The organism is Marinomonas spartinae, assembly GCF_900089775.1.
GTDB lineage: Bacteria > Pseudomonadota > Gammaproteobacteria > Pseudomonadales > Marinomonadaceae > Marinomonas > Marinomonas spartinae.
This window is the reverse complement of record NZ_FLOB01000004.1, coordinates 173014-230684: the sequence shown is the minus strand read 5'-3', so window position 1 is coordinate 230684 and position 57671 is coordinate 173014. Positions and strand designations below refer to the sequence as shown.

Here is a 57671-nt window from a genome sequence, read left to right as displayed (position 1 = left end):
TAGCGTAGTCTAAGACGGAATCATCCACTGTCACTAATGCAACGGGTTGTGGATGCACCCATTCAGGCAATACACCTTGCGACACTTCGAGCAGTATGCCGATCCATCGTTCTATCGAGCCATACACTGCTTGGTGCAAAATAATGGGGCGTTCCACTTCGCCTTGGTCATTATTGAATTCTAGGGCAAAGCGCTCTGGCAAATTGAAGTCCAGTTGGACCGTTCCACATTGCCAAATTCGTCCCATGGCGTCTTGTAATGCCAGCTCTATTTTCGGCCCATAAAACGCCCCCTCACCGACTTGGATCTCATAGGGAACCTTTTCTAACTGACAAGCCGACTTAAGTATCTCCTCCGCTCGGCGCCAAGTCGCCTCATCACCTAGAGCCTGCTCTGGTTGAGTGGAGATTTTCACCTCTAAGGCTTGATAACCGTAGTCGTTATAAATTTGTTTAGCGCGCTTAAGAAATAAGCAAATTTCTTGTTTAGCCTGAGACCAAGCACAAAAAACATGGGCATCGTCCTGAGTAAACTGTCGTAAACGTAGGCTACCATTTAACGACCCAGACGATTCATTACGATGCACTAAACCAAATTCAAACAGCCTAAGTGGTAAATCACGGTAGCTGTGTACACCCCGTTTATACATCAGTATATGAGCGGGACAAGACATCGGTTTCAACGCATATTCTTGATCACCGTTTTGCTCGCCACCAAAGAACATATCGTCTGCATACATAGCCATATGACCTGAAACCTGCCACAGGGACTTTTTCATAAGCTGAGGCGTACGCACTTCTTTAAAACCATATTGGCGATAACAGCGTCGCATATGTTCTTGTATCTTTTGGAACAAATACCAGCCATTCGGGTGCCAAAAAAGCATTCCGGGGGCTTGCTGTTCTGAGTGAAATAGATCGAGCTGTTCTGCTAGTTCGCGATGAGTTTTCATTTCTTTCTCCTAATGAAAGACATTGAGTGAAAAACTCTGAGCGAATAACAGGAAATAGACATTAAAAAAGCCCTCTGGCAATTCGCTCAGAGGGCTTTTTTAATCAAACAACAACTACCCTCCAAACAACCTTGTGGTCGTGGTGGTAGCGGTGTTGCCTTTGAAAAAACAAAATAATCGATTCATAACCAATATTTTTATCACTTAAATGCCGCCATGGCAATATCCTGTCAAATATCACACTGTCGCTTCGGCCCCCTTCTCGTCCCAATCCTCCCAGCCAGCAAAACGTAATGGCTCAAGGTCGTCCAAATGGGTAAGATAGGAATGCCAATCGGTCAGGTTTGCTTTTAAATCTGCTTCGAACTGCTCCGGTGATTTGTAAGTGAAACCTTTGTTTTGTATTTCAGTAGACAGATAAGGCGGGTACACACTAAACCCCATATAGTGCAAAGAAAAATTCATGGAACGTAATAAGTCTTCTATTACTCCGCCACCGCGTCCATTTTGGGTAAAAGTGGATAATGGCGCCCCAGAGGTAACGGAACAAATCGCTCTTTTGCCTTTAAAATAGCCTTTGTCATAGCGCATCTTACTGGTATAAAGTCCACCACCAACAAACACCCTATCGAACCACCCCTTTAGCATGGCTGGCTGCTGATGCCACCACATGGGAAATTGCAAGATCAGTAAATCACAGGCTTCTAAACGGCTTATTTCACGCTTCACCTCTTCTGGAAGCGTATCGGTTTTATAAGCATGTCTTTGCTCTGAAAGTATATCAAACCGTTCCGTGTTCACTCTATTTTGATAGTGTTCGGCTTTTTCAACGGGATCAAAACCCTCGGCATATAAGTCAGACACAACAACATTGTGCCCTAAACTTTCAAAGGCATTAACAGCGGTATTGGTTAATGCACCATTAAATGAATTGGCTTCTGGATGACAATGCACAATGAGAATATTCAACAGAACTCCTAACTTGATAAACGTGTTTTTTTAACATACAGACTAAAAAAGGGATTATCAATCTGGAGACGAGCAGGACACACTAGTTAATAACCTTAATAAGGCAACCTTAAAAGCACAAGCCAACTAGAAACTCAGCCCGAGTTCCTTTAACGCTAACTCACATTGCTCTGCATTTTTAAATTGTATGGCTGGCATACCAACCGCTTCAGCCCCTTCTACGTTATAGGACATATCATCGATAAAAACGGTTTCAGAGGCTGTTAAGTCATATTGACACAACAATAACTGGTAAATTTCTGCTTGAGGCTTCATAACACCAATATTAGCTGATACAACGACACCATCAAATTCAGACCAAAAATCATAAGTGGACTGTAGATACTCCACCGTCTTAACCACATTATCAGTAAGTGCGTAAACGCCATAGCCTGCCGCTTTCACACGTTTCAGCAAATCGACGGATCCAAACAACAAAATCTGGGAGTGTTTGACATAATAAAACAGTCGCTCACACTCTGATTCAGACAACCCCATGGACGCCTGGTATTGATGCTTGGCTTCTGCTTCAGTCACTAGTCCTTTATTCAGGTACACCCAGATACGACTATGGAAAAGGTCTTTTGCATACTGCTCCATATCTTCCATGTTACCGAAAGTCAGCCTTACCACCTCGATAGGAGACCAACGAACCATCACATTGCCGATATCAAACACGACGTTCTTAATGTTGCCTAGTTGCATCTATTCACCTTCGTCATATTGCACAGCAGACCATCATAGAAAAACCAATCTTAACGAGGATTTTATCGAGACGTTATGTCAAAAAGATGACTTTTTATTTTCTTTATATCGTAAAAAAACAATACACATCGTCAGTCTTTCTCATCGCGTTACCGGTATATTAAGCTTCAGATTTTAAGAATATAATCAGCCTTTTTATTCCATTTATGATAATTAATTAAATATGCCTAAACTAACGATCTAGGGAACCCCATACTATTGCCAAAACAGAGCTGGGGAAAACGAAGATAAGACGTCTTATTAATCATTTATTTACCTAGTGATAGTTTATCCATGTAGTTAGCAAGACTTTGAGCACCTAAGTCTTGAGAATTTTTCAGAGCATTATAAACACCAGCCTGATCATCCGTTTTTCTTTGTTGCCCCAATTTTAACTTACCTTCAATATGTGATAATTCCACTTTAAAACCCACAATAGCAGGTAGAAGTTTATCCCTAAATTCGTCCGTTATTACATCTCGTTTAACAAGAAGCTCAGGTTCATACTGATGCACAACTTCTTCAACCGCTTCAAGGGTTTGTTTGTCGTTTAAAAGGGATACTTTCCCATATGCATGTACGGCAGCATAATTCCATGTCGGTACCGCTGGTGATTGAGCATACCAGTTAGGAGATATGTAGCTATGAGGGCCAGAAAATACAATTAAGACATCCGCTCCCTCAAGCTCTTTCCAGTGAGTATTAGCTTTAGCACAGTGACTATAAAGAACCCCATTCTCCCCTTCGTCAGAATGTAAAACAAATGGAATATGTGTTCCTGTCAGTGAGGTAGACACCATTATGCCAAAGCCGAATTCATTGATAAAATTATGAATAACAGACCTATCTTGCATTTTAATATTGTTCGGAATATACATAGAGTTCCTTTTCTAATAAGAGGCTGCTAGCACCTGAGTAAACCAGCATAGTCACCATTTTTTAGGATATAGTTAGCCTTTAGTTACGCGTTTTTTATAATCGCCACTTTTTCGTATATCAATCTATTTTATAATGCTGAATTTAACGTCAGCTCTTGTATATCGGTTATATCCACTTCCCTGTTAAGTAAACGTTTATACCTGATTAATTCGTCTTTAGGGATAACGGGCACTTCGATGCCTTGATAGCATAGTGGCATTGATTTAGAAAAGTCTATTTCCAACCTGTGCCACGAGCCATCGACGACTGATTGAATTCGAGTCTCCTGAGATAAACCAATTTCTATTTTTTGTGAATGATAGATTAGCTGAAAATACTCTAAATCCCAGCCATATTCAGCGTAGCGCATTAAAGGCTTTGAAAGATATGAAGAAACCCTAGTTAACAGTTTATTGGCGTCTGAATTACGGATATACAGGTCAATATCAGCAACTTCTCGACTGCCGCCGTGAATGATTGCCGCCAACCCTCCAACAATCTGATAGTCGATGCCTTCTGACTCCAATATTCCCTTAAGCCAACTCAAAGCGTCTTTCACTCTATCACTCATCTAGAGACCTTATTCATCTGATGGTAAAAACGTCTGATATACAAACTGGCTAAAGCCCTCAGTTAGCTTTTTTGTATGCCAACCATTGAAAAGTGATGACTTGCAATATTGAAACCTTCACGTAAATAAAACTTATGTGCGGGAAAACGCTGAACACCAGAATCTAAGTGAATTTGCCCACAACCCTTTTCCAAAGCATAGGATTTGAACCAATCCATAAAAAACTTACCCACACCACGGGAACGAGACTCAGGGTTGGTAACCAAATCTTCGATGTAAATATGTTTACCCCACGCGAGTTTTTCACCAACGCTGAACCCAGCGACAGCCAATACACCCTCTGATGATTTAACATAGACGACTTGATAGCCATTCGATTGCTGTTTGTCGATTTGAGCAGACAAAGAATCGACATTATAAGTCGTACGAAGTTGTAACAACACTTCCAGTACGGATGCATAATCAGAGTTTTTCTCTAAAAATTGGACTTCCACTCTTTCTCCCTTTAACAGCTAGATGGAATAAATGAGTATGTTAACGGCTCAATAACACAGGCTCGTATGATTCAACATATCATACTTTTCTTGAGTGCAAGAGAGCAGATTGGGGCATTTTGGACACTAATAAGACGCCCATTACAGTCGTTACAGACTACTCAACGATAAATTGCCATGGGGCAAACGTGTTTATTCATAAGGCCAAAGCTTGTTATACAGGCAGTCTATATCTTAACCTTAACGAGTATCAGTTGAACAAATCACCGCTTCATACATCAAGTAACAAGAGAGTATTAGAAGCGCCAATAGGTTCGAGATAATACGATAAGAACAGGGAAAATCTCCAAACGACCAAAGATCATCGCAACACACATCAACCATTTTGCTGGATCTGTCAAACCACCAAAACCAGATGCCGTCTCACCATAGCCAAACCCCATATTATTGATACAGGCAGCGACTGTGCCAAATGCAGTGGGTAAGTCGTACCCCATTGCGACTAATCCCCATATAAAGGCGCAAGAAAAGAAAATAAAGAGAAAGAACAACCCCCATACCGACTGAATTACCCTATCTGAGACAGAGTCACCTCCAACCTTGATTTGATAAACAGCATTTGGATGAATCAACTGATCAATTTCTCTTGAACCTTGGCGATACAGAAGGAGAAAACGCATTGCCTTGATACCACCACAAGTAGAGCCAACACAACCGCCAAAAAAACTCGCCCCCATAAGTAGTAACACAACTTGAGCAGGCCAATGGGGGAAGTTCCCCGCCCCTAGTCCATTATCCGTCATAATTGACACCGCTTGGAAAAAACCGTGAACAAGCGAGTCTTTAGCATCAAACGTGCCTGTTCGGTATAACTCAAGACACACAATACTGACTATAATAAATAAGACGAAAATAAAAAAACGGACTTCCGAATTTTTAAAGATAGGCTTAAAACTGCGATTCAAAATAACGATATAATAGAGAGAAAAGTTAAGTGCCGCTAAAATGGAAAACACACCGCCCACTATCTCAATCGGTGCGCTATGATAATATCCTAAACTGTCGTCATGGGTAGAGAAGCCCCCCAAAGACACTGTTGATAAACTATGACATAAAGCATCAAACCAGTTCATCCCTGCAGCGTAATAGGACAATCCACACAATACAGCCATTGCTGTATAAATCACCCATAAGTTACGAGCGGTATCAGCCAGTCTAGGTGTCAATTTCTCCTCTTTCATAGGGCCAGGCATTTCAGATTGATAAAGCTTTGCTCCCCCTATACCCAAAAACGGCATGACGGCAACCGCTAAAACGATGATCCCTAGTCCACCAAGAAAGTTGAGTTGAGCACGGTAGTACAAAATGGACTTGGGCAAAGTATCAATGTGACTAAGAACAGACGCCCCTGTCGTTGTAATACCTGAGATCCCTTCAAAAAGAGCATCCGTCATTGACAGACCAAGACGACGATCAAGATACAAGGGCAAGGTACTAATGATAGAAAAGCTAACCCAGAAAATAACAGCAACCATAAAACCATCTCGGGTTCTTAGGTTCTTATCACCGCTATCCGTTGCTTTCCAGCCAATAAAGCCGATTGAAAACGCAACAACAAACGTAATTAAAAAAGCATGTAGCTCATTTTCTCCGTAGATAAAGCTGATAAGAATGGGAACCAGCATAGAGAGACTATAAAGAAGCACCAAAAAACTGCACAAATGCAATATTGTGCTAAACCTAGAACTATTTCCCATCTACAAACTTGCTCCTGTGAGCCTTTACATTAGTGCGCGCTATAATAAATTTTTAATGCATAAAATATCTAGAAAAAGAACGAGAATAGCCGTAAAAAAAGCGTAAAAATACCAATAAAGACCTGAGCAAAACCTTAACTCGACTAGAAACACCAAATCCCCCCACCCTAACTCCTTGAAAAAAGGGAAAGCAACAAGCATCAGTCCTCAGGGTCAACGCCCTTTTCTATTCAAATACATCACAAAGTTAACTGGCCTAAAGGTGTTCGTCCCCTAAGCGCCCCCTGATCACAATGGCTCCCTTATTATTTCCGATTCTCAACCATTTGCATTAAAGTACGGTGAAAAATCAACATATTAAGTGATGCTTCGTTCACAGCAATGAGCATTTTATTTGCCAAAGTAAAAATAGCCTGTATCTTTACACTGCTTTTTAGATCTCTCAGCAAGTGCTGGTAGCGATTAGGGTAGGTTTTAATGAATATAGTCTTTCTTGGAACATCATCTGGTGTTCCTACTAAAACTAGGAATGTGACGGGCATCGCCGTTCGTGAAGAAAAAGGCAGTGGCTGGTATCTTATCGATTGCGGGGAAGGAACACAGCATCAAATTCTGCATACCAATTTGTCGGCCAACTCCTTGCAAGCCATCTTTATCACCCATATTCATGGTGATCACTGCTATGGCCTCCCGGGCATTCTCGCAAGCGCGGGAATGAGTGGCCGAAAAGAGCCTTTGAAGATTATTGCACCAAGTGGTGTGAAAGAATGGGTCGAGGCCACGCAACGGCATACCCAGTTATATTTGCCGTTTGCATTAGAGTTTATAGGCTCTGATGATTTACCGTCTGTCGATTTCAGAAATGTGCGAGTGGAGACAGAAGCGCTTTCCCATAGAGTACCATCTTATGCCTATAGCTTTATTGAGAAAGATATCAACCCTAGTTTAGACGTTGAGAAGTTGGCGTTACATGGCATCCCTAGAGGCCCACTTTGGGGACAATTAAAAAAGGGGCAGGATATTGAGCATAATGGCAAATTGCTCAGCAGTAACGACTACCTGCTATACGATAAGCACCCGCGCAAAATGATTATTGCAGGAGATAATGACCAGCCTGAACGGCTATCGCAATTTAGTCACGAGGCAAACGTGCTTGTTCATGAAGCCACTTATACAAAGGAAATCGCCGAAAAAGCGGGAAATAGCTATGGTCATAGTTATGCTGAGCAGGTAGCGGAATTTGCCCAGCGCACCAATATTCCTAATTTAGTGCTGACACACTTTAGCCCGCGCTACCAATCCAACCCCAACGCCTCCCCTTCCATAGAGGATATTTACCAAGAAGCCAAAGCCTGTTACTCAGGTAGACTATATCTTGCCAATGACTTTGACGAGTACCAGCTGAACAAATCAGGTGAGTTAAAGAAAGTTTAGGGGAAGCTGCCCAAACCTACACCTATAACCAAATCAAAATAAACAGCCTTAATTTTTTGGAAATCAACGACACCGGCTGACTTATGGGCGGCCCTATTGAGTTCGGTTTGATATTCGGATGGATTATTCCAAACCGGACGCGTTTCGTAGATATAAACAGACTGGTTTTCTAAACGCCAACCCAGATCCAATTGATTCCTAATGTGAATAAGAGGTCTTTTTTTCTAAAAAAGCATCACCTGCCTTTTCACTTTGTGAATTTCGAACTCGCTTAACGCCATAAAACTTGATTCTTCTCTTGTGATGTAGCGCTTTGTACGAGCGTCCGGCGCCGTAGGCGCTAACTGCTGCAATTTGTTATACCCGCTCAGAATTTGCACTACGGTCTTGTCTTTTAAGTACGCATTTAAAAGGAGCCATTTTGTGGTCTCCATCTGCATAAGATGAAAAAAAACCTTCCAAACTGCGGCCATTCTCACGCAACATTAAACTTAAACTACCACGATCAATATGAGCGCAATCTTGATTTTCGTATTCTCCAGTTAAAATTAAGTTCTTAAATGAACCAGTAAAGCCGTAGGTATGAATATCACTTGCTCCGCCAATCTCTACAATCTGCCCCCTGACGGAGTGCCCAACACGCTTAATTTCAACTCTGACCTCTATTGGCGACATACCCGAACCAATTTAAAAAAAAAACTTTCTATCAATTAATTCGTCTTGATTTTCTCCGTTTTCGACATCAGGAGCACCTTTGATAATAAGTTCAGCTTCTATATCTCTCTCACCTTCTTTTTCTTGAGCAGAAGCCGCAACACTAAGTGATTTATTAGTATCATTTTTCTCATCAGGTTCTTCGCTTGGACTCTTTCTTCTACGTCGCCGACGCTCGACAACGCCAAAGGCAATATTAATTCTTCTTTTATCAATTTCTTCTATCCCAATAAATGGAACTAGCACCCCATTCCATACACCTTCAATCTTGGTATCTTTGTAAAGTAAGTTTTCAAGCCAAGGAGTAATATTAGAGCGCCAAACCACTGAAAATATCAGAATCAGCAATGATGTGACCACACCAGCAATCACACCATTAATTATCGGTTCCGCTAAATCCGCTTGAGCTTGATTTGAAAATGAAAACCAACGCCAGCATAAAATACCGAAGCCTAAAAAAATCAAATATGGCGCCAATTTACGCAAAGTTATCCAAAACCAAACTAGACATTTCATAATCATTGGTTACTTCCGTTTAAAGGTATAACGCCGCCACACGCAGCTTTTGTAGTGGAGGCGAAGCCGCAACGAAAAAGACGTCGCCGTGACTAGCTTTGTTAACTATTTGGTCTTGCCTCTGTAAATGTACTTTCACCGACGACCCAAGTTTTAATAATCTCATACCCATGCTTTTTTAGAAGCAGCTCAATCACCGGTTTGTCAAGAATTCCATAGTATGACGAGCCTTTTGATCCAGAATATAAGTATCCATGTAACATTTTCTCTCCGGATTCATATTTACTAAAATAAGAACTTCTATGTTGATTTACAAAAATGGCAAAGCCATCCTTTCTTAGAAGCCTAATTATATGCTCCAGCACGTCAGCTATCATCCTTTTACAAGGAATTGCCGACAGAACATTAGTACATGTAATTACATCATATTTAGACCTATGTTTATCTAAACTTTCATAGGGGACTGTTTTACAGCCACTATAATTTGACTTAACGTAATTTTTTACAGTAGTTCTTTCACCTCGTACACTCTGCTCTCTATTAAGCTGGATTTCGGAGTCTACGAATGTAACTTTAGATGCAACCAATGCGAGGGTATCAGAATATCGAAGTTTTCCGCATCCAAAGTCGAGTATCGAAGGCTTATTTAAGATACCTCCGATATAGTCATCTACAACTAAAGATTTCTGGCTACTAGGTTTGGCTGCATTTTCAGTCCTGATCTCTTCTCCCTTAATTTTGTAACGCATATTCATCCCTAAGTTCTAAAAAAAGACCGTATAGTCTGACTAGATATTTGGTCTGATTGATCTTTTGACTTATTAGTAACTACGAATAACCAATGCACCACAGCAATAAAGAACACTAACGCCAAGTAAATAAGGAGGCCTTTATCAGGAATAGAGCGATTGACGGCCCACAATGTAATCACTGTTATTAACACTACCAGAAAGTGCTCAAAAACAATCCAAAATTGTAGCGCATAACGCCAAAAAATATGGACGTAATGTTGATCGATATTTTTTACTTCTGGATAGTAAAGGCCGTTCATTATTTCCTTCACTCGCGCCCGATTAAGCTTCTGTGATAATCCAGTCCTTTTTAACATAGGAGCAACTATAAAAAGTCTATCCCATAAATATCGTAATAGAATTATTTTGGATAGCTTGTTATGTACTTCAAAAATACTGCTACATAACCATGCTATGACAGCACCAATCAAAGGTATAGCGCCAAACGAAAATAACCATTCTATCAACTCCTTATAATCTTTGATCGGAGGTGCTAGTGATCTGTCAATTTCAACTTTTGGAACCAGTTCGAAGAAACGCAATGCGATGAGAAAAACTAGAGTGCAAAGAAACGTCCACTTTCCCAACTTTGAGAGCATTTGATTGTAGTTTTCTGGTGATGGCATATTTTTCCGTATCCAAAATCTGGGCGACAATATCCACTTGTATAGTTATTCTATAGTGCGCATGCGCATTTATTCCATAAATCGGTGTGCGTGTTATTCTAGCCTTAGCCATTTATATAAATCTAACTAACACCATGATTTATATAAAGTTATTAATAATGATAAGCGTTCAGACTTCGACCAAAACAAGCACGCTTGTTTTGCCTAATAACCGTGCATCAGGAGGGGGAGAAATATGTGACTTTCGTCTTCCTATACGCAATCCTTACACTCTAATCTATTTTCAAATAAGAGACCAGCGGGGTCAAAGCCCTTTTCATGAAAGCTCATCAGAATAGTTAGTTTGGATGACGGTAATCAAGCCGTAGAAGCGGCTTCGACGCAACGAAGTTGCGCGACCCTATGGATTTTCAGAGTCAGTTTAAAATGCCCTGTCCCCTATCCTCAAAACCAATCCATGCCTTACAGCCTAAAGCGTACCGAGAAAGTAAGTTGTATAAAATATCGATCACACGCTTCTCGTTAAAAAAGCGACCTTTTGGTAACTTTTGTGTCGCTAGACAAAAGTTACCCGCTCAGCAGAGCGGAATAAAACTCATAAATACAAAGCAATTGAGAGACAACAAACAGAACAAAACCATCCTAGCCTTCCCCTTAAAAAAGGGGAAGGGACTTGGTGAGTAGTCGCCCTCGCCTTCTGTGCTTGACCAGCGGGGTCAAAGCCCTTTTCATGAAAGCACATCAGAATAGTTAGCTTGGATCAGGTCGAAAAGGTGTTCGACCCCTAATCCAATGAGGTAACTATTGTTGGACTGAAGTCCAACCTACAAATCGTCTTCGACGCAACGAAGTTGCGCGACCCTATGAATTTTCAGAGTCAGTTAAAAATGCCCTGTCCCTATCCTCAAAACCAATCTATGCCTTACAGCCTAAAGCGTACCGACAAAGTAAGTTGTATAAAATATCGATCACACGCTTGGGCTGAAAGCCCGATAAAAGCCCTTTTGGTTACTTTTGCGGCGTTTGGCAAAAGTTACCCGCTCAGCAGAGCGGAATAAAGCTCATAAATACAAAGCGATTGAGAGACAACAAACAGAACAACCCCATCCTAACCTTCCCCTTAAAAAAGGGGAAGGGACTTGGTGATTAGTCACCCTCACCTTCTGTCGGAGTTAAAGCCCATAGATCCCACGCCTGCGCATGGATGATGGTAATCAAGCCAAAAAAGCGGCTTCGACGCAACGAAGTTGCGCGACCCTATGGATTTTCAGAGTCAGTTAAAAATGCCCTGTCCCTATCCTCAAAACCAATCTATGCCTTGATAAGGCTCTGCATTGACAACATCATATCTTTATGAGGAAACGAGGCGCTGCTCTTAAAAGCGAATTTTTGGTTACTTTTTGGGCGCTTGCAAAAAGTTACCCGCTCAGCAGAGCGGAATAAACGAGCAGCTCAAAGTAATTGAGTGGAAACAAATACCCCGGAAGACCCAAAGAACAACCCCATCCTAGCCTTCCCCTTAAAAAAGGGGAAGGAACTTGGTGATTAGTCGCCCTCGCCTTCTGGCGGAGTTAAAGCCCATAGATCCCACGCCTGCGCGGGGATGACGATAATCAAGCAGTAGAAGCAGCTTCGACGCAACGAAGTTGCGCGACCCTATGGTGCTTCAGAGTCAGTTAAAAAGGCCCTGTCTCTATCCTCAAAACCAATCTATGCCTTGATGAGGCTCTGCATTGACAACATAATGTCTCCATGAGGAAACGAGGCGCTGCTCTTAAAAGCGAATTTTTGGTTACTTTTTGGGCGCTTGCAAAAAGTTACCCGCTCAGCAGAGCGGAACTGAACTCGCCAAAACCAAGCTAATCAGAGGAATACCATCAAATCGGCAACACCAAATAACCCCATCCTAGCCCCCTTAAAAAAGGGGAAGGAACAAACCTCTTACAAGTACCGCCCTTCCAAGTGCTTTCTAAAATGCGCAGCATTCAAGGTTTCCCCTGTGGCGCGTTTTACCAATTCATCCGTGGTATAAAGCGAAGCTTGCGACCAAATGTTGTCGCTTAACCATTGGAAGATTGGGCTTAAGTCACCACTTTGGATAACGGCGTCAAAATCGATGTTTTGTATCATGGTGGCTTTGTATTGCGCAGCATACATAGCGCCTAGTGTATAAGACGGGAAATAACCAAATGCGCCATCTGTCCAGTGGATGTCTTGCATGCAGCCGTTTTTGTAGTTGTCTTTGGTGGAGATGCCAAGGGACGCTTTCATCTTCTCATCCCACAATGCTGGCACGTCTGTGTGCTCTATCACGCCATTGATCAAGTCGCGTTCGATCTCGTAACGCATGATCACATGTGCTGGGTAGGTGAGTTCGTCCGCATCAATGCGAATAAAGCCTTTTTCTACTTGGGTGTAGATTTTATAAAGATTTTCTTCGTCGAATACAGGATCTTGCTGTGCATTAAACGCCTGTTTAGACAAACGCGATAAGTGGTGAATAAAGGGTTTACTACGACCAATCTGCATTTCGAAGAAGAGTGACTGAGATTCATGAACGCCCATAGAACGCGCTTCGCCCACTGGCAATCCAGCAAAGGCTTTTGGCAAGCCTTGTTCGTAGCGAGCGTGGCCTGTTTCGTGAACGATGCCCATCAAGGCTTGCACGAAGTCTTTTTCATCATAACGAGTGGTGATGCGCACGTCCGTTGGCACGCCACCGCAAAATGGGTGAACACTTTGGTCTAGTCGACCACGGTTAAAGTCGAATTGCAGCAGCTTCATCACTTCTAAGCCAAGGGCTTTTTGTGTCTCAGTGGAAAAGGTGCCTGATGGCAAAAGGATGGATTCTGACTTCTGCTTTTCTAATACGGTTTCGATTAAGTCTGGCAACCAGGTTTTCACGTCAGTAAATAAAGTATTCAGCGACGCCGTTGTGGTGCCTGGCTCGTATTTGTCGAGCATGGCATCGTATGGTGTAAGACCGAGCGCTGCACCACGAATCTTGGCTTCTTCACGGGATAGAGCGACAACCTCTTTCCAGTTTTTCTCAAAACCTTGCCAATCATTTTCTTGACGCTGCGTACGCCATGCATGTTCGCAGGTAGAACCCGCGATGGACTGCGCTTGTACTAAATCTTCTGGAACGATGGTCGCTTGCTGCCATTGACGTTTCATCTCGCGTAGACTGGCTTGTTGCTCGCTACTTAACGATTCTTGCTCCGCGTTGCCAAACCAGTCTTCTAACTGCGGCTGAGTGGATAAACGATGAACATGAACGGATAACTCTGCCATGGCGTTTGAGCGTGCTTCGCTGCCGCCCGATGGCATGTTCGCTGCGGCATCCCAACCCAGTATAGATTGAGCATGATTAAAGTGATTTAGTGTTTGGTAGTGTGCTGTTAATTTGTCGTAATAAGACATAATGTGTTTTTTTCCTATTCGAATAAAATAGACGCTGTCGGTTTCTTTTGGCGTCGCTGTAGTTGAGGCTAGCTTAGCAACGATTGAACCTCCGTTGTATCAAATACTTACCCTACACCTGTATCTTTCATAACCTGTTCAATAACGTTTTCAATCCACGCTATAGTAAGCCAATCTGGTGCGGCCGCAGCCCGAGAAAACGCAATCTCAACGGCGGGAAGGCTAGGCAAAAGCTCGCTGTCGATAATTTCTAATGCGTCATTCATGCTAATGCTGGCAATAGCGGAGATGGCTTTTTCTGCCACTAAAAGACGTTCAATAAGGGCGAGATTGTCAGTAACGCAATACAATCGGTAATCTATGCCCTTCTTCTGTAATCCATCGATAGCGCTAGAATGGAACTTACAACTTGATTCGTATAGGGCCAACGGCAATGGTTTATAAGACTGCCAGTCGAACCCTTTTTTCGCCACCCAAATGCCTTTGTCCTGAAACAAGGTTAAGCCTTCGTCACTGTTGGGGGTTCGCGTCACCAAGGCTAAATCCACTTCCCCCTTATCCATCAGTTCTCTTAATTCAGCCGATGTGCCGGTACGCACTCGAAAACGAATATTCGGCTGCATGGCTTCCATTACGGACATAATAACGATAAGTAAATTCGCAACATAATCATTAGGACAACCAAAATTAAGTAAGGCTCCTTGTTGTGGGCCTTTAATGGATTGCAAAGCACTTTCTTGCAGTTGCAGTATTCGCCGTGCGTAATGCACTAGCTGCTGGCCGTCTTCGGTGAGTACTTGATCTCGTCCTTGTTTGCAAAACAGCTCCGTACCGACCTGCTCTTCCAGTCGTTTCATCTGCATGCTAATGGCTGATGGTGTACGAAAGGTTTGCATGGCGGCTCGCTGAAAACTGCCATGGTCGACAATCGCCACTAAGGTTTTTAATAGTTCCGTGTCCACTGCCTTCCCCTCGCGACTCTAGCCTCGTTACTTTAGCTAAATTGCGTTAACTCAGTCGCCTTCTAATTTATTCATCAAAACGCGTTATGCCAGCCTTCAATTTAATTGGCTTTTTTCTGTTGCTTTCTTATTGCAAGATCAAACCATCAACATACGAAGGAAAGAGATATGATTCTGCACGATTTTTTGCCCTCAGGGAACGGTTATAAAATCCGTTTATTATGCGCCTGCTTGGGCCTCAACGTGACATTAAAAGAATATGATATTACTAAAGGGGAAACACACACAGAATCGTTTTTAGCCATAAACCCGAATGGCAAAATACCAGTGCTTGAATTGGATAATGGACAATGTTTAAGCGAAAGTAACGCGATACTGCTCTATCTTACAGAACAGAATCACCTTACTCAGCAGCATCAGTCTGCTTTGTTGCCAGCCGACCCTATCCTTAAAGCCAGGGTCTATCAATGGTTATTTTGGGAGCAATACAGCCACGAACCAAACATCGCTTCACCGCGCTTTTGGTTGACCCATAACGCCATGACGGATCTAAAAAAACGCATGCTGCCGGACCGAATTCAGCAAGGTCATGTGGCGTTGAAACTGATGGATGACACCTTGGCACAACACACGTTTTTGGTGGGAGACGCGATGACGTTAGCGGATATTTGCTTGTTCCCTTATACCCATGTGGCAGAGGAAGGTGGTGCTTATCAATTGTCTGAGTATCCGAATATTCAACGCTGGATTAAACAGATTGAAGCCTTGGATTGGTTTATACCCATTACTCAAGGGTGATACACCTCAAGCGCTCTTTAATAGAACTATCGAGCGCTTAATATATTGACTTTCTAATGCCTTTTTTGCGTTTTCAGTGACAATTCATAGCCACAAGCATGAGCATATTTAAGAAGCGTCGCCCAACTTGGATTCGTATTGCCTCGTTCTAAGCGACTGATATTGCTTTTTTGCGTATTCATCTTTTCGGCAACTTGCTCTTGTGTTAACCCAGCTTTTGTTCGCATAGAAAGCAGTTGATCAATTAAATTAAACTCTGCTTCAAGCTTATCGTATTCCGCTTTGACATCAGAATTCTTGAAGGCGCGTTGTTTCAGTTTTTGTAAACTCATCTTTTTTGAACTTCCTTCTGGCGTTGACGTGCAAGCTTCAACTCATTTTTTGGCGTTTTTTGTGACTTTTTAACAAAAGCATGTAAAACATAAATATGCTTTCCTTTTAGGAAGCAAAACAAACTCCGCCCAATACCTTCTTGAGCCTTTGCTCTAATCTCAAACAATCCATTCCCCATAGAATCTGTATGAGGCGGACCTAAATTCGCGCCATGCTTTTCCATCAGCTCTAACAATCTAATCATTCAACCATTCATCAAACACAAAAAGCGTCATCCACACGTACATCGGTCAGCACCGAGTTAGCAATAAAACAGGCTTCATGGGCTTGATGATGAAGCTCTTTTAACACCGCTGAGCTGGGCCTTTCACCAACAAAAGTGACGGTGGGTCGTAATACTACTTCTGTCATCATTTGTTTACCGTTAGAACCACGAGCCAAGACGCCCATGGCCTTATCGGTATACTGGTCGACAATAAGCTTTTTACGGGAGGCGAAGTCTAAAAAGAACAACATGTGACAGCTGGATATAGACGCTACAAAGGCTTCTTCAGGATCAACATTTTCCGCCACAGACATAGGCACAGGAACAATATGTGGTGAAGACGAAGCTGGCACGACCACGCCCCCTTCGAATTGCCATTCATGGGCACGGCTGTATTTTTTGTCCGAAAATAGCTGTGAGCCTCGCTTCCATTCGACCGTTGCAAAATACTCCGACATTACTATTGCCTCCTCATCAAAACTCACTTAAGAGCATTCTCTTTACCTTGCTAATTTAATACGGGATAATGAAAAGTTTATACTCTAAGTTAATCTCAGGTATCTAGTTCTGCAATGCTAACCAGTCTTCTAACTGTGATTGAGCCGATAAACCAAGTGAATCGACAACCCTGCCATAGTACTTGAGTGATTTAGTGTTTGGTAATGTGCTGTTAACTTGTCGTAATGAGACATAATCGGCTTCTATTCCAGTTCAAATGCTCTAGCTATCTTATTAGAGAGAAAAAGATGGGAACAGCGTCCCACCCGGTGCATCTAGGTAAAATCGTTTTATACTTTTTAAAATAACAAAGCTATCTAACAAGTTACATAAGGAAAAATAGAATGTTTAACAGGGAATCAATTATAAAACTTCTTACTCTTGTATTGATATCACTTATTTCATGCTTATCTTTATCCGCATGTTCATCATTGTCAGCTAATGATGACACGAAAAAACCAAAAAAATTTAGGGTACAAACCGAATGGGGAAAATATTCATTTTATAATGCTCAATCTCAATACTTACAGAACTATGGTTTTGCAAAGAAATCAATTTGTGCGATATCATTAATGAACAGTTTTTCACTCAATATTGATAACATAAAAGGGTACGTATTAGAAAAAAACAAACGTGAAAAAAAGTTCGAAGAAGTCGTAAATGAAGGAGTAAACATACTCAAAAAAAGCCCTCTACACTCTGAGGTCAGCAACAATAAGCTACATGAATTCGTTTATCAAAACCTGCTGCAGAATGAATTACTTCTAAGTTATATTTCAATGACAAATAAGCGTGCTAAAGAAAACTCAGAAAACAGTAATAGATCAAATTTTTTAATTAAAATTGACGACTATAAAAAATTCTATGAAATATATCATTGTTCATCCGTTCTTAACTATAATATAGAATAAATATGCTGATTCATAAAAAAAGCCGAGATATCTTTACAAGAAACGTCTCGGCTTTTTGTCTTTAGCTTTTCTATTGCTTTGCTCTTAAATTTTTGCCCTTAAAAGCTGAAAACGCTTATTTATGACAACCACAGCCTGTGTGTTCGTCGCTCAGTGCTTGCCAGTTTTTTAATTTGCTGGTGCCGCCGATGCCTGAGTTGAAGCTGTTGGTTGGGTCGGTTTTTTGATAAAACTCACGCAATGCAGGTTTAGCAACGTATTCGTGTCCGACGTTGTGCTCGGCTGGGTATTCCGCGCCACGAGCATCGTAACTGGATAAAATCTGCTTCTTCACCGCTTTCGCATCGACGCCTTTTTTCATGATGTAGTTTTGGTGCATGACATGGCAAAAGAAGTGACCGTAGTACATTTTTACGGCAACTTTGTCTTCGATGTCTTGTGGTAGCTCTTCGAACCAATCGCGTTCATTGCGCGGGAATGCCACGTCTATGGTCATGATGGAACCAAGATCCTTACCATTCATCACATGATAACGACTCAATGCGCCCCCCGTCACAAAGCGATGCAGGATGGCTTGATCGGCTTCTCGCTTGGTACACGCAAAGTAACCGCCTTCGTTATCTTTAAAGAAGTTGTCTAAATAGGCTTGCGCTTCATCAACTCCATCGTTACTGGTTTCCACAATCCAGTGATGTTCGTATTTTTCACGAAAATCTTCCATGCGCTTTGGCAGATGATTGGGGAAAAGTTGACTCATATACTGCATCATGATGTCGGAAAATTTGGTCGGCATGAACTTAAATTTGCCAGCCCATCTATCAACCGTACGCTTTAAAGCAAACATTTTTGGAATGTATTTGGTGCCAAGTTTGTCGATCACCAAGTAGCTGTCTTTGCCGTATTTTTTACTGATGTCGTAGCTGCTGTTATGCATGTATTCGCCAGACACAGGTAGATTTTTAAAGGTCGACAGCATATCACGGCGCATTTGTTCCATCACTGCAGGATCATTGGTACCAATGTAGAAGACTTGGTACTTTTCTGGAATAGGGAAGGTATCGATGCGCACGGCAAAGACAGCCAGTTTGCCTGCACAACCGGAAGCCTCGTACAAACGTCGCGGATCGTTGTTAAAACGCGATGGTGTCTCGGCATCGACGTCCCGAATACGCTCATGATATTCGTTATCAGAACCGCGTTTTTCTGGGAATTGAATGTCTTTTTCTTGATAAGTTTTGTTTTGCAAATTTGTGAGAATGTCTTCTGGATCGCTTCCCAACTCAATGCCTAAGTTGTTCACCAATTGCAGTTCGCCATCGCCATTCACTTGAGCAAACAACGACATTTCGGTATAAGCAGGCCCACGCTGAACCAGTGCACCGCCTGAGTTATTACACACCCCGCCAACAATCGACGCGCCAATGCAAGAAGAACCAATTACTGAGTGAGGTTCGCGGCCGTATGGTTTAAGCGTGTCTTCCAAGCCAAATAATGTACTACCGGCTAATCCTATGATTTGTTTACCTTGATCGATAAGCTGAATGTCATCGATGCGCATGGTGCTGATAATAACAATAGGACGATCATAGCCCGCACCATTGGGCGTTGAGCCGCCCGTGAGCCCTGTATTGGCCGCTTGCATAATGACGATTACGTCAGCCTTCACACAGGCTTGCAAACACCGCCAAATTTCAACCAAACTACCAGGACGAACAACAGCATAGGCCTTGCCACCGCCAAGGCGAAAGCCTTGACTATAGGGTTTTGTCTTGTCTTCATCGGTTAAAGTGTATTGATTTCCTACGATGGCCTTTAACTCAGCGGCCAGATCTGAACTGCGGGGTGCTGTCATAAGAATAAGTTCGCAACGTGTTGAGAGAAAGAAACAATTATACTCGACTTAACGACGAGTAAAAAACACCCAACAGATAAAAAGCTTTGAAGGTAAAATAAAGAAAGTCAGAAAATCACCAAAAAGTGCGTATTTTTAGGGTAAATGACTATTCCCTGATTTTACTATATTCTCTACTTTCCCTAGCCCTATTCTGTGTTGCTCATTGCCGCAATACCCTTTTAAGATAATACGGTCACCATCCTCTACAAAGGTGCGCTGTTCACCATTGCTCAATGTTATGGGCTCTTTTCCCCCTGCGGTTAGTTCTAAAAGCGAGCCGGATTCTTCAGGAGCTGGGCCCGATTGTGTACCGCTACCTAGCAGATCTCCCGGCTTTACATCACAACCATTAATAGTATGGTGAGCAACCATTTGAGCAATGGTCCAATAGGAATCTTTAAAATTACTGGTTGAAAGACGCTCAGCAGGCTGGTTATTCGCACGCATTTTTTCCGTTTCGATCCAGACCTCTAGTTTAATATCAATCGCACCCTGGGTACGGTTGGTGGCCGAATCAAGGTAATCAAGTGGCTGTGGATCGCTCGCCTCTCGCGTCCAATGGCAACGATAAGGGGCCAACGCTGCCATGGGCATAATCCAAGGGCTTAGACTAGAAAAAAAGCTTTTCGATAAAAAAGGCCCTAACGGTTGGTATTCCCAAGCTTGAATATCTCGCGCTGACCAATCATTAAACATGGACACGCCAAACACATGCTGCTCCGCCTCATCAATATCGATGGGCTCACCTAGCGAATTGCCTGTGCCAATGAAAATGCCCAGTTCTAACTCATAATCAAGACGCTGACAGAGGCCCAGTGCAGGACGGTCAGATTCCGGTACCTTTAACTGCCCTGCTGGCCGCTTAAAAGCCTCTCCTGAGATACGAATGGAAGACGCACGCCCATGATAGGCAACAGGCACCCATTTATAGTTTGGCAACAACGGATTATCGGGGCGAAACAAAGCCCCAACCCGAGAAGCATGGTGTACAGAGGTATAAAAATCCGAGTAATCACCAATCTGACAGGGAAGATGAAACACCACATCGGCCTGAGGTATGAAGCAAGGCTCTACCACTTCTTTGTATTCAATGTGACTGAATAACGCGGTTAATCGCTGCCGCAGTGCGCCCCATTGATCACTCCCTAACCCCATTAATGGATTGAGTGTACTTTGCCTAACAGACTCTCGTAACGATGGGCTTAGGTCATCAAATAATCCCGCTTCTTCAAGCATGCGAAGGTTCGCCACTTGATCACCCAGCCCCACACCGATTGAATGGCTTTGTTCCTTAGCAGAAAAGACGGCATAAGGCAGATTCGCTAATGGAAACTCACAATCTAGCGTGTTGGCACTAGCCAACCAACTTTTCAGTTTTTTCATGCCCAAATGCCTCCTTTTAACCGCTCCAAACCTTGGCCTTTATTATGCTTGGTTCCCAACAACCCCACGGGCTACTTGATCCCGCTCAATTGACTCAAACAAGGCCTTAAAGTTACCTTCGCCAAAGCCATCGTCCCCTTTGCGTTGGATAAACTCAAAAAAGACAGGACCTAGCTGATTCGTTGAGAATATTTGCAGTAATAATCGAGGAGCCGTTTCTGTTGTGCCGTCGAGTAAAATACCACGACTCTTTAGCGCATTTACCTCTTCACCATGACCGGGTAAACGCTCCTCAAGCATCTCGTAATAGGTATCTGGCGGGGCGGTCATCAGTTCAATACCGCTGGCACGTAATGAGTCGACACTGGCGAATAAGTCTTCTGTCCGCAGGGCGATATGTTGAATTCCCTCGCCATTGAATGACATAAGAAACTCTTCAATTTGCCCCGTACCATTGGACGCCTCTTCATTCAGCGGAATACGAATTTTGCCATCCGGCGCCGTCATGGCACGTGAGGTTAAACCGGTATATTCGCCTTTGATATCAAAGTATCGAATTTCCCGAAAGTTAAACAAGGACTCATAAAAATGGCTCCAGTGTGCCATACGGCCTTTATAGACATTATGAGTTAGGTGATCGATCTCATAAAACCCATGACCTTTAGGGTGGCGATCTACCCCTGGTAGGAACTCGAAATCAATATCATAGATTGATGTGCCCTCTTCGTAACGGTCAATCAGATAGATAGGAGCCCCCCCAATGCCTTTAATGGCAGGCAACCTAAGCTCCATGGGGCCAGTCGGAATTTCCATTGGCTTAGCCCCTTTCGAAAGCACATAACGATAGGCTTCATGGGAGTTTCTTACCCGAAACGCCATGCCTGATGCCGCATTACCATGCTCCTGACCAAAATAGTAAGCCTCACTGCCTTTTTCTTTATTTAAGATAAAGTTAATGCCTCCTTGACGGTAAAGCGCCACGTCTTTCGAACGGTGTGTTGCGACCAACTCAAACCCTAAGAGACAAAACACCTCTTCAATTTTGTCTGGATTAGGGCCAGAGAACTCAACAAACTCAAAACCATTTAAGCCAACTGGGTTATCAAACAGATCTGTCATTTTTGCATTCCTATTTAAGTATTTGAATTATGGTGCTTCATGCAGTGCAAATAGTGTTTCAGATCTTTACAGGGGGCGGCATCGCCATGCCACGGACACTACGGGACCAGTGGAGCGCGATGGATAGTGATAGACGGCCACCAGATGGGTTAATCACGATGGCTATCCGGTAGGTTAGCAGGCAGAATCGCTTTCCAGCATTCCACGTAGTCTTTTTGTCGTTCTGGAGTATTCGCAGCAAATGTTGTCATACGTTGGGGTGCACTCGTTTCAAACATAAAAGCAAGAGTACCTTCTAATTTGCTTGGTGCCAATGCTGAAGTGGACGCTTTAAAATAAGCTTCATAGTCAGGCCCATGTGAGACCCCTGCATTATGCAGGCTGGCACCGCCTGGAAGAAAGCCATTCGGCTTCGCATCATACACACCATAAATCAGCCCCATAAATTCGGACATGACATTGCGATGATACCAAGGCGGTCTAAAGGTATTGTCAGCCACTAACCAACGGTTACCAAATACCACCACGTCAACATTCGCCACCCCCGCTCGTTGACTAGGAGAGCTCAATACAGTGAAGATAGAAGGATCAGGGTGGTCATAGCTGATGGAGCCCAGCGTATTAAATCGTCTCAGGTCATAGCGGTATGGCGCGTGATTTCCATGCCAACCCACAACATCGAATGGAGAGTGATCAAGGGTAAAACCACGAAACTCCCCTTCTCGTTTTTCCATCACCCATGTGTCTTTTGGCTGTTTGATGTAATTCGCAACGGGGTATTCAAAATCTCGTTCATTCGCCAGACCATTAGCCCCAATGACACCACGATGAGGTAATTCAAAAGGGATTCCATAATTTTCTAACAAATACAACTGAGTCGTCTGGTCACCGATAAACTCAACAAAAACAGAACGTGGAACAACAGCGAGATGACCAACCTCAACTTCCAAGATACCAAACTCGGTACGCAACGTCATCGCGGCACTGATCGGCATCACAAGCATTTCGGCATCATGGTTTTGAAAGACGGGTTGCTGTTCTGGATGCAGGGTAGCAATACTCGCCGACATGCCCGTTTGAGATGTCGCTCCCCCAGCAATGGTCAAGGTACGTACCGATTGTACCCAATGCCCTGCAGCGTCGGCTAATGGGCACCATCTAAGAGGGTCAAACGCAATACATGTATTACTATCATCAGCCTGAGACACCCAGTTTGTCACCTCTACTCGCTTTCCATCAGCACGATGGGCAACACTTGGTCGGATACGATACAGCCAACTGCGTAAATTATGCCCTTGGCCTGCCGTAAAAGACGAACCACTAATCTGCTCCGCATATAGACCAAATGGACAGCGCTGAGGACTATTCTGTCCAATGGGCAGAACACCAGATAATGCCTCAGTCGAATGATGATTTCTAAAGCCGCTGAGATAGAACATAACTGAGCTCAAAATAGCGAGTAAAAAACCATAAAATCATTTCAAATGAAATGAGTCAAGTGGTTTTTCGTTACTCTTCTTAAGGAGAAATTCAAAGAAATTCTATACAATGCATAACACTATTTTATCGTTGACCTCTGTGTATGTGTGTTAGAAGGTAAGACATGTTTGATCTCAATAGCTTTATTCCATATCGCCTTAACCAAGCGGCCCAACAGACCTCTGAAGCCTTGGCTCGCAAATACAGAAAACAACTTGGTTTAAGTATTCCTGAATGGCGTGTTCTGACGCACCTAGGTCGCTATGACAAGCTTTCTGTCAGAGATCTAGAAAAGTCCGTTGGCTTAGCCAGAGTCGCCGCCTCACGTGCGGGCAGCAATCTTTGTAACAAGGGGTGGGTCAAAAAAATAGTCAACGAACAAGATCGTCGTTTAGTGGAGTTTTCCCTCACCGACGCTGGCCGAGAAAATTATGAGCGCGTGACTCTTCTTGCAGAGTCAACTGAAGCTATACTACTAAAGTCGTTAGCGGAAGCAGATCAGAAAAAATTATTAGAATTACTGGATAAGATTGAAGAGAGTGCCAGACAAATCATCTAACCAAGAAAATGGACTCCCCCGCTATTGGCCTCTATATGCCAAAATTAGAGCGTCACAAACGCATCTAACGGGGAAGACTACCATGAACTTATTGTAATAGAAGGGTTGGCTTGAGCAAAAGCCTACCCACCAAACACAACCGTCCGTTTACCATTCAAAAACACACGTTTTTCGATATGACATTTCACCGCATTAAACAAAGTCACCCGTTCGATATCTTGACCTTTTGCCACCAGATCCTCCACATAGTGAGCGTGATTCACGACTTGGATCCCCTGGGAGATAATCGGCCCTTCATCTAAATCGTTGTTCACGTAATGGGCCGTAGCCCCCACCATTTTCACCCCTTTTTCCCACGCTTGGTGATAAGGACGAGCCCCCTTAAAACCAGGCAATAGAGAATGGTGAATATTAATCGCTCGGCCATCGAGATACTCACACATGTCTGGAGACAATACTTGCATATAGCGGGCGAGAACCACCAGCTCAGTATCGTATTGCTCGATCAAACTCTTGACTTGCGCCTCTTGCTCTAGCTTGGTTTCCGCTGTAATAGGCAAATGGTAATACGGGATGCGATGCCATTTAGCGAGTTCTTCTAAATCTGGGTGATTTGAGATAATCACCGTCACATCAATGTTCAGTTGCCCTGTTCGAAAACGGTAGAGCAAATCGTTCAAACAATGGTCGTATTTTGAAACCATAATCGCCACTCGAGGACGATGATTTGGCTCAGTCAGCGCCCATTCCATGTTGAAGTCTTTTGCTCGTGCTGAAAACTCCTGATCGAATACACTGGCACTAAACCCTTCTTTTTTAGGTAAAAACTCAACACGAATAAAAAATCGCCCTGATTCTCTATCATCAAAAGAATGAATTTCATCTACATAATGACCAGATTCCGCCATATAGCGGGTAACTACGTCAACGGTACCAATAATACTTGGACAGCTAGCAGTAAAAATCCAAGGGGCGATTTTTGTTGTCATAAGAGTCTCTCAGATAAAAAGTGTTAAATACGTCCAACGTTTGACATCAGGCCTCAATCACAAGGCCATATTCCATGCTGGCATCTTGAAGCCACAGCCAAATATAGTCTGCGAAGCTACGTCGTATGATGAGTTCAAATGCATTGTCACCGATGCGGCGTAACATCATTGCGCCACTTTTGGCAAACACGCTGGACACCACCTTACCAACAGGGAAAACACTCGGGTGAACATCGATTGGCGTTGATTTTTTAAGCACATCAACCACATTGTCGCCAGAGAGTTGCAAGATAGTGTAACCACTACTCACATTCACTAAGGAATAATGCCCTGAGACAGAGGTTTGAAAATCGCTTTCCAATTGAAATGCCACCGTTGCGGGCACGACAATAAACCATTCATCAGGCGATACCCAACGCACACTGACGTCACCTTTTCCACCAGCCATCTCAACACTGGTAAGTGGTGTCGTTGGCAAGGCCACACCTAGCACACTTTCGATTTCGGCCATTTGAGCCTCATCAGGCTTGGCCCGAAGGATCAGTAAGCCTTGCAGCGACTTCTCTTTAAGATGTACTCCACCTTGATCTTGACCACGACTTGCCAGCGTTTCTAAATCCGCATGGTGCAATGGACTTTCTCCAACGATATCGGCTGGGATTTGATTCATCACCATTTTGCCTTTCGTCGCCTCTACTTGTTCATTAAGCATTGCATCAGACATTTTGGCGCTCCCCCTTTGGATCTAAAAATACTGGGCTGCATATTTCCGCTTCGACAACACGACCATCAACCAAGGGGTAATAGACTTTTTGCCCCATTTTATCGTGACCGCCTTTCACAAACCCCATGGCGACAGAGCGACCTAAATTGGCACTCCAATAACTGGATGACACATGCCCTACCATCGGCATAGGAATAGACGCTTTCGGGTCGAATACCCCCTGTGCACCTTCTGGTAGCACCACACTTGGATCTGTGGTCTTTAAACCCACTAATTGCTTGCGATCTTTTCTGACACAGTCTTCACGCTGCATGCCACGTTTGCCGATAAAGCTAAACGGTTTTTGCATGGACACCGCCCAAGGCATACCCAAATCAAACGGGTGCACTGAGCCATCGGTATCTTGACCGGCAATAATAAAGCCTTTCTCCGCACGCAAGATGTGCATGGTTTCTGTACCATAAGGCGTTAAGTTGAACTGTTTACCCTGTTCAAACAAAGCTTTCCAAACGTGCATACCGTAATTAGCTTGTACGTTGATCTCAAAGGACAGCTCCCCAGTGAAGGAGATACGGAACACTCGAGCCGGTACACCAGCAACCGTCATGGCTCTCCAATCCATAAAGGACATGCTTTCTTTGGACACATCCCCATCCGTCAGGGTTTCTAATAAGCGACGGCTGTTCGGTCCAGAAATGGTCATGGTCGCCCAATGATCCGTTACACTGGTAAAATATACTTCCAGTTCTGGCCATTCTGTTTGATGGTAAAGCTCTAGCCACGACAACACATGGGCGGCCCCACCGGTTGTGGTGGTCATTAAGAAATGATTTTCCGCTAAGCAAGAGGTTACCCCGTCGTCAAAGACCATACCGTCTTCGCCACACATCAAGCCGTAACGACATTTGCCCACCGCCAATTTTGCCCACGCATTGGTATACACACGGCCTAAGAACTCACGAGCGTCTTTACCTTGAATGTCAATTTTCCCCAGCGTAGACGCATCCAAGATACCCACCGACTCACGAGTCGCTAGGCATTCTCGGTTCAACGCTTCTTGCATGGTTTCCCCCGCTTTTGGGTAATACCATGGGCGTTTCCATTGACCAACGTCTTCAAACTTCGCACCATGCTCCATATGCCATTGATGCATAGCGGTGTAGCGTTTTGGTTCAAACAACTCACCACAATCACGTCCAGCAATGGCCCCAAAGGTCACCGGGGTGTAATTCGGACGGAAGATTGTTGTCCCCGTTTCCGGAATGGATTGCTTCAAGTATTTCGCCGCAATCGCCATACCGTTGATATTGCCCAGTTTTCCTTGATCGGTACCAAACCCCATCGCGGTGTAGCGTTTAACGTGTTCGATGGATTCAAACCCTTCTCGACAAGCCAGCTCAATACCCGCAGCGGTCACATCATTTTGCAAATCGACAAATTGCTTAGGCGCTTTGTGAGTCGGTTTTGGATGCGGAATATGGAACAAGGCCATAGGCTCGGCCTCATCTAAGGTTTCCGTTTCGGGAACACTCACATCGGCCATTTTCATTGCCAGTTTTTCTAATGCGGATTGCCCAGCATTCATACCTTGCTCAAGTGCCGCAGCCGTTGAGTAAGCGCCATTCATCGCGCCCGCAGTTAGTTGCTGTTGCTGACTAGGCCCAGGCAAAAAGCCAACCACCTCATCACTCCACACGGGTCTTGAGCCAGTATGGCAAGATAAATGAATGACAGGGCTCCAGCCGCCAGAGCTGGCAACGGTATCCGCTTTTACTTCAATCACCGATCCCTCTACTTGATCGCCCGCCTCATTAAGCTTGGCAATAGAAACGCTAGTGACACGTTTGCTGCCTTGTACATCCACGACACCAGAACCGAGCATCACCGTCATACCACGTTCACGAGCGGCTTCGACCAAGGTACCTTTTGAATTCTTACGAGTATCAACAATCGCCACTACATTGTGGCCTGCATCATGCCAGTCTAACGCCGCACGATAGGCATTATCATTGGTGGTCATCAGAACCAAGTCCTTACCTGGTACGACGCCGTAACGCTGAATGTAGGTGGATACGGCATTGGCAACCATACAGCCAGGCACATCATTATTGCCATAGACTAAAGGACGCTCATGTGCGCCCGTCGCTAAGACGACCCACTTGGCACGCACACGATGCAAACGCTGACAAATTTTTCCATTGGGCGCTTTGTCAAAAGACTGATCGGTTAGGTGCTGGTGAATGGTCAAAAAGTTGTGATCGTGATAACCATTCACCGTCGCATGGGTTAGCAGTTGCACATTATCAAAGCGGGCTAACTCTGTGACGACATCGTCGACCCATTCTGTTGCGGGTTTATTGCCAATGCTCTCTTTACTGCTTAATAAGCTGCCGCCAAATTCGTTTTGCTCATCTGCTAAAATCACTCGTGCGCCGCCACGAGCCGCCGTCAATGCCGCCATCAGCCCGGCAGGGCCACCGCCAACCACCAACACATCGCAATGTTGGTTCATGTTGTCGTATCGGTCAGGGTCGTTTTCTTTTGGTGAACGACCTAGACCTGCGGCCTTACGAATATAAGACTCGTAAGTTTCCCACATGGATTTTGGGTACATAAAGGTTTTGTAGTAAAACCCTGGTGGCATCATCTTCCCACCAAGTTTGCCCACCCAACCCATTAAATCGTTATCGACGTTGGGCCAACCATTGGTCACCTTACACACTAAACCATCATACAAGGCTTGTTGAGTCGCACGCACGTTAGGAATTTGAGTGGCTTCAGTAGCACCCAACTGCATAATGGCGTTAGGCTCCTCTGCACCAGCGGCCACAATGCCACGAGGTCGGCTGTATTTAAAACTACGTCCGATAATGTCCACGCCATTGGCCAACAAAGCGGAGGCCAAAGTATCGCCTTCGTAGCCTTTGTACTGTTTGTCGTTAAAAGTAAAGGTGATCGGTTTGGATCGATCAATACGACCGCCAGCGGAAAGTCGACGCGTCTCGTTATTTGTCTGTTGAGCCATGAATAAATCCTCTACTCAGCAACAACACTTGGCTGCTCACCAAGCTTGTAGACTTCTTTGATTTCGTAGGTTTGCGTATTACGCGTCATATTAAAAAACTTACGACAGCCTGCCGCATGCACCCACAATTCATGGTGCACTCCCCGTGGGTTACGACGAAAATACAAAAACTCCCCCCATTCTTTGTCTGTGCACGCATCTGGGTCTTTAGGCCGTTCTATATGAGCTTGACCTGCGGGGTGAAATTCTTCTTCATCGCGACTTTCGCCACAATGAGGACAATAAATATGCAACATGGAACTTTCTCCTTTCCAGCCAACCTTTCTTTGCCAGAATGTCCTACTAGAATAAAAACGTAAAACCTAGCGCTAGTGAGCCACACCAGCTGCGCCGTGCTCGTCAACCAAGGACCCATCGTGAAAACGAAACATAGAAAACGGCTTCGCTAATGGGTGCATTTCGCCCTTCGCCAACGACGCAGCAAACACATTGCCTGACCCTGGCGTGGCTTTAAAACCACCCGTTCCCCAGCCACAGTTAAAAAACAGATTTTTGACAGGTGTTTCACTGATAATAGGGCAAGCATCCGGCGTGGTATCAACAATGCCGCCCCATTGACGGTTCATGCGCACTCGGCTGAATATTGGGAACATTTCGACAATTGCTTGAATCGTATGCTCAATAGTGCTGTAAGATCCCCGCTGGCCGTAACCGTTATAACCATCGATCCCCGCGCCAATCACCAAATCCCCTTTATCGGATTGTGAGGCGTAGCCATGTACTTGGTTAGACATGACCACGGTATCGAGAATCGGTTTGATCGGCTCAGATACTAAAGCTTGCAATGGATGCGACTCCAACGGCAATTCAAAGCCTGCCATCTTCGCTAACACACTGGAATTCCCAGCGACCACGCACCCCACACGATCGGCTTTAATATCGCCATAGCGTTTGGTTCTCACCCCGACGACGGTATCGTCTTCAATGATCAAATCTTCCACTTCGGTTTGTTGGATCAAATCCACACCATGAGCATCGGCTCCACGGGCAAAGCCCCAAGCCACCGCATCGTGACGTGCAATCCCTGCTCGCGGCTGCCAAGATGCGCCAAGTACTGGATAACGAGCGTTCTCGGAGCAATCTAATACAGGGACAATTTCTTTGACCTGTTTAGCATCCAACACCTCTCCATCGATGCCGTTTAAGCGGTTGGCATTGACACGTCGTTCAATATCACGCATGTCTTGCAAAGTATGACCCAGATTCAAACAACCACGTTGAGAAAACATAACGTTATAATTCAAATCCTGAGACAAGCCTTCCCAGAGTTTCATGGCGTGCTCGTATAAATGTGCTGCCTCATCCCACAAGTAGTTGGAACGCACAATGGTGGTATTACGAGCTGTATTACCGCCCCCCAAGAACCCCTTCTCGATCACCGCGACGTTGGTCACACCAAACTGTTTAGCAAGGTAATAGGCCGTCGCCAAACCATGACCGCCACCGCCAACGATGATCACATCGTATTTCTTTTTCGGGGTTGGGTTACGCCAAACTCGTTGCCAATTTTCATGATGACTGAAACTATGCTTCAGCAACGCAAAGCCTGAATAATGCTGCATTTGGTCAGTTCCCTATATAGACAAAAACCTACTGATGACAGCAACGATGATACGGTCTGTGATTTATAGAATTATGCTTGGAAACGTCCACACCATGACGATTTACGACAGAGGAGACGGCGGCTTTGGGTAAGCCAAGACAAGAGTAAGCTAAGCGCTTTTTATTCCTTCCTCTTTTTCAGGGAGCAAGGCTAGGATGGTGGGAGCTCATGTGTGAGTCTGACTTTACTCAGACTCTTATGGTGGGATTACTTATTGGCTTATGAAAAGGGCTTTGACCCCAACGAACACAGAATCAAGGCTAAAAAGCTCTTTGTGCATCATCGATTATTTCATGAATAATCTCTGACACGCTTTGCCTTTTCTTAATACACTCTACTGTCTGCCCTGCCCAATGCGGCATGGCTGAAATATTTCCAGAGATGCCTTTGTGGAGTTCTACTGCCGCATATTTTGGAATGTTTCTTATCTCACCCGTAATAGGATCACAGGATGTACCCACATAGTCACCTTCAAACGCCATAACGGACTCAAGAGAAGAACGAAGCACTCGGTGTGGTGCGTCTGGCCAACCGATAGAAAATTTGTCGGTATAAACCGTATCGGTAGCATTAGCATGAATTAATGCTTCGACATAATCAGGATGGGCCTCGGTTTCATAAGCAGCTAGAAAACGTGTCCCGCATCGAACCCCAGCAGCACCTGCCGCTAACACGGCAGCAAGAGATTCTCCCGAACCAACGCCACCACCAGCAAGAACAGGGATATTTACAGCGCCGATCACTTGATCGAGCAAGGTGAATATATCAATCGTGCCACGGACGTGCCCACCCGCCTCAATGGACTGTACGGTGATAAAATCACAGCCCGCCTCTTCGGCCAATAGTGCTTCTTCTAATGAGCCCACTTGCCAGCTGGCGATCGCTCCTGCTTTTTTAGCGACATCAACTAGCTTTTTATCTGGCCTAGCCCAAAAAAAGTCCACTACATCCAACAATCTAGCAGCGACTTCCACCGTTTCGATATCAATCGGCTGATACAAGAGAAAATTCGCCCCGACCTTTTTGGATGTCAGAGCATAGGTGTCCTGAACAATTTTTTCTATCACTTCCCCACTGTAACCCGTCAACGACAGCATGCCTAAGCCACCCGCATTGGCAACCGCCGAGGCTAAACTTGGTGTAGAAGTACCTTTCCCCATTGGGGATTGTTGAATGGGGACATCACAACCCACCAAACGAGTAAATTCTGTTTTTATCATACTGAGCTCCTTTTGGCTGGATAGTGAAGGGACTAAACGCTATACAAAAAGCGTAAAAAAATATTGCAAAGTATTCGTTTGATCACCATTTAGCCCAGTTCCAGAGGTAATGCCTGCGGCCAGTTTTCCGGATAAGCTCTGATTCGTCCAAAAAACACTCGTTGCATCAGCAAAGGCTTTGAATTGAGCGGATGCATTTCCCATGTAAGTTGGTGAACCAAAGACAACGGCGCGACATAAAGAGAGCTCTTCTAAAACAGACTCCTTGATAAATCGACCTTCGATAATGTCAGACCCCTGAATGTAGTATGAGAATGTACTCAACCCTGCCGATTCAATTGCTCTTTGCGCCGCAGACATTAGCGTTGCCGTTATGTCCGTTTTAGAAAAATAGATTAACGCAACATCCGCCACATTGAATTCCCCCCCCTAGAAATACTACTTAATCAAATCATTCATCCTGTCGACTACGATATAACGCCGCATGTTCAAGACAATACTCACCAGATAACTCTGCCATGATCTGAGCTCCTTGCAGCATTGCTGGTAGTTTGCCATAGGCCCAGACGCTTATCTCCTCACCTGACTCTTGGCAAATCACAGGAATACAGACTTTCCGATACCCATCTGGAAAGGTAATTCTTTCCAACGTATCCATTTCAGTTAAGACCTCTTCCGCCACCTCAAAAACTTGCCCTTTGATGGGGGAGCCTTCGCCAGGCTGTAAAACAAGCCAAGGTGAAAAGCGTTCACCAACTAAATAGAGCGGGTAACGTTCTTTGGTTGCAAAGTCGCCTCGGTAACGAATGCCTTTATTTGTTTTAAAGTTCGGAAACCCTTCTTTTAAGGTTCCAAATACAAAGACCTTGTACACAAAACATATTCCTTATTCACGGGGTCGTCATTATCATACCCTGTCGGTTAGTTTTTCCACCCACTTTGCTCGCCAATCTGGTGCTGAGTAGTTTTCTGGCCAGTATTCGACTTGCTTGACGATGAGCTGCGCTTCTATGTCTATAGTATGAAAGGTAATGGCGCGATCGGTTCGAGTGCCATCTGAGATAGTAACATCAGTCACGACTTGGTTTTCTTCGGCGATGATGCTGTTTAGTTGAAAAGTCCATGAGTCGTTAGCTGGATAGTGGCTATTAAGCTTAGCGAAGTTGTCTCGCCCTTTAATGACTTCATTGCTTTGCGGCCATTCACAGCGAAAATCGTCCGATAAATATTTACTGGCGGCAAAGAAATCATTGCTTCTCATGGCCTGCCAATACGTGAGGACTATTTGCTTAGCGTTTATACCTTGGTTTATCTCAGGCGTTTTTTTCATTGCCACACACCTTCTTATTTCGTCTTTTTAGAGATCTTTATTTGTTTTTATTACTCGGCTCAATAGGAATCAACTTAGTGCGGACCACGCCATACACAGCAAGGCAAGCCCCCAACAATGCGATAACTGACAAAATTAATCGGTAATGCACATCATCAATAAAAAAGTTTATGAGACTAGGGAGGAGTATTAATGCAAAGCCTGCAAATTTGAATTTCATTGTTGTTGGGTCGATTATCAACCATTGATCACAATTTGGGCATTGCACTTCAAGTCTTTTTCCATCTTTTTGAATATTTTTAAATGCTTTGTTTTTGCTAACGGTGTTGCAAGATGGGCATTTCATTTGTGCTTCCTTAGCGTCTTTATGGACAAAATAACTCGTTTCATTCGTTTATCGATCACAAATAATATTACGATTAAATCTATAGACTTTCTAAAAATTGACTAAAAACGCATATAAAACCGATTACTAAAGTTACAAAAGCGCTTTTTACTTTCATAAAAAGACTCAGATCTTCCGCCTCGCCTGAAGCTTGGTAGACTCCGCCGCACAATAAAACAAACAGAAAAAGAGAGTCCTCCATGATCTTAAACGATACTACGACGGCAGAATCAAATATTCGTGCTCAAAAAGTCGTGTTTGCCCTAGTCGGCGCGGTTATTCTTATCACCACTTACTTAGGTAAAATGCCTTCCGGTATCATCGGTGCAATGGGAATTATGGCTGTTGTCGGCTTTATTTTGAATTATATTGGGGACAGGACACCCATTATCAACCAATATTTCGGTGGCGGAGCTATCGTTGTTATTTTTGGTTCTTCTTACCTTTTCCATAACAGTGGCCTATTCCCACAAAACTCTATTGACACCATGACCACCTTTATGAAAAGTGGTGGTTTCTTAGGGTTTTACGTGGCAAGTTTGGTTACTGGCTCCATTTTCGGCATGAAAACAGAGACCTTGAAAAAAGCCGCGTTGCGTTACATTCCGGTTATTTTGGCCTCCGCAGCCGTCGCTTGTTTACTAACAGGTACGCTGTCTATGCTGGTTGGTAAAGGTTTCTACCATGGGTTCATGTACATTGGTCTGCCTATTATGGGCGGCGGTATGGGCGCGGGTGCCGTACCATTGGTTCAGATTCTTCACTCAACAACAGGAATCGACTCTACCACACTGATGTCCACTATGGTGCCAGCTCTACTGATCGGTAATGCTATTGCTATCATTATGGGTGGTTTGCTAAATAAACTGGGAACTATCATCCCTAGCTGGACAGGTAATGGCGAGCTAATTCGTGGCGAAATAAACTTAGAGCCTGAATCAGAAAAAGAAGCGCCTATTACTGTCAAGACGCTGGCAACAGGCGGCCTATTAGCAATTGGTATGTTCTTCTTAGGCGCTTTACTGCACAACTTCATTAATATGCCTTTGTACGCATTGATGATTATTTCTGTTGCCATTATTAAAGTATTGAACCTAATGCCTGTCGAATTGGAGCAAGCGGCTCAATCTTGGTTTAAATTTGTTGTTGGCAATTTAACCCCTGCACTTCTAGTGGGTATCGGTGTGGTTTATACCAATATTAATTTGATCCTTGATGCCTTAACACCAATGTACTTCATTCTTGTATTGGCCACTGTGATTGGCGCCATGATTGGGGCTGGTCTAATGGGTCGTTTGATGGGCTTTTACCCTATCGAGTCTGCTATTACTGGTGGTCTTTGTATGGCCAATATGGGAGGAACAGGCGACGTTGCGGTATTGGCTGCGTGTAAACGTATGAATCTAATGCCTTTCGCTCAGATCTCATCACGAATTGGCGGTGCATTTATGCTGATTCTGGCTTCGATCGTGATTCAAATGTTCTCTTAAGTCTTCTTAAGTAAGCCACCCCTAGAGAGAAGCCTATAACGGCTTCTCTCTTTCACTTATCCCTTACTTCCCTCCTTACTCATTATTTTTACATGTTGTATACTCGCGTTTCTTCTTTTATTTACCCTGATTCGCGAATGACCTTAAAGTCCTATCTTGCCCTGATTACCTTGTCGACCATTACCATTATTGTGGTTGCTGTGGGGGTGGTATTTGGTTACTCCTTACAACAAACCTATCTAGAAGGTATCAGTCAGAGAGGCATAGAGTTAGCTCGAGTGGTCGCCCACGACGAAAAGGTCATTAAGGCTGTACAGCAAAGTAATTCAGGTGTGCCGACGTCACTTGAGCACTACATTGAAACCCTACGTTCCAGTACAGACGCCTCGTTTATCGTTGTGGTGAATAAACACGCCATTCGTTTAAGCCATCCAATTGCCAAACGTGTTGGCAAAAAGTTTATTGGTGATGATGTTTATGAAGCATTAGATCGAGGCCGTGATTATACGGATGTATCCCGAGGCTCTTTAGGGATGGCCATTCGGAATTTCACTCCTATTCGTGTGGATGGCAAAATTATTGGGGCGGTGAGCATTGGTTATTTGTCAAAGCCAACTGGAGATCTAATCTATCGGCACTTGCAAGAAGCGGCCCTCCTCGTTGGTTTTGTCTATTTATTAGGCATCGTTATTGCTGGCTTTTTTATCCTCAAATTAAAACGAACTTTTTTAAGTCTTGAGCCTGAGGAAATTGTCCAGAAGTTTAAAGAACAAGAGTTACTGCTCGATAGTATTCGCGATGGCATTATCGCCATTGATAGCCACCAAAATATTACGACAATCAACAATACGGCTATTGAATGGCTTGACAGAAATGTTCCCAGTCGCTATCAAGTAGTCGGGGATCAGCTTAGTAATCACTCTCAGGCTTTGTCGCACTTTGCATTGGAGGCCAATGGCCAGCTATCAAAACGTAACTTTCATATTGGCAAAGTGGCGTTTTACGCTAATCTCTACCCTATGCATCACAAAAAAGGCCAATATGGCTATGTCATTGTATTTTTTCCAAACTATGAGGAAAAATCTCTTGAGCAAGAATTGATTACCACAAAGAACTATGCGGATTTATTACGTGCCAAAACTCACGAGTATTCTAATCGACTTAATGTCTTATCTGGCCTATTGCAAAGCGAGCGCTATCACGATGCCGTCGAATACCTGCAACAAGAAAGTGACGGGTATCAGAAGATTCTAAGACAAGTGATTCACTCGATTGAAAACAGCGCCGTAGCTGGATTAATCCTTGCCAAGCAGAACAAAGCGCTTGATTCTAAAGTAGAGTTTCATATCGATGCTGACAGCCATCTAGGAGGCTACCCCACTCAAGTATCGGAAAATTTAGTAACACTACTTGGTAATTTAATCGATAATGCCCTATTGGCTGCATGGTCCAATCGCGATCAGCAAGCTCCAGAAATTAGCCTCTATATCAGTGACCGAAGTGCACATATTATGATTGAATTAGAAGATAGCGGTGCAGGCATTCCGGATGATTTAGACAATCGTATTTTGGACTTTGGCATTAGCAGTAAACACAGTTCAGAACAGCATGGTATCGGCTTATACTTAGTGAAAAAAATTGTCGATCAATATCAAGGCAGCTTGGATTGGGAGCGCAGTGAGTCCCATACGACCGTCTTTAGCGTGTATTTAGATAAACAGGCACTTACGAGATGAATATGATTCCTGTCATGGTCGTCGAAGACGATATTCGAGCCAGCTATGTGCTCGAAAACACCATAAACCAACACAACGAGTTTCAAGTGGTTGCCGTATGCGAAAGTGTGGCGGAAGCCCTTTTAAAAGCGGACGCGTTCTCCCCAGAATTGATTATGGTAGACATTACGCTGCCCGATGGGGATGGCATTGATTTAATTCGTCAATTAAAAAGCCATAACTTTGACGGCACCTTCATCATGACAACCGCAGAGCGTGAAACCTCAACCATAGAAAAAGCCATCCAATTAGGTGTCATGGACTATCTGGTTAAGCCCCTACGCATGTCTCGTGTATTACAAGCCTTAACAGACTACCTTGATTTAAGAAAGCAATTAGCCAGATCCGGAAAAATTGATCAAGAAGGTATCGATGCCCTGTTTCGTAAGCCCGTATCACTAGCGAATCGACGAAAAACCCCAAAAGGTATTGATGAAAAAACACTTGAAGTATTGAACGAGCATTTAGAGACATTAGGGGAAAACGACTTTACCGCAGAAGAAGTAGGCAATGCGATCAATTTGAGCCGCATTACCACACGACGCTACCTTGAATACTTAGAAGAGTGTGGACAGGTCACCATGACACTAGACTATAAAACGGGTGGTCGTCCTAAACAGCGTTATACAAAAACCTCTTCGTCTTGATAAACCCCATCAAGGTAACAGGATCCTTAGCATAATAATGCACCTATTTCATCGATTGCTGCGACTCATTGTTCGAAAAGCATAGAAGACTTCGCTCAGACTGTAACATTTTATCTCGGAGAACAGCGCAATGGGACGAATGCAGCGTTGGTTTACCCACCTACTTGGCACCAAAAGACCTATTACCCATATTATTTTGGTCGGCATCGACTATCCAAGCTACGCCCTAGCGCAAGCCTTGCAAAATACCCATACCCACTTAAAAATCGTTGCCTTAATTGATGAGGAGCCATGGGTTAATAAAACTCAAATGCATGGTATTACTATTTATTACCCAAGCGATTTATGCGCTCTGATTAAAAAACATAGCGTCAAATGGGTTATTCAAATTGACGGCCAGAAACCCAAGCTTTCCCCAGAGGTCATTCACGGAATTCAAACGAGTAAAGCGACTCTATTACACTTTCCCTCAGATATGCCCCTCGAAGAACAAATCGATCAACTAAAAACTATCTCTAATTAAATACGATAAGACAATCGTATTTAATATCGAATCAAACAAAGTTAGCGAAGACACCTAATGACTCATCACCCTATTTGGAAAATCAGCAGTAGCACACTGCCCCCTCCAAATAGGGTGATGAGTCGAATACGAAGTTAAGTTAAATAGTTTATTGATAAGCGACGGAAGTAGCGGAGTGAGAGGCCATAGCAACCGCTTGGCTAGGCGAATTGACAGCATTCATTAAAGCTTGTTTAGATGACATTGCCACAACACTTAACGGATCTTTAGAGGCTGCCTTAGGAAGGTCAATATCACCACGTTGAGCTAGAATAGTTTGCAAGGCACCTACATCTACTTTGCCTTGCCCTTCTTTTATTTTGTTAAGTTCATCAGGTGTTAGCGAAGCAACTTTACCACCCGGTAAGTAGATAGCCCCTGTTGCAAAGTCAACACCAAAAGCGACGACACCAGGAACAAAGAAAAACAGTAAACCAAGCGCATCCAATACCGCCACTCCCACATCGATTTTTCCAGACTCCTGCCCACGACGTTCAGGATATAATAGTGTTCCGCATGCTGTTAACTGGGTCACCAGTAACGCTGCTACAACACTACGCGTCATCGTTCGAGTGATCGTTTTATTATTTGAAATTACCATTGTTTATCCTCGTATTACAGTTAGTAGGAATACTCTATCCCTGAATGTATGAACAGGCAAACCATGCCGCTTTAGTTTCACAAAGCTTGCGCTCTAGAATAGCCTCATGACAAACACAGTGGAAGACTAAAAAAATAAAAAAGTCCTCTCCTTTATCCCATATAGAACTGGACACAGTTAATCCAATAAAAATGCAATGGATAAATATGGTTTTTCCGCTATGATGCAATTTAAAGAAATAATAAGAAAAATGACAAAAAAACAACAAAAACTAAAAAGCTCACAACGATATAGGGATATAAAATGAAGACAGAAAATCCTGATCAGCATTTACTTTCTTTTTTGATGAAAGATAAAATCGTTGCCTCCCCCGGCTTTAACCGCTGGCTTGTCCCTCCCGCCTCCATTGCCATTCATTTATGCATTGGCTCCGTTTACGCTTGGAGCATTTTCAATCCTGCGCTCACCAAAGAATTTGGTGTTGTGACCAGTGCAGCAGGAGACTGGAACTTAAGCAGCGTCGTTTGGATTTTTTCAGTAGCCATTGTATTTTTGGGTCTTGCCGCCGCCCTCGCCGGAAAGTGGCTTGAAGAAGTCGGACCTCGTTGCGTTGGTGTCACAGCAGCCTTTCTTTGGGGCGGTGGCTTTATTATTGGGAGCATTGGTATTTCCACCCACCAATTATGGCTTCTCTATTTGGGGTATGGTGTATTAGGCGGCTGCGGCTTAGGACTTGGCTACGTATCTCCTGTATCGACCCTGTTGCGCTGGTTCCCTGATAAAAGAGGCATGGCAACGGGTATGGCAATCATGGGGTTTGGTGGCGGTGCTATCATTGGCGCACCACTAATCACTTATTTATTAGCAAAGTTTGCCACGGAACCGACTTACCTTGGTACTGAATCAGCCGTTCATTTAATCACAGAAGGCGGTAAGCGTTTTGCTGAATTGGCAAGTGGTAAGGTAGAAGTGGTGGTCGCAACGGCTGCGGAAGCCGCTAAACTGCCTTCGTCTGGCGATGCGGGTGTGTATGTGGTCGGCACTGGAAATACTGGCGCCTCTAGTGTGTTTCTTACCCTTGGCATTGTTTATTTTATTATTATGATACTGGCTTCTTTCGCATACCGTATTCCAGCGAAAGACTGGAAACCGGAAGGATGGATTCCACCTGTTAAAGACAATGCCATCAGCAAAATGATCACGACCAATAGCGTCCATATTGATCAGTCGTTAAAAACCCCACAATTTTGGCTTTTGTGGATTGTATTATGCTTTAACGTTACCGCAGGAATTGGTGTCATTGGTATCGCTAAAACTATGATGACAGAAATTTTTGGAACAACCTTACCCACGATCGCTACCGCCAGCTTTGCCGGCACCTATGTTCTTATGATTTCAGTGTTTAATATGTGCGGTCGCTTTTTCTGGGCATCGGCCTCCGATTTTATTGGCCGCAAAAACACGTTTCATTGCTTTTTTGTCATCGGTACACTTTTGTACCTTTCCATTCCTTATGCAGCCTCTGCCGTCAGCGCCGACCCATCCGTCACTTGGCTTATTTTATTTTATGCGGCGACCATGATTATTTTTACAATGTATGGTGGTGGTTTTGCGACTATCCCTGCGTATTTGGCCGATATTTTTGGCACTCTTCACGTTGGCGGTATACATGGGCGCTTATTAACCGCCTGGTCAACTGCGGGCGTTCTTGGGCCGTTTGTTATTACGTATTTAAGAAACTTATCAGTCGAAAATGCCATCTCAAATTTAGCCAGCAAGATAGATCCCGCCGCATTTCAAGCCAAGTTTAACGCGCCTATCAGTCAATTAAATGAGTTAGTGGCGGCCAAAACAGTCACGGTTGCCAAGTTAATGGAAATAGCCCCGATAGGCACGATTGACCCAACCTCTAGCCTGTATAACACAACCATGTATGTCATGGCTGGCTTATTAGTGATTGCGTTTTTTGCCAACCTAATGGTACGGCCTGTCCAAACGAAACATCACGTAGGTCATACTCACCCAGACCTAAAAGCATAACGCGAAACCGGCACTGTCTAGCACATTCGAGTCAGTGCCGTTATTTACACAGCAAAATAATAAGTTAAAACACTCTACACAATCAGCGGATAAAGTCACTATAGATCCTCTGAGTTTGACCGATGTATTGGCTAAGCATATAAAACCATACGAAAAAAGAAAGTGGGCAAACCTACTCTGTTTTGAGTTTATTCATAGCCGTGCTGCTAGCGTGTAAAATAGGTTTGCTTAAAGTGCTCAGGATCGGATTTAAAGCAATCAATACAAGACCGACAGACACAGCGGCGATCAATATGATGTGCCGCTAAAAGAGCCAGCAAGGAGTCGGGAACAATGTCATGAAAACACCAACAGTCGCCCTGCACGTTACATGCATTCTCCCTAGCACATATTGGGCATATTGCCTCTCTCTTTTCTTGATCCATAGCATCACCGTTAGAGAATAATAAGCAAAAAAAATCCCTGCCTAGGCAGGGATTTTACTATAAAGATTTATAGTGAAATTATCGGCTTACCAGCCAGTAATTTCTTTAAGTGCAGAACCGATATCCGCTAGAGAACGAACGGTCTTAACACCTGCATCTTGTAGTGCAGCGAATTTCTCATCGGCTGTACCTTTACCGCCAGAAATGATCGCACCAGCGTGACCCATACGCTTACCAGCAGGTGCCGTTACACCAGCAATGTAAGACACAACAGGCTTAGTCACGTTTGCTTTAATGTAAGCAGCCGCTTCTTCTTCCGCTGTACCACCGATCTCGCCGATCATAACGATCGCTTCAGTTTGAGGATCGTTTTGGAACATTTCTAGAATGTCGATGAAGTTAGAACCAGGGATTGGATCACCACCGATACCAACACAAGTAGATTGACCGAAGCCAGCGTCAGTCGTTTGCTTAACCGCTTCGTAAGTCAATGTACCAGAACGAGACACGATACCAACTTTACCTGGCAAGTGGATGTGACCAGGCATGATACCGATTTTACATTCACCCGGTGTGATAACGCCTGGGCAGTTAGGACCGATTAGGCGAACACCTAGCTCGTCACACTTCACTTTGCAGTCAAGCATATCAAGTGTTGGTACACCTTCCGTGATACAAACGATCAACTTGATACCAGCGTTCGCTGCTTCAAGGATAGAATCTTTACAGAAAGGCGCTGGTACGTAGATAACAGATGCTTCTGCGCCTGTTTCTTCTACTGCTTCTTTTACTGTGTTGAATACAGGAAGGCCTAGGTGAGTTTGACCACCTTTACCTGGTGTTACACCACCAACCATTTTCGTTCCGTAAGCAATTGCTTGCTCAGAGTGGAATGTACCTTGGCCGCCAGTGAAACCCTGACAGATTACTTTAGTATCTTTGTTAATTAGAACAGACATTATTATTTGCCCTCCGCAGCTTTAACAACTTGTTCAGCTGCGCCTTTAAGACTTTCTGCAGCAATGATGTCTAGACCAGAGTTCGCTAGAACTTCACGGCCTTTTTCTGCGTTAGTACCTTCAAGACGTACAACAACAGGCACGTTAACACCTACTTGCTCTACTGCACCGATGATACCTTCAGCAATCATGTCACAACGTACGATACCGCCGAAGATGTTAACCAATACCGCTTTAACATTGCTGTCAGAAAGGATGATTTTGAATGCTTCAGCAACACGCTCTTTCGTTGCACCACCACCTACGTCTAGGAAGTTAGCAGGCTTACCACCGTGTAGGTTAACAATGTCCATTGTACCCATTGCTAGGCCAGCACCGTTTACCATGCAACCAACATTACCGTCTAGTGCAACGTAGTTTAGTTCCCACTGTGCTGCATGCGCTTCACGCTCATCTTCTTGAGATGGATCGTGGAACTCTTGCATTTTTTTCTGACGGTATACTGCGTTGCTGTCGATGTTGATTTTACCATCTAGGCAGTGAAGATTACCTTCGTCAGTGATAACAAGAGGGTTGATTTCTAGTAGTGCGAAATCGTAGTCGTGGAACATTTGCGACAAGCCAAGGAAGATCTTAGTGAACTGCTTGATTTGAGCAGCATTTAGACCCATTTTGAACGCGATTTCGCGTGCTTGGTAAGGCTGTGCACCCACTAGAGGATCGATGATCGCTTTGTGGATTAGCTCAGGCGTTTCTTCCGCCACTTTCTCGATTTCCACACCGCCTTCAGTAGACGCCATGAAAACCACTTTACGAGTTGAACGGTCAACAACGGCACCTAGGTACAACTCGTTCGCGATATCGGTGCAAGATTCAACTAGGATTTTAGCAACTGGCTGACCTTTTTCGTCAGTTTGGTAAGTTACAAGGTTTTTACCTAACCAGTTTGCTGCAAATGCTTTTACTTCGTCATAAGAATCAACAAGTTTTACGCCACCAGCTTTACCACGGCCACCTGCGTGCACTTGAGCTTTTACAACCCACTTGTCACCACCAATTTTTTTCGCTGCTTCCACGGCCTCTTCAGGCGTGTCTACTGCGTACCCTGTAGATACTGGCAGGCCGTATTCAGCAAAAAGCTGTTTAGCCTGATATTCATGTAGGTTCATTTGATTCTTCCGCTCATATATATGATTGAGATAAGCTCTGCCCGTTAAGACAGAAATTACCGGCTCAAGGCCGGCAAATCGAATTACGTATTAACGCTTTTTGCGGTTAGCAATATGAATTGCATGACCGTCTACAGCCAATGCAGCTTCATGCACCGCTTCACTCACTGTTGGGTGAGCAAAGACAGTCAGTGCAATATCTTCTGCAGTTGAGCCGAATTCCATTGCGATTACTGCTTGTGCAATCAAATCAGCAGCGTGACCACCAATGATGTGGCAGCCTAGGATACGATCTGTTTCTTCATCCGCGATGATTTTGACGAAACCGTCAGTATCGTTTGCTGCCATCGCACGACCAGATGCCGCAAATGGGAATTTACCCACTTTGTATTTAACACCTTCCGCTTTAAGCTCTTGCTCGTTTTTACCCACCCAAGCTAGCTCTGGATGTGTATAAATAACAGAAGGGATACAATCGTAGTTCATTTGTGCTTTATGGCCAGCAATAATATCAGCGACCATAACACCTTCTTCAGACGCTTTGTGTGCCAACATCGGACCACGTACGATGTCACCGATAGCGAAAACACCAGGAACAGAAGTACGGCACTGCTCATCTACGAACACAAAACCACGCTCGTCTAAGTCTACGCCTGCATCGCCTGCTAAACAGCCATCAGTGAATGGCTTACGGCCAACAGCCACGATCAGCTTGTCAAACGTTTCTTTTTGCTCTTCACCTTTTGCATCAAGGTAAGTCACTTCGACTTCTTCACCGTTCACTTGGCTGCCGGTTACACGAGCACCAGTACGGATATCTAGATCTTGTTTTTTGAAGATCTTAGCCGCTTCTTTAGAGAGGTCTTGGTCACATAGGCTTAGGAATGATTCTTGTGCTTCAAGCACAACGACTTCAGAACCCAAACGAGCCCAAACAGAGCCCAACTCAAGACCGATTACGCCAGCACCGATAACACCAAGACGCTTAGGCACAGAACGGAACTCCAACGCACCTTCGTTATCAACGATGATGTCGCCCGTACGCGGCGCTGGTGGAATGTTCACAGGTACAGAGCCTGTTGCTAGAATGACGTTCTCTGCTTCTAATGTCTGCACAGAACCATCGTGTGCAGTGAATTCCACTTTTTTGTTAGCAAGCAACTTACCAAAACCTTCAAAGCTAGTTACACCATTTGCTTTGAAAAGGCCAGTGATACCACTGGTCAATTGGTTGACGATTTTGTCTTTGCGGTCGACCATGGCATTGACATCCATAGCCACATCGCCAACAGTGATACCGTGAACACCGTAAGATTCTTTCGCGTCATGGTATTTGTGAGAAGAATCTAGAAGCGCTTTCGATGGGATACAACCCACATTCAAACAAGTGCCTCCTAGGCGAGGCTTATTTTCTTTGTCCAACCACTTTTCGATACAAGCAGTTTTAAGGCCTAGTTGAGCTGCACGAATGGCAGCAACATAACCACCAGGGCCACCACCGATTACAATAACATCAAATTTAGTAGACATATGCGTTTCCATTTATCTTGTCGAACTGTTGTGGTCCTTTTAAGACCACAACAAAGTCAATTCATAACATCTGTTATGTTACGAATACTTAGATTTCTAGTAGAAGACGAGCTGGGTCTTCTAGAAGCTCTTTGATTGTCACCAAGAATTGTACGGCTTCTTTACCATCAATCATACGATGGTCATAAGAAAGCGCTAGATACATCATTGGCTGGATAACAACCTGACCATTAACCGCCATCGGACGCTCTTGAATTTTATGCATACCCAAGATAGCAGTTTGTGGTGGGTTAATGATTGGCGTTGACATCAAGGAACCGAATGTACCGCCATTGGTAATGGTAAAAGTACCACCTTGCATGTCATCCATACCCAACTTACCATCACGGCCGCGAACAGCGAAATCCATAATGCTAGACTCGATATCAGCAAGGCCCATGGCTTCGGTATTACGAAGAACTGGAACCATCAAACCGCGATCAGTCGATACCGCTACACCAATGTCTTGGTAGCCATGGTAAACCATGTCATTACCGTCGATAGATGCGTTCACCGCTGGGAAGCGCTTAAGTGCTTCTGTAGCCGCTTTTACAAAGAAAGACATGAAGCCAAGCTTAGTACCGTTATGAGTCTTCATGAACAACTCTTTGTACTTCTTGCGGATCTCCATAACAGGACCCATGTTCACTTCATTGTATGTCGTCAACATAGCGGCTGTTTGTTGAGCTTCAACAAGACGCTTAGCGATAGTGGCACGTAGACGAGTCATTGGGACACGCTTTTCAATCCGACCATCCGCACCCAATGCAGGCATAGCTGCTGGTGCTGCTTTCGCCGCTGGCGCAGGCGCTGAAGCAGGTTTTGCTTTAACCGCTGCATCAACGTCTTCTTTAGTGATACGACCACCTTTACCGGTGCCTTTCACTTGAGACGCTGTTAAGCCAGCTTCTGCTAGTGCTTTACGAGCTGCAGGACCGGCAACACCGTCTTCGTCGTTGTCAGCTTCTGCGGCAACTGGCGCTGCAGTTTCGGTCGCTGGAGCGGCTGCAGAGCCAGAAGCACCTACTAGGAATGTACCAAGTACTTCCGCGCTTAGTACCGTCTCGCCTTCAGCTTTTGCTATTTCACCGATTACACCGTCAGCTGGCGCAACCACTTCAAGCACAACTTTATCTGTTTCGATATCAACGATATGCTCGTCACGTGCACACGCTTCACCTGGCTGTTTGTACCAAGTAGCAACTGTGCCGTCTGCGACAGATTCTGGGAAAGTTGGTGTTTTGATTTCTACTGTTTCTGTTGCTGAAGAAGCTGCTGCTGGAGCCGCTTCTTTCTTCTCAGCCGGTGCAGCAGACGCTGCCGCACCAGATTCAAAAGTAGCAAGGACTTCCGCACTTAGAACAGTGTCGCCTTCATTTTTATGAACTTCTTTTAGTACGCCATCAGCAGGCGCAACGACTTCTAATACTACTTTGTCCGTTTCGATGTCGACAATGTGCTCATCACGGGCACAGGCTTCGCCTGGCTGTTTGTACCAAGTAGCAACGGTACCGTCTGCTACGGACTCTGGGAAAACAGGTGCTTTAATTTCAATACTCATTTTATACCCTTATCTCTCTGACAGGCTATGGTGCTAACCAACTAAGGCGTCGTTGACCAGCGCTTCTTGTTCTTCAACATGGACAGACATGTAACCAGCAGCTGGCGCCGCAGACGAAATACGTCCTGCAAAACGAATTTTCAGCTCAGGATACAACTTTTCCAATACTCGATTCATACGGTGACGATTAGAATGCCAAGCCCCTTGGTTTTTAGGCTCTTCTTGACACCATACCAAACTCTCAACATTTTTGTATTGTCCCAACACTGACTCAAGATCATCGTATGGGAATGGATACAACTGCTCCAAACGAATCACAGCTACATCATCTTTTTCAAGTTCATCACGACGATTAATCAGATCGTAGTAAACTTTACCACTACACAGCACAATACGTTTTACCTTGTCTGCTTTAATGGTCTGTGATGTTTCTGGCAATACCGTTTTGAAGCCACCTTCAGCCAACTCTTCTAATGTCGAGATCGCTTGCTTATGACGCAACAAACTCTTAGGAGACATAATGACAAGCGGACGACGCATAGGACGAATGGCTTGACGGCGAAGAATATGGAAAATCTGTGCAGGTGTTGTTGGAACGCACACCTGAATATTGTATTCCGCACACAACTGCATAAAACGCTCAAGACGAGCGGAAGAGTGCTCTGGTCCTTGTCCTTCATAGCCATGTGGCAACAACATGGTTAGGCCACATAAACGCCCCCATTTATGCTCACCACTGGTAATGAACTGGTCAATTACTACTTGTGCACCGTTTGCAAAGTCACCGAATTGCGCTTCCCAAATAACCAAGCCTTTTGGAGAGGTTGTTGAGTAACCATATTCGAATGCCAACACCGCTTCTTCAGACAAGTAAGAATCATAAAGATCCAAAGTAGGCTGATCATCAGAAAGATGCTTTAACGGAATGTACGTACTACCGTCTTTTTGACTATGAATAACAGCATGACGATGGGAGAAAGTACCACGACCAGAGTCTTGGCCTGTTATACGAATAGGATAGCCTTGCTCCAAAAGAGTCCCAAAAGCCAATGTCTCGGCGTAACCCCAATTAAGAGGCAATGCTCCCGCAGTCATTTTATCGCGATCTTGGTAAATCTTCTGAACTTGACGTTGAACTACAACACCATCAGGAATAGCTGTTAATTTCTTCGCTACTTCTTGCAGTTTAGCAAGCGGATAAGTTGTGTCCCCTGCATCCGTCCATTCGACGCCAATGTAAGGTTTCCAATTAACAAACAAATCAGATTTAGGCTCTAGCACTAGACTCTTCGCCACATGACGACCATCGTCTAAATCTTGGCGGTTCTCACCTACCATTTCTTCCGCTTGAGCTTTCGTTAACACATTCTCTGCTACTAAGCGCTCTGCATACAACGTACGAGTCGTCTTCAACTTGTTGATTACGCTGTACATCAATGGCTGAGTACCAGAAGGCTCATCTGTTTCGTTGTGTCCGCGACGGCGATAACACACCATGTCGATGACTACATCACGGCCAAACTCATAACGGTAGTCTAATGCCAATTGAGTAACAAACAACACAGCCTCTGGATCATCACCATTTACATGGAAAATAGGCGCCTGAATCATTTTCGCCACATCAGTTGCATACTCAGTAGAGCGTGAGTCATCTTGACGGTTAGTGGTAAAGCCAACTTGGTTGTTAATCACAACATGAACCGTACCACCGGTGCGGTATCCACGCGTTTGAGACATCTGGAATGTCTCCATCACCACGCCTTGTCCAGCGAATGCAGCGTCACCATGAATCGAAATAGGAACAACCGTTTTACCGACTGAGTCTTTACGACGATCCTGACGAGCGCGGACAGAACCCTCCACTACTGGAGAGACGATTTCTAGATGTGATGGGTTAAACGACAACGCAATGTGTACTTCACCGCCTGAGGTCATTACATTAGAAGAAAAGCCTTGGTGGTATTTAACATCACCAGAGGTATTAACTAACTTCTTACCTTCGAACTCATCAAATAGGTCTTTAGGGCTTTTCCCTAACGTATTAACTAACACGTTTAAACGACCACGGTGAGCCATACCAATCACAACTTCTTTCGCTCCTAATGAGCCAGAGCGCTGGATTAGTTCGTTTACCATTGGAATTAAGCTTTCACCACCTTCTAGGCCGAAACGCTTCGCCCCTGGATAACGACTTGCTAAGTATTTTTCAAGGCCTTCTGCAGCGGTGAGTCGCTCTAGCAAGTTTTGACGAGTTTCTGGGGAAAATTCTGGGCGGGATCGAACGGATTCTACACGCTGTTGTAACCAAGCTTTTTCTTGGGTATCAACAATGTGCATAAATTCATAACCAATAGTACTACAATAGGTTTTTTCAAGCTCAGCAATGATTTCGCTTAGCTTCATAGATTCCTTGTTAAAGAACAAAGAGCCCGTTTTAAATTGAGTATCAAAGTCAGCACCAGTCAACTGATGATAACTAATATCAAGGTCTGCTACTTTTTCACGCTTGCGAAGCCCTAACGGGTCTAATGATGCGTGCTGATGACCTCGAACACGGTAAGCATTAATCAATTGCAACACATTGATTTGCTTCTGCTCATGCTCTGAGCTTGCAGCAACACCCGTTGACACAGGCATTGCGCGAAATTTATTTTTGCCAATTTCTAAAAATTGTTGCTGAATTACTGAGTGTGGTAGATCTGTTGATTGTGCCTCACTTACGCGAGGTAGTTGATCAAAACATTTCCGCCATTCTTCCGATACAGAGTTCGGATCGACTAGGTAGCTTTCAAACAACCCCTCAACATATTCCAAGTTTCCACCTGAAAATTGAGAAGTGCTCCATAGCAACTCCATTAAACTTTCGTGCATTCTCGATCACCCTTATGTTCGAGCCAGCTACCGGGGTCCCGGTATGAATTTATCATGCAATCGATAACTCCAACAGGCCCGTTAAGGCCATAAAGCCTCGATTTATTGTTAACTTGCCACCACAATTGCTTCGTGCACTTATACGTTAAACTCATGTAGAGAGGGCCTCTCTCATCCATTCAATTAAGCGAAACCTAATCAGTACTACGCTAAAAGCACTGTTATGCTAGCACGTAACAAATTCTAAAGCGTTTTAATTGCATTCTCTATATTGAAACATGCAAAAACGGCGGCATTGAACAAAACTATTCGAGCCGCCTTGATTTTAGCTTATTCTTAACGATTTATAATCCGCTAAGAACAAGCCAAGCTTGATCAGGTTGCTCGTTGCAAAAGCATGGTGCGAATGTTACCGATTGCTTTCGTAGGATTCAAACCTTTCGGACAAACATTCACACAATTCATAATACCGTGGCAACGAAACACACTAAATGGATCATCTAAATCACTTAGGCGCTCTTGAGTTGCTGTATCACGGCTGTCCGCTAAGAAACGGTAAGCCTGCAACAAGCCAGAAGGCCCAACAAACTTATCTGGGTTCCACCAGAACGATGGGCAAGCGGTTGAACAACATGCACACAGGATACATTCGTATAAACCATCTAGTTTTTCACGCTCTTCAGGGCTCTGAAGACGCTCAATAGCTGGCACTGGCGTATCATTGAGAAGATAAGGGCGAATCTTTTCATACTGCTTATAAAACTGCCCCATATCCACAACAAGGTCACGCACCACTGGCAGACCTGGCAGAGGGCGTAACACTAACTTGCCATTTTTCACCGCTTGGGAAACAGGCGTGATGCATGCTAGGCCATTTTTACCTGACATATTCATACCATCAGAGCCACACACACCTTCACGACAAGAGCGACGATAAGAAATGCTTGGATCTTGTGCTTTTAACAAGTTCAATACATCCAATACCATCAAATCTTTACCCGCAGGCAAATCAATTTGGTAATCCTTCATGTATGGAGCATCATCCACTTCAGGATTGTAACGATAAATACTAACTAACATTCTGAGTTACTCCTTAGTATTTGCGAATCTTAGGCGGGAAAGGTTCCATTGTTTTTGGCGCAAAGTTCACATCACGCTTAGTAACAGTTTTGCTTCCAGGATGGAACAATGAGTGCTTCAGCCAATTCTCATCATCACGCTCAGTAAAGTCATTACGAGCATGGGCCCCTCGACTCTCTTTACGGAATTCAGCGGGGATAGCCGTTGCTTCAGCAATTTCCAATAGATTCTCAAGCTCAAGCGCTTCAATACGTGCTGTATTGAATGCTTGGCTCTTATCTTCTAGATTCAAGTTTTCAACACGCTTACGAATCTTCTCAAGCTCTTTCAAGCCTTTTTGCATGGATTCGCCGTCACGGAATACGCCAAAGTATAACTGCATCACTTTTTGCAGTTCGGCACGAACCGCAGCAACACTTTCACCACCTTTTGTATTATTCAACCGCTCTACACGAACCATCGCCCTTTCGATGTCTGTTTCATCCGCATTGAGCGAATCAAACCCTTCATCCAGAGATTTTTTGACATGCAGACCAACAGCACGACCGAACACAACAAGATCAAGTAGAGAGTTACCACCCAAGCGGTTAGCACCATGCACAGATACACAAGCGGCTTCACCACATGCATACAAGCCATGAATGACAACGTCTTGACCAGCGTCATCTTGCATCAACGCCTGACCACTAACATTCGTTGGAATGCCACCCATCATGTAGTGACAAGTTGGAATAACGGGGATTGGCTCTTTCACTGGATCAACGTGAGCAAAGGTACGAGAAAGCTCAAGAATACCTGGCAGGCGCTTATTAAGCGTCTCTTCACCCAAGTGATCTAATTTTAGAAGAACATGATCTTTATCTGGGCCACAACCACGACCGCCAAGAATTTCAAGAATCATTGCACGCGCCACAACGTCACGACCGGCAAGGTCTTTCGCATTAGGTGCATAGCGTTCCATGAAGCGTTCACCGTCTTTATTAATCAGGTAACCACCTTCACCACGACAACCTTCAGTAACAAGTGTACCAGCACCATAAATACCAGTCGGGTGGAATTGCCACATTTCCATATCTTGAGCAGGGAAACCTGCACGTAACGCCATCGCCACACCGTCACCAGTGTTAATGTGAGCATTGGTAGTCGATTGGAAAATACGACCCGCGCCACCGGTAGCAATAACCGTTGCCTTCGCTTTTAAATAAACGCTCTCGCCTGTTTCGATGCAAATTGCAACAACACCGACCACTGCATTTTCTTTATTTTTTACCAAGTCGATCGCATACCATTCATTGAAGAAGGTCGTGCCACCTTTAAGGTTACCCTGATACAAAGTATGCAATAATGCATGACCTGTACGGTCTGCAGCCGCACAAGTACGCGCCGCTTGAGTTGAATCATTTGGGCCTTTAGATTGGCCGCCGAAAGGACGCTGATAAATACGACCATTTTCTTTACGAGAAAACGGCAAGCCCATATGTTCAAGCTCAAAAACAGCTTGTGGACCAACGGAACACATGTACTCAACTGCTTCTTGGTCACCAATGTAATCCGACCCTTTTACAGTGTCATACATGTGCCAACGCCAATCATCATTTGGATCCTCACTGGCGATTGCACAGGTGATACCACCTTGAGCAGATACCGTGTGAGAACGTGTTGGGAATACTTTTGTAATACAGGCGGTGTTCAAACCAGATTCAGTTAACTGAAGTGCGGCACGCATACCAGCGCCACCACCGCCAATAACGATGGCATCAAAAGAAATCGTACGAATATTAGCCATTACTTATAGCCCCCAAAGAACCTGAATGCCCCACACGATGTATACAAACATCAATAAACCGCATAGAGCTTGAAAGAAGAAACGAATACCAGTTGGCTTAATATAATCAGTAGAAATTGACCACAGACCAATCCAAGAATGCACGCCAATAGATAACAATGTCATCAAACTGAAAACACGCATCCAAGTTGAACTGTAAAGCGCACTCCACTGCTCAAACGTAAGATGAGGGTGTAATAAAAGATAACCGATAATAAAAATGGTATAGAGAGACAATACCACAGCGGAAATACGCTGCATCATCCAGTCATAAAGACCAGAGCGACCAAAGCTTGTAATTTGAGTTACCATATCCACACCCCAGCTAACACAATAAGAACCGCTGCAATGACAATGTTTGCAACAGCTGCATTACGTCCACTTTCTAATTCTTCAAAGTGTCCCAAATCCATGAACAGGTGTTTAATACCTGCGACGAAGTGATACATCAACGCTGATACGACACCCCAGATAACGAACTTAGCAAGGAAGTTTGTCTGAAGCATATTCACAACCTGATCAAATCCTTGTTGAGACTCTAAGGAAACATCAAACGCATATAACAAGAAAATCAAACCTATAAAAAGGATAATCCCCGTCACACGATGAATAATAGATACGATTGCTGTTACCGGCATTGATATTGTTGAAATATCAAGGTTGACTGGTCTTTTTTTATTCACGACTATTTACACCATCTTATTAAGTGAATGGTCCATCACGACCCAATTTCTATCTGCGAACTTAACGAAACTTTTACATTACGTCGTCACACCATAGGCCTAATCGAAAATTGCATCGATTTGCAAACGACATTTTCTGTTCAAGCAACTACTCTTGAATGGTATACGCCGACAAATCAATGAAATCATCGGGAACGCAATTATAGACTAGCGAAAATTGGGAAGACAAATAGACTGGAGCTAGGGTTTTCAATGATCACCATTCACAGGCTGAATGTACCCATAAGCTGTAACAATAATGGTGTTTAATTACAGCCTATGGATTGGCATTAACCATAAAATATTATTTATATTTCAAACAGTTAAACCTAAAAAAGGATAAAAAAACTTTATGAGAATGGTTTTTATTGTCAAATAATTACAAACAAAATTACAATATTGTAAACTCTTTGCAAGTGTAGAAGATTGACTTTTATAGTGCTGAGACAGTATTTTTTCCCCACCTTCTGGGTCAGGAGGGTCTTTTTTGACTTCTTAGCCCCGGACCAGAATTCGAAGGAGAGCATAAATGGCCGATAAAAAAGCACGACTTACCGTAGACGGAATCGATAAAACCATCGAACTTCCCGTTATTTCAGGCACCCTTGGTACAGATGTTATTGACGTACGTGGCTTAGGTGCAAACGGTATTTTCACTTACGACCCTGGTTTTATGTCCACAGGCTCATGTGAGTCTGCAATCACGTACATTGATGGTGAAGCAGGCGTACTGCTACACCGAGGTTACCCCATCGCTCAACTTGCTGAGCACTCAGATTACTTAGAAACTTGCTACCTTTTGCTTTACGGAGAGCTTCCAACGGCAGAAGAGAAAAAAGACTTTGTCGACATGGTTAGCGCTCACACTATGGTCAACCAGTCGATGCATAAGTTTATCGAAGGGTTTAGAAACGATGCCCACCCGATGGCCATTATGTGTGGATTAGTTGGCGCCCTGTCCGCTTTTTACCAAGATCACATGGACATCACCAACCCAAGACACCGGGAAATTGCTGCATTCCGCTTAATTTCTAAGATGCCAACGCTGGCAGCAACTTGTTACAAGTACTCAAAAGATCAGCCCGTTATGTACCCTCGTAACGATCTGTCCTATGCAGAGAACTTTCTTTATATGATGTTTGCAACGCCTTGCGAAGAATATAAAGTCAACCCTGTTTTTGCAAAAGCAATGGACACCATTTTCGTCCTTCATGCAGACCATGAACAGAATGCTTCAACCTCAACAGTCCGTCTTGCCGGCTCTTCCGGAGCTAACCCATTTGCCTGTATTGCTGCTGGCATTGCAACATTATGGGGGCCTGCCCATGGCGGTGCGAATGAAGCTGTCCTTACCATGCTGGAAGAAATTGGTGACGAGGACCAAATTGATAAATATATTGCTAAAGCCAAAGACAAAGACGATCCATTCCGCCTAATGGGCTTTGGACACCGCGTCTATAAAAACTTCGACCCACGCGCTAAGGTGATGCGCGAAACCTGCGATCAGGTATTAGCAGAGCTCGGCCAGTCTGACGATCCGCTACTAAAAATCGCAAAACGTCTAGAACAAATAGCTCTTGAAGATCCTTACTTTGTAGAACGCAAATTGTATCCAAACGTTGATTTCTACTCTGGCATTATCATGAAGGCAATTGGCATTCCAACCAGTATGTTTACGGTTATTTTTGCGATGTCCCGTACCATAGGCTGGATTTCTCACTGGAATGAGATGATTAGTGGCTCTTATAAAATTGGCCGTCCACGTCAATTGTATGTTGGTAAAACACAACGCGATTACCCAACAAAATAATCAACAAATACACTGATGGACAGAACAAAAAAACGCGCCTTTCGGCGCGTTTTTCTTTACTCGATGTCGATCAAGAGAAGCGGTAAAACAGACTGAATTATTCGTCGTCTTCCTCAACGATTTCGGTAATCGTCTTGGACGAACACTGCACACACTCCCCTTCAATCCAAACGTCATTCCCTTTTGCGTATTCCACAGGATTCTTCATCCCTAAGTCCACTTCCATGCACTCATTGCACCAAGTCTGAGATAGAAAATCCGCTTGTTCGGACTCATCTCTGGCATAAAAGTCACGTTTAATAATCTCATCTTGTTGGTCAGACACTACTGAGCTCCACTGTATTTAAAATATTCAATATTATTGCTCGCACTAGGAGCATCCGAATCAGTTGAGGATACAGGATCTGGTGCTTGCGAGGTAGTGCTGGCCTGCTGTGCTGTATCGACTGTATCTGCTGAAGGCACTTCTGCTCCATCCGCCTGTAGCGCGGAAGTCTGCGTCACTGGAGGTGTATCGGCCTGCAACAAGCTACTCAACATAATACTATCTAGCAGTTTTTGCTTATCCCCATTAATGGCAACAGAAAATACGACAGAATCTTTGGTCGCTTTTACTACATACACATCTCTGACCACACCCACACTTTCTAAATATTGCTGAATTTTCTTCATGGCTGCGTAATTCGTTACACCCGACACAGACAAATCAAGACGACTTTCCGAAGCACTATTTCGAACCGCAGCATAACGCTCAGATAAGGCCTTAGCCATATCAGCACTGGCTTGATCAGCCAAATCCTGCAAGTTCGCGCCTGTTAGCGAGAATTGCTTAGTGTCATTACCGATTATCATCAACAAATTCCCAGTCAAGGAGCCCGCATATTGCGACACACGCAACGCTGCAATAGCATCGGTTTGGTAGCGTTGACTAGCACTTTTAATGGTATCTTCGAAGAACCCCCACACATCTGAAGGCGAAATAGCCGCAGCATCCACAGAGTCCATCAAAGGTGCATAAATTGGCACACCATAGTTTGTCGATGACGCAGCTAAGTCATTCAATAATGGTGAGGGAGAGTTTGCACCAGATAGAGTACGGACCCCATTGTTATCATCCACCGCCCAGACCAACACCGATGGCCGATTATTCCCCCACACAGGTAAATTGTGTTGAGTCAAAAATTGATCTATTGACTCATGATAGAAAAATACATTGACCTGCTTACCCGCCACCAAATCACCATTTAATGGCAGCAAATCCTTCAATGAGGTCACAGAGTGCTGTGCCACCCATGTTGGGGCGGCTTTTTGAGCCTCTTGAAGCAAGTCTCCAGTTATTGCGGCTTTATCACCAGACACCCTAACCAACACTTGCTCGACCGCTTGAGAGAATGCATCACTCAACATTTGACCTTCAGACTCGGTGGCTGGTAACTTAATGCTGGCACGATATAAATCTTTAACCGGAACAGCAGACGCCATCGACACATAAAAAATACTAATTAAAAATAAAAAAATACGGATTTTCATAGCCCCTTCCTTCGTTTATTTGCTTATTCTACTGCCTTAATGCCAAAGAACCATAGCCCTAATACGCCACTATGCTAAAATGCCTTCTTTTCCCCGCACATGATAAGGCATAGGCAATGACCAAATCGGATAAAACATCGATTAGTTATAAAGACGCAGGCGTTGATATCAACGCTGGAAATCAACTTGTTGAGCGCATAAAAGGTGTTAGCAAAAAAACTCGCCGTCCGGAAGTAATGGGAGGGTTAGGAGGATTTGGCGCATTAACCCGCCTTCCGACCAAATACAAAAACCCTATTCTTGTTTCAGGCACTGACGGCGTGGGAACAAAGCTTCGCCTAGCCATGGACCTCAATCAACATGACACAATTGGCATCGATTTAGTTGCTATGTGTGTCAATGATCTTGTTGTCGCAGGTGCAGAACCCCTTTTATTCTTAGACTATTACGCAACAGGGAAATTAGATGTTGATGTGGCTGCAAACGTCGTAACTGGTATCGGAGAAGGCTGCTTACAAGCTGGCTGCGCTCTAGTTGGTGGCGAAACAGCTGAAATGCCAGGCATGTACCATGATGGTGATTATGACTTGGCAGGCTTCTGTGTTGGTGTTGTTGAAGAAGAAAAAATCATCGATGGCAGCAAAGTAACCATCGGCGATAAGCTAATCGCTCTTGGTTCCTCAGGCCCTCATTCTAATGGCTACTCCCTGATTCGAAAAATTCTCGAGGTGAGCAAAGCCGATCTAAACCAAGAAATCGACGGTATCGCCTTAAAAGATGCGTTAATGCAGCCTACCCGCATTTACGTTAAGTCCATTCTTAAACTAATGGAAAGCATCGATGTTAATGCCCTTGCACACATTACTGGTGGAGGCTTGCTCGAAAATATTCCGCGCGTTCTTCCTGACAATACAGCAGCACATATTGACGCTTCTAGCTGGAAACGCCCTGCTGTGTTTGATTGGTTACAAGAACAAGGAAATGTTGAACAAGAAGAAATGTACCGTGTTCTTAACTGCGGCGTTGGTATGATATTGTCTATTGACGATGACAAAGCGGATGAAGCCTTAGCCATTCTCAAAGCAGAAGGCGAAAACGCTTGGATCATCGGTGATATTTGTGAACGTAAGGATGGAAAAGACGTGCTTATCTCTGATCTAGAGGCACAAGCATGAGCTTCCCTATCGTTGTCTTAATTTCTGGCAGCGGTAGCAACTTGCAAGCTTTGATTGATCAAAGCTTGCAAGGGGTTTTAAACGTCACAATCAGCGCTGTGATCAGTAATAAAGCCGACGCTTATGGGCTCGAAAGAGCCAAAGAAGCGGGCATTCCAACTCATGTGCTGAACCACAAAAGCTATGGCAGCCGTGAAGAGTTTGATACAGCATTACAATCGACGATTGACCGATACCACCCCAAATTGGTGGTATTGGCTGGTTTTATGCGCATTTTAACAGAGGACTTTACTCGCCATTACGAAGGGAGAATGCTTAATATTCATCCTTCTTTATTGCCTAAGTTTAAAGGGTTAAATACGCACCAACGTGTGA

The 57671-nt window shown here is 44.2% G+C and carries 56 protein-coding genes (2 of these 56 only partly in view); 12 read left to right on the top strand and 44 right to left on the bottom strand.

The window, feature by feature from the left end; translation table 11 throughout:
• The 7 genes from thrS to MSP8886_RS11010 form a co-directional block, all read right to left on the bottom strand.
• Nucleotides 1-952 carry the 5' portion of a threonine--tRNA ligase gene (thrS, locus tag MSP8886_RS11040; RefSeq protein ID WP_067016362.1) on the bottom strand. It extends 233 nt beyond the left edge of the window, so only the first 952 of its 1185 coding nucleotides appear in the window; the start codon lies at nt 950-952; its stop codon lies off the left edge, out of view.
• 237 nt (nt 953-1189) lie between these two features.
• Nucleotides 1190-1921, bottom strand: a complete 732-nt coding sequence (locus MSP8886_RS11035) for an NAD(P)H-dependent oxidoreductase (RefSeq protein WP_067016360.1) — start codon at nt 1919-1921, stop codon at nt 1190-1192.
• 126 nt (nt 1922-2047) lie between these two features.
• Nucleotides 2048-2665 carry an HAD family hydrolase gene (locus MSP8886_RS11030; RefSeq protein WP_067016359.1) on the bottom strand — a complete coding sequence of 206 codons (618 nt, stop codon included), beginning with the start codon at nt 2663-2665 and terminating at the stop codon, nt 2048-2050.
• A 308-nt stretch (nt 2666-2973) separates the two neighbouring features.
• On the bottom strand, nt 2974-3582 hold the full coding sequence (locus tag MSP8886_RS11025; protein WP_067016357.1) for an FMN-binding negative transcriptional regulator: 609 nt from the start codon (nt 3580-3582) through the stop codon (nt 2974-2976).
• 128 nt (nt 3583-3710) lie between these two features.
• On the bottom strand, nt 3711-4193 hold the full coding sequence (locus tag MSP8886_RS11020; RefSeq protein ID WP_067016355.1) for a putative signal transducing protein: 483 nt from the start codon (nt 4191-4193) through the stop codon (nt 3711-3713).
• A 62-nt stretch (nt 4194-4255) separates the two neighbouring features.
• Nucleotides 4256-4687 carry a GNAT family N-acetyltransferase gene (locus MSP8886_RS11015; RefSeq protein ID WP_067016353.1) on the bottom strand — a complete coding sequence of 144 codons (432 nt, stop codon included), beginning with the start codon at nt 4685-4687 and terminating at the stop codon, nt 4256-4258.
• A gap of 296 nt (nt 4688-4983) precedes the next feature.
• Entirely contained in the window at nt 4984-6372 is a 1389-nt protein-coding gene (locus tag MSP8886_RS11010; RefSeq protein ID WP_245659082.1) for a TrkH family potassium uptake protein, read from the bottom strand.
• Nucleotides 6373-6921: 549 nt separating this feature from the next.
• Between MSP8886_RS11010 and rnz the strand changes: the two genes are divergently transcribed.
• Nucleotides 6922-7878 carry a ribonuclease Z gene (rnz, locus tag MSP8886_RS11005; RefSeq protein WP_067016349.1) on the top strand — a complete coding sequence of 319 codons (957 nt, stop codon included), beginning with the start codon at nt 6922-6924 and terminating at the stop codon, nt 7876-7878.
• Here rnz and MSP8886_RS11000 read toward each other — a convergent pair.
• From MSP8886_RS11000 to MSP8886_RS10965, 7 genes are all read right to left on the bottom strand, one after another.
• Entirely contained in the window at nt 7875-8087 is a 213-nt protein-coding gene (locus MSP8886_RS11000; RefSeq protein ID WP_442399063.1) for a DUF3024 domain-containing protein, read from the bottom strand. The genes rnz and MSP8886_RS11000 overlap by 4 nt on opposite strands.
• Nucleotides 8088-8235: 148 nt before the next feature.
• A complete protein-coding gene (locus tag MSP8886_RS22115) occupies nt 8236-8553 on the bottom strand; it encodes a hypothetical protein (RefSeq protein ID WP_139063132.1) in 318 nt (105 codons plus the stop codon).
• Between the two features lie 12 nt (nt 8554-8565).
• Nucleotides 8566-9114, bottom strand: coding sequence for a hypothetical protein (locus MSP8886_RS10990; RefSeq protein ID WP_067016343.1), 549 nt, complete (start codon nt 9112-9114; stop codon nt 8566-8568).
• Between the two features lie 95 nt (nt 9115-9209).
• Nucleotides 9210-9857 carry a class I SAM-dependent methyltransferase gene (locus MSP8886_RS10985; protein WP_067016632.1) on the bottom strand — a complete coding sequence of 216 codons (648 nt, stop codon included), beginning with the start codon at nt 9855-9857 and terminating at the stop codon, nt 9210-9212.
• An 8-nt stretch (nt 9858-9865) separates the two neighbouring features.
• Nucleotides 9866-10525, bottom strand: a complete 660-nt coding sequence (locus MSP8886_RS10980) for a hypothetical protein (RefSeq protein WP_067016341.1) — start codon at nt 10523-10525, stop codon at nt 9866-9868.
• 1941 nt (nt 10526-12466) lie between these two features.
• Nucleotides 12467-13948, bottom strand: a complete 1482-nt coding sequence (locus MSP8886_RS10970; protein ID WP_067016337.1) for a carboxypeptidase M32 — start codon at nt 13946-13948, stop codon at nt 12467-12469.
• 107 nt (nt 13949-14055) lie between these two features.
• The gene (locus MSP8886_RS10965; RefSeq protein WP_067016335.1) at nt 14056-14910 is read right to left on the bottom strand and encodes a LysR family transcriptional regulator; all 855 of its coding nucleotides are present in this window, start codon (nt 14908-14910) and stop codon (nt 14056-14058) included.
• 168 nt (nt 14911-15078) lie between these two features.
• Here MSP8886_RS10965 and MSP8886_RS10960 point away from each other — a divergent pair, with 168 nt between their 5' ends.
• A complete protein-coding gene (locus MSP8886_RS10960; RefSeq protein ID WP_067016333.1) occupies nt 15079-15708 on the top strand; it encodes a glutathione S-transferase family protein in 630 nt (209 codons plus the stop codon).
• Between the two features lie 53 nt (nt 15709-15761).
• Here the strand turns inward: MSP8886_RS10960 and MSP8886_RS10955 are convergent, their stop codons facing one another.
• The 3 genes from MSP8886_RS10955 to MSP8886_RS10945 are packed head-to-tail and all read right to left on the bottom strand — an operon-like array spanning nt 15762 to nt 16764.
• Entirely contained in the window at nt 15762-16040 is a 279-nt protein-coding gene (locus tag MSP8886_RS10955) for a helix-turn-helix domain-containing protein (RefSeq protein ID WP_067016331.1), read from the bottom strand.
• Nucleotides 16037-16285: a type II toxin-antitoxin system RelE/ParE family toxin gene (locus MSP8886_RS10950; protein ID WP_245659081.1), complete on the bottom strand. Its 249-nt coding sequence runs from the start codon at nt 16283-16285 to the stop codon at nt 16037-16039. Before MSP8886_RS10950 ends, MSP8886_RS10955 begins: the two co-directional genes overlap by 4 nt.
• 11 nt (nt 16286-16296) lie before the next feature.
• Nucleotides 16297-16764 (bottom strand): OsmC family protein, encoded by a 468-nt coding sequence (locus MSP8886_RS10945; protein ID WP_067016329.1) that lies wholly within the window; start codon nt 16762-16764, stop codon nt 16297-16299.
• 384 nt (nt 16765-17148) lie between these two features.
• Here MSP8886_RS10945 and MSP8886_RS10940 point away from each other — a divergent pair, with 384 nt between their 5' ends.
• Nucleotides 17149-17715 (top strand): hypothetical protein, encoded by a 567-nt coding sequence (locus tag MSP8886_RS10940; protein WP_067016327.1) that lies wholly within the window; start codon nt 17149-17151, stop codon nt 17713-17715.
• A 115-nt stretch (nt 17716-17830) separates the two neighbouring features.
• On the opposite strand, the gene dld is transcribed toward MSP8886_RS10940, so the two are convergent.
• The 4 genes from dld to hmgA all read right to left on the bottom strand — a co-directional run bounded on the left by dld (nt 17831) and on the right by hmgA (nt 23550).
• Entirely contained in the window at nt 17831-19567 is a 1737-nt protein-coding gene (gene dld, locus MSP8886_RS10935; protein WP_067016325.1) for a D-lactate dehydrogenase, read from the bottom strand.
• 135 nt (nt 19568-19702) lie between these two features.
• Nucleotides 19703-20992, bottom strand: coding sequence for a fumarylacetoacetase (gene fahA, locus MSP8886_RS10930; protein ID WP_067016323.1), 1290 nt, complete (start codon nt 20990-20992; stop codon nt 19703-19705).
• A 42-nt stretch (nt 20993-21034) separates the two neighbouring features.
• Complete coding sequence (gene hppD, locus MSP8886_RS10925; RefSeq protein WP_067016321.1) at nt 21035-22111, bottom strand: 4-hydroxyphenylpyruvate dioxygenase; 1077 nt, start codon at nt 22109-22111, stop codon at nt 21035-21037.
• A 149-nt stretch (nt 22112-22260) separates the two neighbouring features.
• On the bottom strand, nt 22261-23550 hold the full coding sequence (hmgA, locus tag MSP8886_RS10920) for a homogentisate 1,2-dioxygenase (RefSeq protein WP_067016320.1): 1290 nt from the start codon (nt 23548-23550) through the stop codon (nt 22261-22263).
• Nucleotides 23551-23714: 164 nt separating this feature from the next.
• Between hmgA and MSP8886_RS10915 the strand changes: the two genes are divergently transcribed.
• A complete protein-coding gene (locus MSP8886_RS10915; RefSeq protein WP_067016318.1) occupies nt 23715-24149 on the top strand; it encodes a MarR family winged helix-turn-helix transcriptional regulator in 435 nt (144 codons plus the stop codon).
• Nucleotides 24150-24271: 122 nt separating this feature from the next.
• Here MSP8886_RS10915 and purU read toward each other — a convergent pair whose 3' ends face one another.
• The 10 genes from purU to MSP8886_RS10865 all read right to left on the bottom strand — a co-directional run bounded on the left by purU (nt 24272) and on the right by MSP8886_RS10865 (nt 33446).
• Nucleotides 24272-25138, bottom strand: coding sequence for a formyltetrahydrofolate deformylase (gene purU / locus MSP8886_RS10910; RefSeq protein ID WP_067016316.1), 867 nt, complete (start codon nt 25136-25138; stop codon nt 24272-24274).
• Between the two features lie 46 nt (nt 25139-25184).
• Nucleotides 25185-25862 (bottom strand): sarcosine oxidase subunit gamma, encoded by a 678-nt coding sequence (locus MSP8886_RS10905; RefSeq protein ID WP_083200914.1) that lies wholly within the window; start codon nt 25860-25862, stop codon nt 25185-25187.
• Complete coding sequence (locus MSP8886_RS10900) at nt 25855-28887, bottom strand: sarcosine oxidase subunit alpha (RefSeq protein WP_067016314.1); 3033 nt, start codon at nt 28885-28887, stop codon at nt 25855-25857. The genes MSP8886_RS10905 and MSP8886_RS10900 overlap by 8 nt, the downstream gene beginning before the upstream one ends.
• An 11-nt stretch (nt 28888-28898) precedes the next feature.
• Nucleotides 28899-29183, bottom strand: coding sequence for a sarcosine oxidase subunit delta (locus MSP8886_RS10895; protein WP_067016312.1), 285 nt, complete (start codon nt 29181-29183; stop codon nt 28899-28901).
• Between the two features lie 72 nt (nt 29184-29255).
• Nucleotides 29256-30509, bottom strand: coding sequence for a sarcosine oxidase subunit beta family protein (locus MSP8886_RS10890; RefSeq protein WP_067016310.1), 1254 nt, complete (start codon nt 30507-30509; stop codon nt 29256-29258).
• Between the two features lie 301 nt (nt 30510-30810).
• The gene (locus MSP8886_RS10885; RefSeq protein WP_083200913.1) at nt 30811-31770 is read right to left on the bottom strand and encodes an NAD(P)H-dependent flavin oxidoreductase; all 960 of its coding nucleotides are present in this window, start codon (nt 31768-31770) and stop codon (nt 30811-30813) included.
• Nucleotides 31771-31809: 39 nt separating this feature from the next.
• Complete coding sequence (locus MSP8886_RS10880) at nt 31810-32184, bottom strand: flavodoxin family protein (RefSeq protein ID WP_067016308.1); 375 nt, start codon at nt 32182-32184, stop codon at nt 31810-31812.
• A gap of 37 nt (nt 32185-32221) precedes the next feature.
• On the bottom strand, nt 32222-32644 hold the full coding sequence (locus tag MSP8886_RS10875) for a gamma-glutamylcyclotransferase family protein (protein ID WP_067016306.1): 423 nt from the start codon (nt 32642-32644) through the stop codon (nt 32222-32224).
• Between the two features lie 33 nt (nt 32645-32677).
• Entirely contained in the window at nt 32678-33100 is a 423-nt protein-coding gene (locus MSP8886_RS10870; protein WP_245659080.1) for a nuclear transport factor 2 family protein, read from the bottom strand.
• A 37-nt stretch (nt 33101-33137) separates the two neighbouring features.
• Nucleotides 33138-33446 carry a hypothetical protein gene (locus MSP8886_RS10865; RefSeq protein ID WP_067016304.1) on the bottom strand — a complete coding sequence of 103 codons (309 nt, stop codon included), beginning with the start codon at nt 33444-33446 and terminating at the stop codon, nt 33138-33140.
• 239 nt (nt 33447-33685) lie between these two features.
• On the opposite strand from MSP8886_RS10865, the gene MSP8886_RS10860 reads away from it, so the two are divergent.
• From MSP8886_RS10860 to MSP8886_RS10845, 4 genes are all read left to right on the top strand, one after another.
• Nucleotides 33686-34975, top strand: a complete 1290-nt coding sequence (locus MSP8886_RS10860; RefSeq protein ID WP_067016302.1) for a 2-hydroxycarboxylate transporter family protein — start codon at nt 33686-33688, stop codon at nt 34973-34975.
• Between the two features lie 137 nt (nt 34976-35112).
• Entirely contained in the window at nt 35113-36711 is a 1599-nt protein-coding gene (locus MSP8886_RS10855; RefSeq protein ID WP_139063130.1) for an ATP-binding protein, read from the top strand.
• A complete protein-coding gene (locus MSP8886_RS10850) occupies nt 36708-37397 on the top strand; it encodes a response regulator (protein ID WP_083200912.1) in 690 nt (229 codons plus the stop codon). The genes MSP8886_RS10855 and MSP8886_RS10850 overlap by 4 nt, the downstream gene beginning before the upstream one ends.
• A gap of 130 nt (nt 37398-37527) precedes the next feature.
• Nucleotides 37528-37920: a nucleoside-diphosphate sugar epimerase/dehydratase gene (locus MSP8886_RS10845; protein ID WP_067016298.1), complete on the top strand. Its 393-nt coding sequence runs from the start codon at nt 37528-37530 to the stop codon at nt 37918-37920.
• A gap of 148 nt (nt 37921-38068) precedes the next feature.
• On the opposite strand, the gene MSP8886_RS10840 is transcribed toward MSP8886_RS10845, so the two are convergent.
• Nucleotides 38069-38560: a hypothetical protein gene (locus MSP8886_RS10840; RefSeq protein WP_067016297.1), complete on the bottom strand. Its 492-nt coding sequence runs from the start codon at nt 38558-38560 to the stop codon at nt 38069-38071.
• A gap of 303 nt (nt 38561-38863) precedes the next feature.
• Here MSP8886_RS10840 and MSP8886_RS10835 point away from each other — a divergent pair, with 303 nt between their 5' ends.
• Nucleotides 38864-40600 (top strand): OFA family MFS transporter, encoded by a 1737-nt coding sequence (locus MSP8886_RS10835; protein WP_067016295.1) that lies wholly within the window; start codon nt 38864-38866, stop codon nt 40598-40600.
• Nucleotides 40601-40806: 206 nt separating this feature from the next.
• Here MSP8886_RS10835 and MSP8886_RS22795 read toward each other — a convergent pair whose 3' ends face one another.
• The 10 genes from MSP8886_RS22795 to sdhC all read right to left on the bottom strand — a co-directional run bounded on the left by MSP8886_RS22795 (nt 40807) and on the right by sdhC (nt 52742).
• The gene (locus tag MSP8886_RS22795) at nt 40807-41025 is read right to left on the bottom strand and encodes a cysteine-rich CWC family protein (RefSeq protein WP_083200911.1); all 219 of its coding nucleotides are present in this window, start codon (nt 41023-41025) and stop codon (nt 40807-40809) included.
• An 86-nt stretch (nt 41026-41111) separates the two neighbouring features.
• On the bottom strand, nt 41112-41984 hold the full coding sequence (gene sucD, locus MSP8886_RS10830) for a succinate--CoA ligase subunit alpha (RefSeq protein WP_067016293.1): 873 nt from the start codon (nt 41982-41984) through the stop codon (nt 41112-41114).
• A gap of 2 nt (nt 41985-41986) precedes the next feature.
• Nucleotides 41987-43153 carry an ADP-forming succinate--CoA ligase subunit beta gene (gene sucC, locus MSP8886_RS10825; protein ID WP_067016291.1) on the bottom strand — a complete coding sequence of 389 codons (1167 nt, stop codon included), beginning with the start codon at nt 43151-43153 and terminating at the stop codon, nt 41987-41989.
• A gap of 90 nt (nt 43154-43243) precedes the next feature.
• The gene (gene lpdA, locus MSP8886_RS10820) at nt 43244-44683 is read right to left on the bottom strand and encodes a dihydrolipoyl dehydrogenase (RefSeq protein ID WP_067016289.1); all 1440 of its coding nucleotides are present in this window, start codon (nt 44681-44683) and stop codon (nt 43244-43246) included.
• Nucleotides 44684-44771: 88 nt separating this feature from the next.
• Nucleotides 44772-46283, bottom strand: coding sequence for a 2-oxoglutarate dehydrogenase complex dihydrolipoyllysine-residue succinyltransferase (odhB, locus tag MSP8886_RS10815; RefSeq protein WP_067016287.1), 1512 nt, complete (start codon nt 46281-46283; stop codon nt 44772-44774).
• 33 nt (nt 46284-46316) lie between these two features.
• On the bottom strand, nt 46317-49154 hold the full coding sequence (locus tag MSP8886_RS10810) for a 2-oxoglutarate dehydrogenase E1 component (RefSeq protein WP_067016285.1): 2838 nt from the start codon (nt 49152-49154) through the stop codon (nt 46317-46319).
• A gap of 375 nt (nt 49155-49529) precedes the next feature.
• On the bottom strand, nt 49530-50234 hold the full coding sequence (locus tag MSP8886_RS10805; protein WP_067016283.1) for a succinate dehydrogenase iron-sulfur subunit: 705 nt from the start codon (nt 50232-50234) through the stop codon (nt 49530-49532).
• A 13-nt stretch (nt 50235-50247) separates the two neighbouring features.
• Nucleotides 50248-52020 (bottom strand): succinate dehydrogenase flavoprotein subunit, encoded by a 1773-nt coding sequence (sdhA, locus tag MSP8886_RS10800; protein ID WP_067016281.1) that lies wholly within the window; start codon nt 52018-52020, stop codon nt 50248-50250.
• A gap of 3 nt (nt 52021-52023) precedes the next feature.
• Complete coding sequence (gene sdhD, locus MSP8886_RS10795; protein ID WP_067016279.1) at nt 52024-52371, bottom strand: succinate dehydrogenase, hydrophobic membrane anchor protein; 348 nt, start codon at nt 52369-52371, stop codon at nt 52024-52026.
• Nucleotides 52365-52742, bottom strand: a complete 378-nt coding sequence (gene sdhC, locus MSP8886_RS10790) for a succinate dehydrogenase, cytochrome b556 subunit (protein ID WP_067016277.1) — start codon at nt 52740-52742, stop codon at nt 52365-52367. The genes sdhD and sdhC overlap by 7 nt, the downstream gene beginning before the upstream one ends.
• 568 nt (nt 52743-53310) lie before the next feature.
• Between sdhC and gltA the strand changes: the two genes are divergently transcribed.
• Nucleotides 53311-54591 carry a citrate synthase gene (gene gltA / locus MSP8886_RS10785; protein ID WP_067016275.1) on the top strand — a complete coding sequence of 427 codons (1281 nt, stop codon included), beginning with the start codon at nt 53311-53313 and terminating at the stop codon, nt 54589-54591.
• Between the two features lie 97 nt (nt 54592-54688).
• Here the strand turns inward: gltA and MSP8886_RS10780 are convergent, their stop codons facing one another.
• Together MSP8886_RS10780 and MSP8886_RS10775 are read right to left on the bottom strand one after the other, a co-directional pair.
• On the bottom strand, nt 54689-54916 hold the full coding sequence (locus tag MSP8886_RS10780; RefSeq protein WP_067016273.1) for a hypothetical protein: 228 nt from the start codon (nt 54914-54916) through the stop codon (nt 54689-54691).
• Nucleotides 54916-56121 carry a DUF2066 domain-containing protein gene (locus tag MSP8886_RS10775; protein ID WP_067016271.1) on the bottom strand — a complete coding sequence of 402 codons (1206 nt, stop codon included), beginning with the start codon at nt 56119-56121 and terminating at the stop codon, nt 54916-54918. Before MSP8886_RS10775 ends, MSP8886_RS10780 begins: the two co-directional genes overlap by 1 nt.
• 116 nt (nt 56122-56237) lie before the next feature.
• On the opposite strand from MSP8886_RS10775, the gene purM reads away from it, so the two are divergent.
• On the top strand, nt 56238-57296 hold the full coding sequence (purM, locus tag MSP8886_RS10770) for a phosphoribosylformylglycinamidine cyclo-ligase (RefSeq protein WP_067016269.1): 1059 nt from the start codon (nt 56238-56240) through the stop codon (nt 57294-57296).
• Nucleotides 57293-57671, top strand: partial view of a phosphoribosylglycinamide formyltransferase gene (purN, locus tag MSP8886_RS10765; protein ID WP_067016267.1) — the 5' portion only. The gene runs 272 nt beyond the window's last position; 379 of the gene's 651 nt are visible here — the first part of the coding sequence; it begins with the start codon at nt 57293-57295; its stop codon lies beyond the right edge, outside the window. Before purM ends, purN begins: the two co-directional genes overlap by 4 nt.

Bases quoted from the DNA above. Each gene is read 5' to 3' on its own strand.
- MSP8886_RS11030 (WP_067016359.1), bottom strand. From the start codon at position 2,665: ATGCAACTAGGCAACATTAAGAACGTCGTGTTTGATATCGGCAATGTG.
- MSP8886_RS11025 (WP_067016357.1), bottom strand. From the start codon at position 3,582: ATGTATATTCCGAACAATATTAAAATGCAAGATAGGTCTGTTATTCAT.
- MSP8886_RS11020 (WP_067016355.1), bottom strand. From the start codon at position 4,193: ATGAGTGATAGAGTGAAAGACGCTTTGAGTTGGCTTAAGGGAATATTG.
- MSP8886_RS11010 (WP_245659082.1), bottom strand. From the start codon at position 6,372: ATGCTGGTTCCCATTCTTATCAGCTTTATCTACGGAGAAAATGAGCTA.
- rnz (WP_067016349.1), top strand. From the start codon at position 6,922: ATGAATATAGTCTTTCTTGGAACATCATCTGGTGTTCCTACTAAAACT.
- MSP8886_RS22115 (WP_139063132.1), bottom strand. From the start codon at position 8,553: ATGTCGCCAATAGAGGTCAGAGTTGAAATTAAGCGTGTTGGGCACTCC.
- MSP8886_RS10990 (WP_067016343.1), bottom strand. From the start codon at position 9,114: ATGATTATGAAATGTCTAGTTTGGTTTTGGATAACTTTGCGTAAATTG.
- MSP8886_RS10985 (WP_067016632.1), bottom strand. From the start codon at position 9,857: ATGCGTTACAAAATTAAGGGAGAAGAGATCAGGACTGAAAATGCAGCC.
- MSP8886_RS10980 (WP_067016341.1), bottom strand. From the start codon at position 10,525: ATGCCATCACCAGAAAACTACAATCAAATGCTCTCAAAGTTGGGAAAG.
- MSP8886_RS10970 (WP_067016337.1), bottom strand. From the start codon at position 13,948: ATGTCTTATTACGACAAATTAACAGCACACTACCAAACACTAAATCAC.
- MSP8886_RS10960 (WP_067016333.1), top strand. From the start codon at position 15,079: ATGATTCTGCACGATTTTTTGCCCTCAGGGAACGGTTATAAAATCCGT.
- MSP8886_RS10955 (WP_067016331.1), bottom strand. From the start codon at position 16,040: ATGAGTTTACAAAAACTGAAACAACGCGCCTTCAAGAATTCTGATGTC.
- MSP8886_RS10950 (WP_245659081.1), bottom strand. From the start codon at position 16,285: ATGATTAGATTGTTAGAGCTGATGGAAAAGCATGGCGCGAATTTAGGT.
- MSP8886_RS10945 (WP_067016329.1), bottom strand. From the start codon at position 16,764: ATGTCGGAGTATTTTGCAACGGTCGAATGGAAGCGAGGCTCACAGCTA.
- MSP8886_RS10940 (WP_067016327.1), top strand. From the start codon at position 17,149: ATGTTTAACAGGGAATCAATTATAAAACTTCTTACTCTTGTATTGATA.
- dld (WP_067016325.1), bottom strand. From the start codon at position 19,567: ATGACAGCACCCCGCAGTTCAGATCTGGCCGCTGAGTTAAAGGCCATC.
- fahA (WP_067016323.1), bottom strand. From the start codon at position 20,992: ATGAAAAAACTGAAAAGTTGGTTGGCTAGTGCCAACACGCTAGATTGT.
- hppD (WP_067016321.1), bottom strand. From the start codon at position 22,111: ATGACAGATCTGTTTGATAACCCAGTTGGCTTAAATGGTTTTGAGTTT.
- hmgA (WP_067016320.1), bottom strand. From the start codon at position 23,550: ATGTTCTATCTCAGCGGCTTTAGAAATCATCATTCGACTGAGGCATTA.
- MSP8886_RS10915 (WP_067016318.1), top strand. From the start codon at position 23,715: ATGTTTGATCTCAATAGCTTTATTCCATATCGCCTTAACCAAGCGGCC.
- purU (WP_067016316.1), bottom strand. From the start codon at position 25,138: ATGACAACAAAAATCGCCCCTTGGATTTTTACTGCTAGCTGTCCAAGT.
- MSP8886_RS10905 (WP_083200914.1), bottom strand. From the start codon at position 25,862: ATGTCTGATGCAATGCTTAATGAACAAGTAGAGGCGACGAAAGGCAAA.
- MSP8886_RS10900 (WP_067016314.1), bottom strand. From the start codon at position 28,887: ATGGCTCAACAGACAAATAACGAGACGCGTCGACTTTCCGCTGGCGGT.
- MSP8886_RS10895 (WP_067016312.1), bottom strand. From the start codon at position 29,183: ATGTTGCATATTTATTGTCCTCATTGTGGCGAAAGTCGCGATGAAGAA.
- MSP8886_RS10890 (WP_067016310.1), bottom strand. From the start codon at position 30,509: ATGCAGCATTATTCAGGCTTTGCGTTGCTGAAGCATAGTTTCAGTCAT.
- MSP8886_RS10885 (WP_083200913.1), bottom strand. From the start codon at position 31,770: ATGATAAAAACAGAATTTACTCGTTTGGTGGGTTGTGATGTCCCCATT.
- MSP8886_RS10870 (WP_245659080.1), bottom strand. From the start codon at position 33,100: ATGAAAAAAACGCCTGAGATAAACCAAGGTATAAACGCTAAGCAAATA.
- MSP8886_RS10865 (WP_067016304.1), bottom strand. From the start codon at position 33,446: ATGAAATGCCCATCTTGCAACACCGTTAGCAAAAACAAAGCATTTAAA.
- MSP8886_RS10860 (WP_067016302.1), top strand. From the start codon at position 33,686: ATGATCTTAAACGATACTACGACGGCAGAATCAAATATTCGTGCTCAA.
- MSP8886_RS10855 (WP_139063130.1), top strand. From the start codon at position 35,113: ATGACCTTAAAGTCCTATCTTGCCCTGATTACCTTGTCGACCATTACC.
- MSP8886_RS10850 (WP_083200912.1), top strand. From the start codon at position 36,708: ATGAATATGATTCCTGTCATGGTCGTCGAAGACGATATTCGAGCCAGC.
- MSP8886_RS10845 (WP_067016298.1), top strand. From the start codon at position 37,528: ATGGGACGAATGCAGCGTTGGTTTACCCACCTACTTGGCACCAAAAGA.
- MSP8886_RS10840 (WP_067016297.1), bottom strand. From the start codon at position 38,560: ATGGTAATTTCAAATAATAAAACGATCACTCGAACGATGACGCGTAGT.
- MSP8886_RS10835 (WP_067016295.1), top strand. From the start codon at position 38,864: ATGAAGACAGAAAATCCTGATCAGCATTTACTTTCTTTTTTGATGAAA.
- MSP8886_RS22795 (WP_083200911.1), bottom strand. From the start codon at position 41,025: ATGGATCAAGAAAAGAGAGAGGCAATATGCCCAATATGTGCTAGGGAG.
- sucD (WP_067016293.1), bottom strand. From the start codon at position 41,984: ATGTCTGTTCTAATTAACAAAGATACTAAAGTAATCTGTCAGGGTTTC.
- sucC (WP_067016291.1), bottom strand. From the start codon at position 43,153: ATGAACCTACATGAATATCAGGCTAAACAGCTTTTTGCTGAATACGGC.
- lpdA (WP_067016289.1), bottom strand. From the start codon at position 44,683: ATGTCTACTAAATTTGATGTTATTGTAATCGGTGGTGGCCCTGGTGGT.
- odhB (WP_067016287.1), bottom strand. From the start codon at position 46,283: ATGAGTATTGAAATTAAAGCACCTGTTTTCCCAGAGTCCGTAGCAGAC.
- MSP8886_RS10810 (WP_067016285.1), bottom strand. From the start codon at position 49,154: ATGCACGAAAGTTTAATGGAGTTGCTATGGAGCACTTCTCAATTTTCA.
- MSP8886_RS10805 (WP_067016283.1), bottom strand. From the start codon at position 50,234: ATGTTAGTTAGTATTTATCGTTACAATCCTGAAGTGGATGATGCTCCA.
- sdhA (WP_067016281.1), bottom strand. From the start codon at position 52,020: ATGGCTAATATTCGTACGATTTCTTTTGATGCCATCGTTATTGGCGGT.
- sdhD (WP_067016279.1), bottom strand. From the start codon at position 52,371: ATGGTAACTCAAATTACAAGCTTTGGTCGCTCTGGTCTTTATGACTGG.
- gltA (WP_067016275.1), top strand. From the start codon at position 53,311: ATGGCCGATAAAAAAGCACGACTTACCGTAGACGGAATCGATAAAACC.
- MSP8886_RS10775 (WP_067016271.1), bottom strand. From the start codon at position 56,121: ATGAAAATCCGTATTTTTTTATTTTTAATTAGTATTTTTTATGTGTCG.
- purM (WP_067016269.1), top strand. From the start codon at position 56,238: ATGACCAAATCGGATAAAACATCGATTAGTTATAAAGACGCAGGCGTT.